The sequence below is a fragment of the Sphingobacterium nematocida genome, assembly GCF_900168125.1.
GTDB lineage: Bacteria > Bacteroidota > Bacteroidia > Sphingobacteriales > Sphingobacteriaceae > Sphingobacterium > Sphingobacterium nematocida.
The window spans coordinates 114135-171805 of the sequence record NZ_FUZF01000002.1; the positions used below are offsets into that span (position 1 = coordinate 114135).

Below are 57671 nucleotides of genomic sequence, written 5' to 3' on the forward strand. Positions count from 1 at the left end.
ATTGGGAGCAAGGTGCTCCAGAGGGATGGGTTTTTATGTTCTATCACGGCAAATCTATGGCCATAGGAAGACCAAAGCAGAAAGAAGATGGCGCTTATATCCTTTTGGATGCTAGCAAAGAAGGATAGAACCTGCCCGTTGTAGGTTGTATATAACAGTAATTTTCGTTAAGTTTGGTTAACGTCTAATTTTTAACTAATAAAACTAATCATGTCGGTAGTTAGAGAAAGTGATCTTATTGGCATTGGGAAAAAGTATCAGATTGAAACTGAAGCCGGTGATAATATGGTCGTAGTCATTCATGATGATGGTCGGCGAGAGCTATACCGTCATGATGAAGAAGATAATGATACACAATGTGTCATGACGCTCTCGGATGAGGAATCTAGGCAGGTGGCGGGTATTTTAGGAGGCTTATCGTATAAGCCTAAGGCCTTAGAAACAATTGAAGTAGCGTTGGATGATTTACGCATTGAATGGTACAAAGTGGAGGCCTCTAATGACGGCGTTGACAAGAGTATTGGTGAACTCGAGGTTCGACAAAAGACCGGAGCATCTATTATAGCTGCTATTCGTGATAATGAGACCGTTATAAATCCCGGACCTGAGTATATTATAGAACCTGGTGTAACTTTGGTTATTGCCGGTAAAGCAAAAAGCATTAAATTATTGAAAGAGATCCTGCTATAAGATTATATGTCGCATATTATAATATTGGAAATAGGAATTGCCGTTTTGTTGGTCGCATCAGTTGGCTTATTGGCCAATAGGTTGCGGTTTTCGGTTATACCGTTTTTTATTATTATAGGAATGCTGTTGGGAAATAAAGAATATCCCAGTTTTTTGTTGCAGTTTTTAGAGCAGGCAAATAACCCAACGCTGACCTCAGTCGTTGATAAAGTATGGAACTTTTTTACCTTTTCTGAAAGTAAGCCTTTTATCGAGTTTATGGGGCGATTGGGGGTGTTGTTTTTACTTTTTTATCTGGGGCTTGAGTTTTCTGTTGGGCGGTTGATCAAATCCGGCAAATCTATAGTAACTGGAGGCTCATTGTATGTATTGCTAAATTTTGTGTCGGGGCTGTTTATCGGCTGGTTAATGGATCTTCCCTTCAAAGAAGTGATGGTGTTAAGTGGTTTGATGACCAGTTCCTCTACCGCTATAGTAGCAAAAGTGCTGACGGATCTTAAACGTACTGCCAATCCCGAAACGGAGGTGATTATGGGGATGATTATGTTTGACGATTTATTTATCGCGATGCATATATCTTTCTTGTCTGGTCTTATTTTGACAGGAGGGACCTCAGTCCTTGCAGTATTAGGTACATCATTATTGGCATTGGGATTTATATTGACATTTCTCATCTTAGGACGAAAATTAATCCCTTTTATCGACCGATTACTTCAGGAAAAATCATCGGAGCTCTTTATCCTGATTATATTTAGTTTGTTATTTGTTATCGCGGGATTTTCTGAAACTATACACGTAGCCGAAGCTATCGGAGCATTAATGGCCGGGCTAGTATTTGCAGACTCGAAATATATTAAGAAAATTGAAGCGATGGTATTACCATACAAAGATTTCTTTGGGGCTATGTTTTTCTTTAGTTTCGGCCTGTCAATCGATATTTATACGTTAAGCGGCGCAATAGGTTGGGCTACACTTGCTGCGGTAATTACTGTCGTCTGTAATGTAGCTTCTGGTTATTTTGCTGCTCATTTTTCAAAAATGAAACCTCGCGCTTCTTTCGATATTGGACTTACGTTATCTGCAAGAGGAGAGTTCTCAATCATTATGGCCAATATAGGTAAAGCAGGGGGCTTGTTGCCTATACTGCAGTCATTCGTCGTGGTTTATGTTTTGATCCTCTCCATTGTATCCCCCTTATTGACGAAAGAATCTAGAAAGATCTGGAACGCTTTGTTTGGTAAAGAGGAGAAGGTTGCAAAGCCAAAGAAAACACTTGCAGCGTTGGAAGCAAGTGTCTCTTCAAAAAAAGATTAAAGAAATCCCAATTCTAGTTTTGCTTCTTCACTCATCATATCTCTATTCCAGGGAGGATCAAATGTAAGTTCAACCAGTGCTTCGTTGACGCCTTCAACAGCTGCGACTTTACGTTGTACCTCGTCCATGATTTCTCCAGCTACAGGACAACCTGGAGCAGTTAATGTCATAACTATTTTAGCTATTCCGCCTTCTTTGGTTATGATTTCGTAAACGAGGCCTAAATCTACAATATTGGCAGGTTTCAATTCTGGGTCATAAATTGACTCAAGCACCTCTTGAATTTTTGGAGCGATATTTAAGTGGTCTATGATGATAATACTCATTGTTTGTTAGCATTGTGATCGATTGCTGTTTTGTATATTTTCAACAATAGATCAATGTTTTTAGTTGCGGTGTATTTTTCTGTATAGATTGTGATACAGTTTTTACTCATGATTTCTTTTTCCTGACTGCTCAGATCTATCCATTGAGTCAGAGTCTCTTGGATACTGTTCGACGAATAAGGATCAAAATGTAATCCTGTATATAAAGGTACGACCATTTCCTGTAAAATACCAATATTGCTGCTTAGTACAGGGGTTCCTAGTCCATATGCTTCCAAGATGGTCATGGGCATTCCTTCATAACATACCGAAGGAACAACAAGCGCAGATGCTTTTTCCATATTTTGGCGAAGTATATCCGATGACTGAAAACCCAAAAATTCAATATTGGGGTGATCCTGTACGATTTGGACAACCTCTTTTTCTAAAGGTCCAGTGCCAAAGATCTTTAGAGGATAGCTTGTTTTTGTTACTGCCTCGAGCAGTTGTAGTATGCCTTTTTCAGGAGAAAGTCTTCCTATGTAAAGAAAAAAATTCTCAAATTTTTTTTCATTAAGTTGGTTTACTGTAGCAAAGTTCGGCTTTACAACGAAATAGTTTTCGGTTAAACCGAGTTTAGATTGGATAAATATATTTTTTGAAAATTCAGAAAGGACCAAAAATTGATCTATTTGTGACCATGTCCCTATTTTCTTATGCCACCAATATACGAAAGCTGTAACGAATGTTTTGATAAAGCTATTGTCCAGTACTTTGTCTTTTACGGCAGTCCAAGGGAAATCTTCATTAAGACTATTTGTAAAAAGCCGATCCTTTAAAAAAAGTGTTGCTGAGGGACAAATAAGCCGAAAGTTATGCAATGTCATAACAACGGGAATGCCTTTTTTCTTTAGCGTATGTATAATCCAAGGGCCTAAAGCATAATGCACATTGTGTATATGTACGATGTCAGGTTTGAATGCTAAGACATCCTTCATTATTTGTTTCGCTTTCCAAATGTTAAAGGGATAGAGCAGGAATTGGCATAAACCTTTTAGACCTGTGCTGTTTTTTGTTGTAATGGTCTTTATTAGGTTGCCTTTTGACAGTTGTTCGGCCTCTTGCTGGACGACAGTATCTTCTCCTCCTCGATGTTGGTAAAAGTTATGAATAAGAAGAATACGCATATCCAAAGTGTTATCGTCTGTAAATGTTGGTGCTCAAACCGTCCAAAATACTGAAGTAATCATGGTCTTTACCCAGGTTTTGATAAACGTTAAGAGTTTTTTTACAAACTTAGATAAAATGAATGTATTCACGTGTATTAAAAAGGTGAATTCATGTAGGGTAGTCGGGACACAACGGAATTTATTACTTATCTTCGTGGCAGCATTTTTTAGAAGATCGATATGTTTGGAAATCCAATTTTTGCGGAAAAGATTAGTACAGCCTTGACTCACGCTGATTTGCCCTCCTCTCCAGAAAACCTTTATCAGCCCATAAAATATATACTTTCTTTGGCAGGAAAGCGGATTCGACCTCAATTGGTGATATTGGGAGCAGACCTCTTTGGTTGTTTGGATATGGATGAGGTGGTGCCAGCATCTGTTGCTATCGAGTATTTTCATAATTTTACATTGATCCATGATGATATTATGGATAAAGCTCCATTACGACGCGGACAGGCTACTGTGCATCAAAAATGGAACGAAGATGTCGCGATACTATCTGGAGATGCTTTGTTGATTAAGGCTTACGAGCAGTTGGCCAAATGTCCTGCAGTGTTTGTCCCTATTTTATTAAAGGCCTTTAATAAGGTTGCCTTAGAGGTTTGTGAAGGGCAGCAGATGGATATGGACTTTGAGAGCAGAGAGGATGTTACGGAGGAAGAGTATGTAAATATGATTCGTTTAAAGACCTCCGTGTTATTAGGCGGTGCCTTAGAACTTGGAGCTATTATCTCAAACGCTTCGGATGAAGATCGATTTAAACTGTACAATTTTGGGGTAAACTTAGGTATTGCTTTTCAGCTACAGGATGATATTCTAGACGCTTTTGGTGACCCAGATACCTTTGGAAAGCAAGTGGGTGGAGATATCATCGTCAATAAGAAAACTATATTGCATATTTTACTAAAGCAGGGATTGGATAGAGAGGATCTGGAGTTGTTTGATGCTGTTTTAAGTCTACCATTATCCGAATCGAACTCAAAAGTAGAACAGATGAAAATGTTGTATGGTAAATACGATATTTTGCAGAAAGCGAATGCGTTAAAAGAATTATACACACAGCATGCCTATGCAAGCTTGGATGATATAAATGTAGAGGAATCTAGAAAAGAAGATCTTAGAAGTCTCGCTGATCGTCTAATGTACAGGGCTCGTTAATAATTAACTTAGGATTTTTAGAGTAATTTTACTAAATTGGTTGTTTAGTATAATATAATCGAGTTGTAAACATTCATGGAAACTATAAAGATCACCGTATTTCAGGCGTATTTGTTTTGGGAGAATGCAGAAAAGAACCTGCAAAATTTAGGATTACGCTTGTCTTCTTTAAAAGGTAAGACAGACCTGATAATACTTCCAGAGATGTTTAATACCGGCTTTACGATGAATGTCGAAAAATGCGCCGAACGAATGGATGGAATGACCATGCGCTGGATGTATAATACGGCTAAGTCCTTTGAATGTGTCGTCGCGGGTACACTTATTATTGAAGAGGAAGGGCGATACTATAATCGTTTTGTATGGATGTCGCCTGATGGGAGCTATGTCCATTATGATAAGCGCCATTTATTCGGAATGGCCAATGAAAATAGTGTTTTTACAGCTGGAGAGTCTAGGGTGATCGTTGAGCTTAAAGGTTGGAGAATCTGTCCAATGGTGTGTTACGATCTACGCTTTCCAGTATGGTCCAGAAATCAGGAGAACGGGTATGACTTGTTGGTGTATACTGCGAGTTGGCCGGACAAGCGTTCTGCCCATTGGAGAGCATTAATTCCTGCCCGTGCTATAGAAAATCAAGCTTTTGTCATCGGTGTTAATCGAGTAGGGCATGATGGTAATGAAGTTTATTATTCGGGAGGCTCGATGTGTATTTCTCCTCTAGGAGATGTGGTCTACTACAAGCCTGAGGACGAAGATCTCTATACTTTTACGCTAAATCCCAAAGACCTTGAAAGTGCCCGCGAACAATTCCCATTTTTACAAGACGCAGATAAGTTTTCGTTATTATAGATTAAGTACAATATTATTTATAAGGACGGTCTAAAATTGCAGACTGAATTACAGCTTGTCTCAAGTCAAATGAAATAGGCTGTCTCTCCAATTGGCCTTCGTTTTCTGGTCGATCTTGTCGTTCGATCGGTTTTGCTTTTCGATTTTGTTTTGCACGTTGTACTTCCTCAGGAATCTCTTGTATTATATTGCTCTTTGTTACAAATGGGTTTGCTGCTTGTTGTTGAACAATCTTTGGAATAGGAGGTGGAGTGGACTGCTGGCGATGTGCTGGCGACAGCGGTCGATTATCGGAGTTTTGCTGATGAGGTTGCCTTTGCGGGGTGCGTTTGGCCGATTTTGCCATTTCTTCCTTATAATTTGAATATATTTTGTATACGATTGACGCTACAAATACCAATACGATCAGCAAATTTTCCATACGAATAAATATAAGAAATTTTGATGTTAAAGTTAGAATGTTGAAATAAAATTTGGATATTGATTATGGATTTCCTTAATTGCATAAACAACCTATAATTATAACTAACTAATGAATGAATCAACATTAATTTCGGAGGAGTTTTTTTCCTTTTTGTCGGGGAAAGCGTCTACAGCTATTTCGAGAAGGCTACATCGTAACCTAAGAGAGTTTAAGGTAAACATAACTGCTGAGCAATGGAGTATCCTATACTATCTTTGGATGGAAGAGGGACTCACACAGCAAGAGCTTGCAAATTTGACGTTCAGAGACAAACCTAGTATTACAAGACTGATCAACAATCTCGAAAGGGATAGTTTAGTGATACGTGTGAATGATAAACAAGATAGACGTTCAAATCTGATTTACCTGACGAAGGAGGGGCGTAAATTGAGAGAAGTGGGAATGAGGCAGGCTTCTCAGACAATTCGTGAATCCGTTGAGGGGATTGATGAGGAACATTTGAAAATGGCACAACAAATACTTGAAAAGGTTTTCCAGAATTTGAAATGAACATATTCTGTCATAAATAAAAAGGCCTAATCTCTCCGATTAGGCCTTTTTATTTATATAATGTTATTGATCTAAGAATTCTTCCTTTGCAAAGGAATTTTCCTTTTTGTTTAGTCGTCCTGTTTCTTTAAAGTATATGTCTTGGAAACTAAGTGTGGTAATGTTGTCTGTCTTTCTGAAAAACTTATCCGCAGTTACATCATCTAACGTTTTAAAACCACATGCTTCCATGATTTCTACAGTAGCGCGAAGCGTGTTTCTGTGGAACTGAGCAACACGTACATATTTATCTTCCACATCAAGACCTTTGTATAGGTGAGGTCTTTGTGTTGCGACTCCTACAGGGCAGATATCTTCGTTACATTTTAATGCTTGGATACAGCCTAAAGCAAACATCATACCTCGTGCACTGTAACAAGCGTCTGCTCCCAAAGCGATAGCTTTTAAAAGGTCAAAACCGGTAACAACACGACTCGAAGCAATGATTTTAATGTGTTTCTTTAAGCCGAAGTTAATTAGTGTCTTTGTGACGAATGTCAATGCATCATACAAAGGCATACCCAAGTTGTCTGTGAATTCTAGGGGAGCAGCACCGGTTCCTCCTTCTGATCCATCAACGGATATAAAATCGGGGAATATCTGTGTTGTTTGCATAGCATGACAGATTTCGATAAATTCCTGTTTATCCCCGATACAAATCTTAAAACCTACTGGTTTACCGCCAGATAAATCTCTTAATCTTTGTATGAATGCCATCATTTCTAATGGGGTTGAAAATGCGCTGTGCGCAGGAGGGGACATAACATCCGTTCCGGGAACGACGTGACGGATAGCGGCAACCTCTGGAGTATTCTTTGCTGCCGGAAGTATACCTCCGTGACCTGGTTTCGCTCCCTGTGACATTTTTAACTCAATCATTTTGACATAAGGTCTACTCGCCTTTTCTGCAAAAAGATCGCCATCAAAATAGCCGTGTTCATTTCTACATCCAAAATAACCTGTACCGACTTGCCAAATAAGGTCACCACCGTTGATGTGGTAAGTACTGATACCTCCTTCTCCCGTATTGTGGGCAAAGTTTTGTAAAGCAGCTCCTTTATTTAAGGCTGTGATCGCTGTTTTACTAAGTGCACCATAACTCATAGCGGAAATATTATAAATACTTAGGCTATAAGGTTGTTTACACTGACTATTTCCAACCATCGTACGTAGGTCGTGATTCTCTATGTGCGTCGGAAAGATAGAATGTGCAATCCATTCGTTACCAATCGCCTGAGGATCCGTCTGCATACCAAAGGCTACCGTTTCCCGTTGATTTTTAGCTCTTTGGTAGACAATAGATCGCTGTCTTCTATTGAATGGACGACCGTCAGTATCCGATTCCCAAAAGTACTGTCTTAGCTCTGGACGGATAGATTCGAATATATATCTAAAATAACCTACTAAGGGGTAGTTACGGAGGATTGCGTGACTTGTTTGAACGCTATGGTAGATAGCAATGATCAATAATGGAATTGGAACGATTAAAAGCCAAAACCAACGTGGTGTAAAGATAATCCCAAAAGAAATGATGATTACATTTAACAGAATAATGGATACAAGAATTAGTTTTCTAACTGCCATGATATATATGAAGTTACTCTATAAACAAACGTTTGTTATTCGTGTTTGTTTTAATTTTCAGCAAAATTAGCAAGTAATTTGGGCTTTAGGATGTAGGTTTAAATTTTTATTTTTTTTGTAAACAATGTGCTATTTATGTCTGCTTTTTATAATGAAATCAGACAAATGTTGATAGATTTGAGTTAGCTCATTTGAATAACTTAGGAATTGCAAATGCCTGTTTATCGTGCTGAAGTCATTTCTTACGGCTGGTCCAGTCTGTACCTCTGTAGGGAGGTGATTTTGAACCTTATTTGCTGTTTCTAAAATGATTGGACGGAGGAGGTCAAAGTCCATATTTTCACGTTCTAGGATTTCTTGTGCCATACTAAATAACGCATTCGGGAAGTTGTTAACAAGCACGGCCGATACGTGTAACGCTAAGCGTTGCTTGGAGTTGCAGGAGAAGATACGTGTCGCTATTGGGGTCAATAGATTGAATAGTGATTCTGAAGTCTCGGACGAATTGGCTTCAATTCCGAATGGTATCCCTGTTATATCGATCTCGACTTGCCTGCTTATGCTTTGGGCGGGGTATAAGACTCCTGCCTTGTCGAAACGCTGCAAAATTTCGATTGGAGTGGCTCCAGAAGTATGTACCACGATCCCTTTTTTTATTTCGGGCATTTCAGAAATAACTTGGGCAATGGCCGTATCAGAAACCGCTATCAGATAGAGGTCGGCCTCTAGATCAAGGTCCGAAAGATTAGAAATAGATTCTGCTTTAACCGTATCAGCCAATGCTTTTGCATTGGCTGATTGTTTACTGAATACTTGTTTTATAGGATGACCATGTTTGCAAAAGGCTTTTGCAAGTTGTGTTGCAACATTTCCACTGCCTATTATAACAATTTCCATCGTTAGTTTTTTATCAGATTACTTTTGCCTTCTTTTATTCGTCTGTATATCGCCATACAGAAACCGATAGTCATTACAATCGTGCCTAACCAGAAGAAGTTGATGTAAGGAAATTTGATGGCTTTGAAAACAATCCATTTCTTTTCAGGGAGAGGTTTTTGGTAAACCATAATTTCCAACTTGTCTTTTTCGGGCAGGATATTCGTAAATCTGAATTTCAATCCTTGCTCACTTACATCTTTATTGAAATCATAGGCATTGCCATCTTTCAGTAAGAATGTCGGTTCTACGTCGTATGACTTTTGGTCTGAAGCAATGACTTTAATTTTTAGACCTACTATGACATCACTTGGCTTTAACGGAATGTTTTCCAGTTTAGCATTTTTATTGATGCCTTCTATTACAAAAACACCGTTTCTATAGCGCAATGTATCTCCGATATTTACCTGATAAGTGGCTGGTTCGTCGTAGTCTTCAAATCCGGTTTTCTCTTCTTCTTTGATCTTGCTCATAGGAGCTTGAGAATCGGCGGCAGCAGCCGTGATTAATGTGTAGACATCATGACTTAAATAATGTTTGGTCGCGGGTGTGCCTATCAGCCCGCCCATGTCCGGATTATTTTGAGCAAAAGGACTCAATACGAAATGTTCCTTTACTTTGCCACTCTCTTCGTCCAATCGCTCGTATTTGATGTGGTAGTATACATTGGGTGGAGCTACGCTATCTCCTACATAAGTGATTTTATAGTCTCCCATCTGAACAGGTTCGCCCTCTGTCAAGAATAGATTTTCTCCGGGATCAGTGAACTTGTCGCCCTCTTTTCCAAAGTTTTGAACACCGATATAACCACTGTCATTAACCGATATAACCTCATTTGTAGCTGCAGCAATTAAAGCTCCTAATACAAGCAGTCCAAACCCAATGTGAGACACTGCAGACCCTGTAAGTTTCCATTTCCCTTTGAACGCATCGCTGAGGATACGGATATTGGCAATGACACAGAATACAGCCGTAAATGTGATAAGCACATACATGACATTACTGTACACTTTTGTGAAATAGATTACGACCGCCGCTATTAAAATGGCGACGATCAGAGAAGCCAATATAGAAGCCCAGAATTTTTTGCTATCTGTGCGTTTATATTTCAGGAATTGAGCTATAGCTGTGAGTAATAAGATTACGACAGCAAATGCGCCTTGCCATTTGTTATAATGTGCGATAGGATCAATAGGAGGAGCTACTTTTGTGCCAAAAAGAGCATTAAATACAGGTATTGACGTTGTTGCAATCATCTGTACACAAGCTACCGTAAGGACCAAAGCACCTATAAATAACCAGAATTCCCGGGAATAGATATCTTCTTCTTTCTGAGAACTTGGGATCTCTTTTCGTCTCCACACCATTAGGCCAATCATAATGATGAAAAATGTCAGGTTAAACCAAATCAGCTGTCCCGACATACCTAAACTGGTAAAGGAGTGTACTGAGGTCTCGCCTAATATACCTGAGCGTGTTAGGTAAGAGGCATAAATTACAAGCACAAAACTAACAAGAGATAATAATGTAGCTGTGAAAAAACCATGACCCGAATGCTTGTACGCTAAGATTACGTGCACTGCAGCTATAAGGGTAAACCATGGGATAATGGATACGTTTTCTACCGGATCCCAAGCCCAGAATCCCCCAAAGTTTAATGCCTCATATGCCCAGAATGAACCCATTATGATCCCCGCACCCAATATCATTACCGCGAAAAGTGCCCATGGTAGACCAGGTGTCATCCATTCTTTATAGCGTTTTTGCCATAGTCCAGAAGCTGCATAAGCAAATGGAACGATCATGGACGCAAATCCTAAAAATAAGGTTGGCGGGTGGATGACCATCCAATAGTTCTGTAGTAAGGGGTTTAATCCATTCCCGTCTGCAATCATGGAAAGATAGTTCGGGTCTTTCAAGATTGGAATGTTGAGCGCGTCGCGAAGTAGTATAAATGGTGAGCTGCCGATACGATTTCCAAATATTTCTACGCCAATCAGCATACTGGCCAAAAAGGTCTGACACAGCATGACAAAGGTCATTACTGGAGTTTCCCAGCTCTTGGCTCTAAAGACAAGAACGGTACCTAATACAACCTGCCAAAACATCCAAAGCCAGAAACTGCCTTCTTGCCCTTCCCAAAAAGAGGATATTATATAGTGTGTAGGCAATGTTCTGTCAGAGTGGGCAAAAACATAATGATACTCAAAATAATGGTTGTATATCAAGTAAAATAGAATTGAACCGATGGTGACGATTGATACTGCATTTAGGAAAAAACCTATACGACCTAATTTTTTCCAATGTTGCTCTTCGGGATTCTTAGTTGCAAAGAAGTAACTGATAAGCGAAAGTAAAGACGCTCCAAAAGATAGAATAACAAAAAATTGACCTATCTTTCCTGGCAATAGGTGCTCGCCTACGTAATTAATATCCATTGTAATAAGTAAGAAATTAGAAGTATGAAGTTGGTGAAATTATAATGAAGCAGTAGTTGTCGCTTCGATTACTTCAACTTGATCCTTATTGTATTTTGATGGGCATTTCATTAGAATTTTGCTTGCATGAAATGTATTACCTTCCATTTTTCCCGTTAATACGATTTGCTCCGACCGTTCGATATCCTGTGGTTTTGAACCATTGAATACGATCTGGCATTCTGTACTATCCTTATCATACATATAAAACGAAAAATGATTTGCATCTTTTACCGGATCATAATGAAGATCCTTTTCTTTATTCAATACGCCGACCACATAAAGTTCTGTGTTCTTTTCTTTAGCCTCAGCAAAAGTAGAATACGTACTAGAATCTGTGTAAATAACCAAAATCATGGCAATTGCTATTGCTATGATTACAATTAAAATGATCGAACTTTTTTTCATCTGTTTAAATTATTTTATGATACGCCAGTTGGTGTATCGGTTTTTCTTTTAAAGGGCATTACCTTGTTCCGACTTGTCGGGATGAAGTATCCAAGATACTTCATGTTTGAACTCTTTATAACGAGCACGGATTCATTTGTATAAATGAGTTTGTTGTATCTCGTGTTGTTTTTCTACAAAAATACGAAATGAGAAATGAAAGGAGGAATTTAGCAAATGGATGATATTATTTAGAGATAATCTAAATAATTGCTCAATCTCGGTTAAGGCTTTGTTAATGAGCCGTTAGGTGGTGTTTTGTTTGTCGTTTTATCATATGATGATTTGGATACGCTATTGCATCATGAATATTACAAATCAGGACTACCTCTACGAATGCGTATTTTTAGATTTAGGCCTGATTATCTTTTCAATCTGATGAAAACTTTTCACCAGAGAAGCGGGTGACTAACATAGAGGCTACCGTATCGCCTGTTGCATTCAAAATCGTAGCCAAAGGATCGACCAAAGCTCCGATAATCATTATTGCCGGAATAGCTTCATTAGGTATGCTGTATACTGAAATCATTAACATTTCTCCAATAAAACCGCCGTTCGGAATGCCCCCTGCGACCATGCTGACTAAGAGCGTGATTCCTACAGCCATCAGTAGGGTTGATGGTTCGAAAAAATCCCAATCTAAAATAGCAAAGGCTACATAAATCTTTAAGATAGACGAAATTGCAGAACCGTTTTTATAGAGTGTGTTGCCTAGGGGTATGACGACATTAGCAACGCTATTGGGGATACCTATTCTCTTTGCAGCGAGGAGATTTGAAGGAAGTGTAGCCAGACTACTGCATGTACTCAAAGCGGTAAGAGAGGGAGTAATATTATTGTTCCAAAAAAGAGGGACTCCCTTTCTGCCTTTAGCAATAAAGGCATATAGTGAGAATAGAATAAAGAAAAATATAATTCCGAAAATGTAATAAAACGCCAATGGTTTTGCATAGAAGCCGAATAATTCGGGACCTAGATCATGTACCTGATGGGCAAAATAGGCTCCTAAGCCAATCGGGCCTAATTTCATGACTAAACCTAGCATATTTTTCATTACTTCATTTCCTGCTATCAAAAAACGAAGGAAAGGTTGGGCTATTTCGCCACTTTTGCGAACAGAGGTGCCTACAAGGAAAGAAAAAATAACGAAGGCGAGTATATTCTGTCGGGAAAGGAGATTAACGAATTCGGGGACTGTAACAAATCGGACGATTTTATTGCCCCAACTATCGTTTGGATCTGTTAGAATAGTCTCATCAAGACCTCGGCCATCGCTGATTGCGGTGACTGGGAAGGCCCAAAGTCCTAATATGGTAAGAACTGATGCGATGACTATAGTGATCACAAACACGAAAACCATTGTAGTAAGTATCCGTCCTAAACGATTATCTCCTTCGATATTTGCAACAGCAGATGATATAGCAAAAAATAGTAACGGTATGACGGCAACAAATAATAAATTTAAGAAAATATCACCCAACGGCTTGATGTAAGGAACAAAACCGGGTAAAAATACACCAATAAGACTCCCGATACTGATACCAATCAGAAGGAGAATTATGCTGCTATAGTTCTTAATAATGGATTGCATAAAGCTTAGTCTTAAGCTAAAATAGTTTTTTTTTGCGAATTCTGTTCTAATCATTTTTATTATTAGAATAAGCACCGTATTTCTAATTTTGAATTTAGTTGTTTATTCGCTGCAGTATAATCGTTACGAAGAAGTTAGCTAGTGTTTTTTTGTTAAAATAAACTTAGATTTGAGATTCATATTTCCTCTATGAAAGAATCTAAATGGATGAGGAGAGCTACAAATTCGCTTTTATATCACTAGGCAATGATATTGCTTGTAAAGGCGAATTTATGTAGGTTTGATTAAGTTATCCTTTAGAAAGTTATAACCTTTTTTAATATTAAAGATTACAAATGAGCGTGTGCGATCGGTTAATTCCTGTCTTTAGAAAGAAGTTGCTTCTTGCGATGGGACTTTGTTTTACTGGATTAACTGCGTTTGCCCAAGCAAACAGAAGTCATGCGATAAGCCTGCAAACGGACAATGATTCTTATCTCTTGCAAGGGCAGGATCAGTATTATACGAATGGGCTTGTACTTACTTACGATAAGCTAATGCAGTATTCTGCTACTCATATCGATGTATTATCGCTACAATTTGGACACCAACTTTTCAACGGTAAATATATAGGAGGGAGAAGCGATTTGAACTGGGATCGCCCATCTACAGGTCGTTTTTTCTTGAATGGGGGCTTTCAACGCACTTATACCAGCGATTGGTTATGGCGGGTAAAATTAGAAGTAGGCACGGTCGGAGAAGCTGGTAAGGGTAAGCAGATACAAAGGTTTATCCATAATGTTTTCAATATGTACGAGGTGGAAAGCTGGGAGTCCTCGCTGAACAGCGCTGTGGGATTGGATGTAGAAGCTTCGGTTTTGAAAAATATCTGGCGAAGTGAAACCGATCGTTTTGAGATTGCAGGAGAGGCCGGTGCAAGGGGGGGGATGAATTTTTCTAATGTTTCAGCTCAGTTCACTATTCGTACTGGGAAATTGGCTGCTTACCGTAATAGTCAGTTTGCTGGAAATGGTGGTTTTTTGTCGGATGATACGGAGTATTATTTCTTCTACTCACCCGGTTATATGTACCAGTTTTATAACGCTACTATTCAGGGGGCTTTGTTTACAAGTCAAAAGGAAGGACGTTATGCCATATCTAAACATTTATTGGGGCATAAATTGGGGGCTGTTTATTCTCGACGGGTATTTTCGATTGAAGCTGCAGTAGTTTTTAATACAAAAGAAGGAAGGGATATGTATCGTAACCATCAATTTGCACGCATCAAGGCTGGTTTCCGGTTGTAAGGATTTCGGTTTTTGCATCATGAGGGCAAAACCGCCAAATAAACAAAGGCTAGATTTTTGTCGTGCACCCAGGCTGATCCTTGCACCAAATTTGCGTAAGTTTGTGCAAAAAAATAGTTTATTATGGATTTTGTGGTTACAGCCGATGGCTCTAATACTTTATATCATGCCGAAGTTGGTGAACATTATCATTCGAAACATGGCGCACTACAGGAAAGCAAGCATGTGTTTGTTCAGTCCGGCTTAGCGTATTATCTTGAGAAGGAAAATACAGATAAAGCGGCTGTTTTGGAAATAGGATTTGGTACTGGGCTCAATTTTTTGCAATCCGCTGATTACGCTTTCAAAAATAAGCTCAAACTTCATTATTGTGGTATAGAGGCTTATCCTTTGTTGGAAGATGTTATATTCGCTACAGGGTACGATAATTATGTAATACCTGGCATCTGGGCGTCTTTTAGAGATAAGTATAATAACGCTTGGTCTCAATCTACCGATCTTACTCCTGATATAACTTGGAAATTAGTTCATCACAAAGTGCTTGAATTCAATAGTGATCAATTATTTGACGTAATTTATTTTGATGCTTTTGCGGCGATCCATCAACCAGAGATGTGGTCTGATGAGACTCTTGCTCATGTCTGTCAATATTTGCGGGAGGGGGGCGTATTCGTTACTTATGCTATTACCGGGAATCTGAAACGCTCGATGAAAGCTTTAGGCTTTAAGGTTGAAAAGGCACCAGGGGCGCCAGGGAAAAGAGAAATGCTACGTGCTGTAAAACAATAAAAAAGAGCTGTCTTTTTGAGACAGCTCTTTTTTATTGTTTTATCGATACTTTAGACTAGTGTCCTTCTGTACCGTCGATGCCATGTGAATGACCGTGAGAAAGCTCTTCTTCAGTCGCCGGGCGAACTGCTAATACTTCAATGTCAAAGTTTAATTTTTTACCAGCCATTGGGTGGTTTAAGTCTGCTACTACAACTTCAGGGCTCACTTCTACTACTACAGCACGGAATTGATTTCCTTGGTTGTCTTGTAATGGTAATACTTCACCTACTGGAGGCAGACCAGTTTCGTTAAACATATCAGCTGGTAGTTGTGCCATGGCTCTGTCATCTCTTTCTCCGTAAGCGTCTACTGCTTCAAGTTCAAAAGATGATTTGTCACCGATTTGAAGACCAGCAATGTTTTCTTCGAATTTTGGTAACATCATTCCCACACCATATAGAAATGTTAGCGGATTTTCAGTTGTTGTTTGCTCTACAAACGTTTTCTCTCCGTTTTCTTCAATTGTGTGAAGAATGTAATTCAACGTTACTACGTTGTTGTTTTCTATTGCCATTTTTTAATGTTTAAAGAGGTTTTAACCCTCATTACTATTTATTAATTCAATCAATTGTGTAATCGACGGTTGAGGAAGACTACAGGTTTTGCTTCGACAAAGGTAGGCTTTTGATTCCAATTCTTGTTTATTTACTAACAAAGGAAGTGTAGATTTTGTTCCTCCTAAGATTATTTTATTTGGAATATAGCACTTCTTATCCAATTCTTTGCGCCATTTTATGGCATTTTCTCCTGTTAACGCAATCTCATTGGTCCCGAAATGAAACTCAAGTAATTGTATTGCCCAATTAGAGTATGCAGATCCATAACTCGCGACATGTGGAAATACATTAGCGAAGACTTGATCCGCTATTGCCGAATAATTATCTTTATCAAAAAGTAGAGCCAATTTATAGAGTTGACGTACTATACTGGAGGATGAGCCAGGGATCACATTATCCATAATCTCGCTTTTACGTGCGATGAGTTCTTCGCCTTCACTGGAGGTATAGTAGAAAGTAGCCGTTTTGCTCTCATAGAATAGAGAAATCGCGCGATCCGCTAAATTTTTTGCTTTATGCAGCCAATCTTCTTCAAATGTAGCTTCATACAATGCAATATAAGCCTCTATTGTCAGTGCGTAATCATCGAGGAAGCCGGGGATTTGTCTGTTTTTATCTTGGGGTTGATGTAGTAAAGAACCTTCTATTGTGCATTCTTTGACGATAAAGTGGGCGATGCCCGTAGCTGTCGTTAGGTAAGATGGTGTAGCGAAAATCCTGTAAGCGTCTACTAGCCCCTTTAATAACAGCGCATTCCAGCTGGTAAGCTGTTTGTTGTCTAAGCCGGGGCGAACCCTTGTAGCTCTATAGGCTAGAAGTTTGGTTTTAATTTCGGCCAAATAGGCAGCCCATTCATCCGCTGAAAATCCTGCTTCACGAATGAGGTGTTCATTGTTGTTATCTACGTAAGGGATATTTGTCTGCTCCTCCCTCCAATTTCCTTCAGCTGTAATGTTAAAATAGTTACGTGCTAGATCAGCATCATCACCTAAAAGATCGAATTCTTGGGACTGGAATGTATAGAACTTACCTTCTACACCCTCACTGTCGGCATCTAATGCGCTGTAAAAGCCTCCATTTTCAGCCTTCATTTCGCGAATAGTCCAAGCGATGGTTTCTTCAACGACCGTTTTGTATAATAAGTTGGGGGACTGTTGATACGCTTCACTATAAAGTGAAATCAATTGACCATTGTCATATAGCATTTTCTCAAAATGCGGGACATGCCACCTTTCATCTACGGAATAACGTGAAAATCCTCCTCCAACGTGGTCGTATATACCACCATTAGCGATCTGTTTTAATGTGAAATGAACATGATCCAATAGATCCTGATCTTTTGTTAATACAGCATAACGCAATAGAAAGACCCAGTTATTGGGTAAAGGGAATTTTGGTGCCCTGCGATAGCCTCCAAATTTGAAATCAAATTGTTCTTTCCAAGGGAGTACTATTGTCTTTAGATCTTTCAAACTGTACTGTTCGGGTATCTCAGCTATAGGAAGCCGTTCGGCCTGCTGAATTCCAGCAGTTAGCTTTTCGGCATAATTAATCGCTGTTTGGGGCGACTCTTCCCACATTTGAGCAATCTGCAATAAGATGTTTTGCCAATCGTGAGGCTTGAAGTAGGTGCCGCCGTAGATGGGGCGCCCATCAGGAAGACAGATTGCATTAAGTGGCCACCCCCCCGATTTGGTCATCAGCTGTACCGCAATCATGTATATCTGGTCGATGTCGGGGCGTTCTTCACGATCTATTTTTATCGAAATATAAAACTTGTTCATCGTCTCTGCAATGGCTTCATTTTCGAAACTTTCACGTTCCATGACATGGCACCAATGGCATGCCGAGTATCCAATACTGATAATGATTAACTTATTTTCCTTTTTTGCCTTTGCTAACGCTTCTTCACCCCAAGGCATCCAGTGCACTGGGTTGTGCATGTGTTGCTTTAGGTAGGGAGAGCTCTCGTGTTGGAGTTTATTTGCCATATAGCGAAAATACACAAAAGTTTATGTAAGGGTAGGTTTGTGTTTTTATTGAAATATTATTTCGTGAAAGAGTGGGTGTTTTATTGTTCTTGAATGATTTGAAGTAGCGCTCCGGTACTTCCTGACAAGCTCGCAAAGTCAATACCTTCTTCTAGTTTTATTACAGCTACATGTGAAGTCTTTAGATCTATATAACTGTCACAAATGTAATTGGTTAAATTGGAGAGACCCGGATTGTGTCCGAATACAAATAGGGTATCAACGTGGTCAGCCGTTTGGTTTATCACACGAAGGATATCAAGATGCTGTGCTTCATAAATTTCTCGGGTCTGTTGTATATCTTCTATTGGGAAGCTTAATGTCTTACAGAAGATCTCTGCTGTTTGAATAGCGCGATTGGCAGAAGAAGAGTATACTGCCGTATTTTCATTGATTGAAAGGAGGGTTTTCAGGTGCGCGGCAATTTCTGTTGCGCGTTGGATACCTTTTGTTATAATGTTACGGTCAAAATCCCTTTTGTCCCAGGTTGGTGGTTCTGCTTTCGCATGGCGGATTATATAAAGTGTTTTAGCAGTCATTTTACTTTTGTTTTTTTAAATAAACCTACATAAATTCGCGTTTATACGCAATATAATTGCGTTGAAATATAAAAACGGATTTTGTAGCTTTCCTCATCCATTTAGATTTTTTTTAACGGGAGAAATATACATAATTTGTGCTATAAAGTATCGGCTTGCTCAGCGTTGTCTCTTGGCAATAGCATGGTAAGACGAATTCGATTAACCTAAGTAAGATGCGTTTAAGAAGATACCGTTGTTTTCTAGTGCTTTGTCTATTTTGGACGGCCTGTTCGAAAGAAGAAACAGAAGTAAAACCACCAGTGGTGGAAGAGAGTATGGGAGAGGGGCAAGAGATTGTTTCTTCTCATATCTTTAAGGATTTGGGAAGTATGGATATTGCTGTAGAGGCCAATGGTAATTATTGGGGAGGAAATGATTTCGGGCTTATTAAAGATATATCGGGCAAGAGGTATAGTTACTGTCATCCGGATGTCGAATACTTTGCAAATGGACTCTACGGTTATAAATATTGGATGGTCTTTACGCCCTACTTTGGGCAGGTCGGGAGTAGTGGCAATGCTATTTTGTATGAGAATCCGACAGTTGTAGTATCCAATGACGCGCTTCACTGGACTGTTCCTTTCGGTTTGATGAACCCTATACAGCGCCCTCCTATGAAAGAGGACGGTGAATTAGATGATTCTCAAAATCGGCGTCAAGGATATTGGTCTGATGTTGATTGGATATATCATAACGGGATCTTTGAGCTTTATTACCGCGGTAATGGTGTGTCTCAAAAGAGTCTTGAGCGGATTTGTAGTAACAGTTCTAATAATACGAGAAAACTGAGTGGAAAGAGTGCTGGGCGTAATATTATAAGGCAGACCTCCGTAGATGGGATAAAGTGGAGTCCTGTAGAGATTGCTTTTACAAGTAATTACCCAACGACGTTGTTTGACAATCATGTTTTGTCACCTTCTTTTGTACAGGTAGGAGACAATATAATTTCCTATGAAGTGGATTTTAATACCGGCAAGGAGGGGTATAAAGAAAATGATGGGTCTTTCGTGTTACAGCGGATTTCTAAAAATGGCCTTGACTTTACAGATTTTAAAGAGAGTAAGATCGTACATTTTGTGAATAAGCCTTGGACTTCTGGAGATAAGAACTATTCTCCATGGCATTTGCATGCTTGTTATAGAGATGGGTATTATTTTCTTACGTTGGCAGTAGGCGATGTGAAAAGATATACTTCAGAAGAGTTATATCTAGCTTTCTCTAAAGACGGGGTTAACTTTAACGTTTTTCCAAAAGCTATTGTAACATCGAACGTCTATCGATCAAGCATATTCCCAACCGGAGATAGTAATGAGAAAATGGATTTTGGCGCAGTAATCGGTTTGCGGACAGGTGAATTTAAATACCGAAAATTCTCTATTAAGAAGCAGTTGCTAAGAAAATTGGTGGGGTAAGTCCAGTCGGATTTTACTTGAGATAGCGGCTTTTTGTCTTAAATCGAATAAAGCCGTCTTTTAATCGATACGGAGTTTCGTTCTCATTGTATACGTTCAATTCAAAGCGAGCCTCGATACACAATACGTCATGTTGCAAAGTATCGATTTTTATAATATGAAAGTAGGAGTCGTCTTGTAGTTGATTTTTAAGCTTCGAACGTAGGAGTATGGAATACGCAGGTATAGATGTGGTCAATACTTTTCCTGTCTGTAGTGGGTATAGTTCGAGACTGACTCCCTCTGTTGTATTTTCAAGATTATTGTCCGTAGCAAATTGAGCGGGACCTACGAAAAAAGTCGAATCGTTGTTCTTTGGAGCTAGTAAAGCGGTTTTTTGAAGAAGGTTGTTCTTGTCGTACTTTTTGCTAAAGCCAAATGATATGTTAGAAAACTCGGGCGATTTGAATGAAAATGTTTGTTCGAATAATAAAGAGTCATTTTCTCCATACCACCAATATCCTCCCGTTGCATAGGCAGTCTCTCGATTCTTGATTGCAGAAGAGTGAGGTTTGATATTGATTTGTTTGTTCGAAAAACCAAAACCGTTCATTTCATTGGAGCTGTAGGTTCTGTTGTTTAACGTAAATGAAATACTGTCTCTATTTGCGGGGTCTGTATTCCAGGCTTGTTCGTCAATCGAGATTTCTTCCCCATCCTTTTGACAGGACACCAGCGATATCGCGAAAAATAATAGTATGGCTGGTAATGGAAATTTCATAGTTTAAAGCTATTCTACCAAATATAGTTATTATTCCCTATAAAACATTTTTTTTATAGATCTTTCTAACCTTTGAGGTTTTTTAGGCAAGGGAACTACCCAATTTCTCCCCATCAGAAAAGCTATGAAGGATATATAGCCTGTGTTGAGCCTTCCGATTTCCTATTAGGCATAAGGAAGATGATATTTGGTGCGTGGTAGGGAAGTTAAATAAGTTCTAAGTTATTTGTATTGCTTATCTTTACCTCCTTATTGAGTAGATCAGTCGTATAATTTCTTGGAATGAATATTTTGTTTGATTATCAGATTTTTGTAGCTCAAAAGTTTGATGGAATATCCCGGTATTTTGTGGACCTAATAACCGGAGTAGAGATGACTGCAGGTTTCTCTGCTAATTTGGAAGTTGTAGGTAATAAAAATCACTACCTGCCAAAGTCTTATCTGAAGGAGTTTTCGTTACTAGAGAAGTTGAAAAAATACCCCAGCAAAATGCACAAGGTATTAAGGAAAAATCAACGTATTACCTTCGACTTGCTCGAAAAAGCGGACATTGATGTCTTTCATCCGACCTATTATGATCCTTATTTTGTCGATCGGATCAAGAAACCCATGATTATTACTATTCATGACATGATCTACGAAAATTTTCCTCATTTATTTTCACCTGACGAGCCTATAGCATATTATAAGCGTCTACATATTGAAAGAGCAGATCACATCATTGCCGTTTCTCAGCGGACTAAAGAGGATATTTTGAAATATTATCCTTTAGATGATTCGAAAATAACGGTCGTGCATCATGGTATAGATCTGGAATCTTCGTTGTATTATCAAAATATAGCTGATCTCCCTCAAAACTATATCTTGTATGTCGGTGGTAGATACGGGTACAAAAACTTTGAACTGTTGGTTCAGGCTTTTTCTGTTATTTCGTCAAGGTATGATGATCTAAAGTTAGTCGTTACTGGAAGTCCGTTTGGTATGGCCGAACAAGAGCTTTTATTTAGGAATAATGTGCAGGATAAGATTTTAATACTTTCCGCTAATGATGATCAACTGAATACCTTGTATAAGAATGCGTTGTTTTTTATTTATCCCTCTTTGTATGAAGGTTTTGGTTTACCTATTTTGGAAGCATATAAGAATGAATGTCCGGTGTTGTTGAGCAAGGCAAGTTGTTTTCCAGAAGTCGCAGCTGAGGCTGCGGCCTATTTTGATCCCCTTTCTGTGGAGTCGTTGATGGAGCAGATGGAATTATTGTTGGGTAGCCAAGCGTTTAGGAATCAACTGGTAAAGGCCGGGAAGGCGATGCTGCAGAACTATTCGATGAAGTCTTGTGTTAATAAAACTTTAGACGTTTACAAGAGTTTACTTTAGAACCTACTTCAAGTCAGTTAAAAATATCGGAGTTTACTGAAATTTCTTTACACCTAGCTTTTTCAATAGACGGAATCCTTTTGAAGATTTAATCCTAGTAAGAGCTTGTTTGTTTGCTTTATGTGTCAAATGTTCTTCATAAAATAGGGGAAATTCATTACTCAAAAAATGAAATCTTTCATTTGTGATTTTGTTACTGTTGTTGGGGTCTGAACTCATTCCATTCGTGTCGAAAACAGATATAATTTGATCGATGTGCTTAGTTGTTGCACATTCTTTAAGTATACATCTGAGGAAGAAGACCCAATCTGATATTATTTTGTAGTTCGTGTCATAATTTCCAACTTGTTTAAAAAGATCACGCCGTATAAAAGTAGCTGGATGACCAAGCGAGGCTTCAAAAAGAAATTCGACAGTGAGTTTATCTGGGTAACGATATACATGAGGATGCTTTTGGTCATCGAATATTAAATCACCATATATTATATCCGTATTCAATAAATGGGGCACAATATTTTTCAACGTGTGTTCTGTGTTTAAAAAATCACCGCTGTTTAAAAATAAAAGATATTCTCCACTAGCCATATTTATACCCTTATTCATCGCATCATAAACACCCTTATCTTTTTCAGAAATCCAATTATTGATGCGCGAACACGATTCCAGTAGAGATAGGCTGCCATCGTTGGAAAGACCATCAACGACTATATACTCAAACTGTTGAAAAGTTTGATTTATAACAGAAGTTATTGTAGCATCTAGTCCTTTTTTATCGTTCAGATTAACTGTGATAATTGATAATTTCATTGACATAATTTGTCTCAAATTTACTGTTTATATTTTGTTTTTAAACATCATTATGAATAGTGAGGATCTTGTTTTCTTAGGTTTTTTGACAGGCAAATACTAGTTTTAGAATTTTAGTGTGATAAAAAAGAATAATTGTACCACAAACAGAAAGAAGAAGAGGTTCCTTTTGTTAGCGCCAAGCAGTTTTAACTTGTACAAGTTGATTGTGAAAAATCTTGAGCACATGGGGTTTGAAGTTGTCCATATCGAGGATAGTGGATATTCCTTTAAATATCAATCTTTCTTTGATCGGATTTCTAATGCGTTTCACAAGTTATTTTTAAAAGATAACTACAAAAAGAAATTGTATGATGACTATGTTATAAAGAGACAATTTGAAATATTAAATACATGTCAACACTTTGATAATGCCTTGGTGATACGTGCTGATTTTTTTTCAATGGATTTAATTGAAACAATACGTCCGAAAGTTAGCAATTTTTTTAGTTTTCATTTTGATGGCATTGATAGAGATAAGAGCATCCTAGAATATGCCAATTTATTTGATGATTTCTATGTATTTGATGAGGCTGATTTAAAAAAAGCATTTAGCAATAATTGGAAGTATTCGACTAATTTTTATATTGATTATCCAGGAGCTACTTTGAATAACAATTCCGTGGGTATATATTATGATGTTTATTACGTTAGTTTTTACCATGAAAGTAGAATAGAAGACGTCGTATTAATTCACAAAACGCTTAAGGGAATTTTTAAATCTATAAAATTTATTGTATTCTGTCGTTTGGAAGATTTAGAGAAGCTTCCGAGCTATGTTAAGGAAGAGATGGAAATTACGCAATCTACGATTTCTTACGATGAACAACTGACGATTGTCGCAAATTCTGCGGTCATAATAGACTTGGTGCTGTCTGAGCACAGCGGGTGGTCATTTAGATTAATGGAAAGTATTCAATTTGAGAAGAAGGTGATTACCACAAATGATGCAGTAATTAACGCGGATTTTTATAATCCCAATAATATATTTGTGCTTACGAAGGAGAATCATGGTGAAATCGCAGCGTTTTTGAAGATACCGTATCAAAAATTACCTGAAAGTATTGTGCGAAAGTATGGTTTTACCGAATGGCTAGAATCAAAAATAACTAATGGAGAAAATGAATAAATTGGTAAGTATCATTGTACCGGCATATAATGTTGAATCAACAATAATAGAGACGCTTAATTCTGTTGTTGAGCAAACTTATTCGACAGTTGAAGTTATCATTGTCAATGATGGATCTACTGATAGAACCGTAGATTTGGTAAAAGAATTTATTGTCAATAGAGCTAATTTCTCTCTTTACTCTAAAAACAATGGTGGATTACCTGCTACACGAAACTATGGGTTTGTTCGCAGTAAAGGGGAATATGTTGTTTTCTTAGACGCTGATGATTTGATTGATAAGACCTACGTTGAGTTCTGTGTTAAGGCCTTCTTACATAATGATGCGTTGTCTGTGGTTTATACACAAACCATGCTATTTGAACGAGTAAATGAATTATTCGATTTACCTTCTTTTTCTTATGAGCGTCTTTTAACTCAGAACTGTATTACCGCTACCGCTATGATTAAAAGTGTCTATTTCCGTGAAATAGGTATGTATGACGAAGGTTTAAATTTTTGTGAGGACTGGGACTTATGGATAAGACTGCTCGATAAATTTCCAAATGTTGAATATATTGAGCAGCCGTTATTTTTCTATCGTCGACGAAATACCGAAAACTCTATGACGGATCTAAACAAGAAAAAGAATATTTCTGAAAAAGCAATTCTTTACATCTATAATAAGAACTATGATATTTACGCTAAATATGGTTTAGGAATAGGGAAGTTGTTTTATGGACAGGAAGAAGTTCAAAAATATAAGTACAAATATTATAACGTCTGGTACCGTAAGTTGTTCTACCTATTGAAAAGAAGACGAAATAACTAGTACATGATGGTATAGGACGATAAATTAACCGAATTGTAAATTGTTGTTTAATCCGAGTGTTATTTTCTAATACGAGGGAGCCTGTTATCAGAAATAAAGTTTAATATTTTTTTTAACTCGATATCTGTTGGAGAATTGAAAAGAAGCTGAAATAAAGTATTGTGTTTTATTTTGCTTTTTTTGTTTTTTGCTAAGAACAAACGAATAGGAGTGAGTATCTTTAATCTTAATCTGTTTACTTTAGAGTAAGATACACTTCCAAAGATTTTAGCAGATTGGATATATTTGTCTATAATGTCAAACGATTCCTCAATTCTTTTGTTTAATTTAATATTGTAGTCTTCTGTTAGTCTATCATTAGGGACAAAATGTTGAAGAATTAAATCTTTATCATAGAAAAGATGATACCCTCTTAAAATTAAGCGTAAACAATACTCAGTATCTTCAGCAATAAAATGACTTTTGTTCTGAGTATCTTTAATAAATAAAGAAGGGTAGAGAGCGTAAAAATTCCTATACAAAGTCACATGAGATACCATGCCAGCTCCCCAAATAAACTTTCGATAGGTAATGTTTCCACTTTTTTCCCCTTGTACACCAAGAGCGTATCTCTCCTGATCCTTTGTGAGCCATAGCGGAATTTCGCTGTCTCTGTTTTCAAGTACCGCAATAGATCTCCCTCCTAACGCGCCGATACATGGGTTTTCTTCTAATGAACGATAAGCTCGTTCAATATAATCTTCTGAAAGCCAATTATCGTCATCACAGACAATAAAATAAGTGTATTTTGCTTCGTTTATACCTCTTGTAAGTGCATAATATTTTCCTGGAGTTGATTCGTTTAGCAACCTGATAGGAACTTTAGAATCTTGGTCTTTCCAATACTCTTCTACAACTTTCAAAGATCCATCGATCGAGTTATTATCTATGAAAATTACTTCCCAATTGATGTTATTATTAGTTCGTTGATTTATTAAGTGTTGAAGTGTAGTCGGTAACTTATCAGCGCCGTTGAATGAACAAATAATAACTGAAACGCCTTTTCGTAATTCCGTAATTTTCATTTAAAATCAGATACTATATACTTCAGATAATCCAGGAAAACGTTTAACAATTTTTTCTTTCAGGGATTCCCTATAAACTTTTTCATTTGTAGCAGAATTTCCCCTAGAATTTAGCGGGTGAAAGATATGAAATCCTATCGCTGACCATTTAACTCTTTTTTTTCTTATGCCACTGTTTATTAGACGTTGGGCTAATTCATAATCCTCCCAACCCCAGCCTTTGAAGTCATTGAAATAACCATTTATTTTTATAAAATCTACTTTCCAAAATGCCATATTGCAGCCTTTTACATTCCAAGAGCTTAAAGGATCGGCTTTAAAGAAGAAAGACAAATAAGGGAAGTGGATCGCATTAAATCTCGTTTCCAATCCTCCTGTAAAAAAGGAAAATTTGAATTGTCCATTTTTTAAAATTTGATTAGATTTTTTTTCGCTAATAGACGCGCGACTTCCAGCTATAAAAAATCCTTTTCTTCTTTGTTTGAAATGATCTTTTATAAAGTGTTTGTGTAGAACTATATCTCCGTCAATTTGTATGATATATTCACCAGAACTTTGCTGAATAGCTTTGTTTAGAATGAGACTTTTCCTAAAACCCAGATCTTCGTGCCAAACATGTTTTAAGGGGATTCCAAACATCGGTTTATAATGGTCGATCAATCGTTTTGTTTCATCGGAGGAACCATCATCTGCAATAATAACTTCTTGAGGCATCATGCTCTGAACAAGTATACTCTTTAAAATAAGTTCAAGTGCATGCGGCCAATTATAGGTAGAGATAAGTAATGTTATATCCGATTGTTTAATCATATTTGAATAAAATTGTCCTTGGAGCTTTTAACGTAATTACACAGTAAAATGTTACACTTGTTCAAAATTATTTATTGAAGATGTTACAGTTTGAGAGATTATTCCATTTATTGCCCATTTTTTTTTATTGCTTATAGTATCTTTTAATACTTGCTGATTTTGCTGTAGGAGAGATTTGTCGTTTTCGGAATGGAATAAATGATATGCAATACCTGAGAATTTAATAAAGCGTTTCTTAACTCCGGAATTTATTAATCTCATCGCCAACTCTGCATCTTCACTTCCCCATCCTTGAATATCTTGGTCATAACCATTTACTGAAATCAAATCTGATTTCCAAAAGGCCATATTACAGCCTCTTAGGGCTATAGGTTTATTTTTTTTGTACCTATCTGCAAGGATCTGTGATAAAAGTTTTATACGGATACTATTTAATATAGTCTTCAATGGAAATTTAATGTAATCGAATCGCGGTATTGAATCAGATTGTAAGATTTCCAAACTTTGCTCTTGGGATAACCACACTCTACTTCCACATACGAAAGCATTTGGTTGTGCTAAGCGTATGTGATCTTCAAGAAAATGCTTTTCTATTATTATATCTCCGTCTATTTGAACGATATAATCATATAAGGCTTTAGAAATAGCTTTATTCCTAATCGTCGCTAATTGGAATCCTTGATCCGGGTGCCAAACGTGGACTATTGGAATAGTAGTTGTTTTTTTTAATTTGTTTATTAGATCTAAAGTTTCTGGTTTTGATCCATCGTCTGCGATAATAATCTCGTCTGGTAACCTGGTTTGAAGAAGTGCACTCATTAAGCATTTTTCCAAAGCACTAGGCCAGTTGTAGGTAGAGATTAATAGACTTACTTTAAACAGTTCACAATTTTTCATTACACTAATCTAGATGTTGATCTAACCCGACTTTTGTCCAAGTTGTTTTGGAAAGCAAAGTTTGTTCCAAAATCAATTTGTTTTTTGATTCAATTTCTAAGGATTTCCTTTCGGGGTGATATATATGGTAAGCTATCGCTGCAAACTTAATGACCGATTTTTTGATTCCATTATTCATTAATCTTAGCGTTAAGTCACTGTCCTCATGTCCCCATCCTTCGAACATCTCGTCATACCCATTCACTGCTAATAAGTCCTTTTTCCAGAAAGACATATTAGCACCTCGTGCAAAATAGACAGGATATCTGTTTCGGTATTTATTAATTAAATATTTCGCTATAGGTAGTAGACGAAAACCATTTTCTCTTCGCTTTATATCTAGATTATATATATTGATTTTTACTGAAGAATTACTTAATAGTCTTTGTGAGTAAGTCTGACCTAGCATTACTCGAGATCCTTGAAGTAGATAGCCTGTTCTAGCAAATAATAAATGGTCCTTCACAAAATCTCTATGTAAAATAATATCTCCATCTATTTGAATAATATAATCTCCTGTTGTGCGGGCAAAGCTTTTATTTCTTATACTAGCTAACCTGAAGCCACGATCTTCATGCCATATATGTTGAATTGGTATACTGCTTCTAGATATAAAATAGTTTATTAAATCTCGAGTTTCTGGTTTTGAACCATCGTCTGCAATAATGATTTCATCAGGTAATACTGTTTGTTCTAGGACGCTTTGTAGACAAAGGTTCAAGGCCTCTGGCCAATTATAAGTAGAAATTATCAATGAACACTTTTTACTCATTAGGTTATTTTTTTGTAATATTATTGCAGATGATCCGTCTACTTGGAGAGCTTTTACTGCATAAGAATTCTTGGAAGATTTAAACTATCTTTTGTTTATTATCGATTTTTTTAAGGATTCCAAGAACAAATAACCGTTGGTCATGTCAGGTTCTAAAATATTCCCTTCGGCCCATTCATTCCATGATTTTATGAATAAGAAATTTTCTGGTAGAGTTTGAGAACTTATAAAATCCAACGACTTTTTGATTTGTTTCTCAAAGTTTTCGGCAGTAGAATTTATAATGATGGATCCCCTTTTTCCACTTCGAGGGGTGTTATCCCAGTTTGGTAATATTTGAGGATATGTATGTACATCCGTGGGCTCAAAACACATGGAGTCAACAATTTCATTGCTATCTTGTATACGTAGAATATGATGTTCTTTTTTTGTGATATACTTGCGGTATTTTTTGATTTGGCGATTTAAAAAAGTGTGATTTACATTTTTTGAATTATACCATGCTTTATGAAAAGCATAAGAAATCTTTCCATCATAACCTAGTTTGCTAAACTTAGTGGCATCTTCTTTATTTAGGTGACTTGAAATTAAATACAACCCTTTAAATCCAGCTTGTATAGCTAGTTCTTGGAGATTGTGCAAATATCCATCGCTATTCTCGTGTAGATGGGTAGAGTTGTAAATTATAAAAACAGGTTTGTTGTCGACTTTGATATATCGTTCATCTTTGAAAAATGGAAGCAAGTAATCAAAGTGTTGTTGTATGTCTTTAGTTCCTGGATAAGTTTGTTCGACAAGAATGCGATTGTTCAATCCATGCCAAATGCCCGACCAAGTTTCATTGGCCCAGCAAAAACAAAATGGAAAATCAGGCTCTTGTGAGCTTAACACTTCTGCTGCAACGCGTTCTAATACTTGCTTTCCATTTCCGAACCAGTAATGATAGTACACAAAACCATGAACACCATATTCCTTAGCCATCTGCGCTTGTTGCCTTCTTACCTCTGGTACTCGTAAATCATAATAACCTAAATCTTTAGGAAGCAAGGGTTGATTATGCCCTTTGAAAAGAGGTTTTGCTTTACCTACGTTAGTCCATTCCGTAAAACCTTTTTGCCACCATTGATCGTTTTCAGGAATGGGGTGAAATTGGGGTAAATAAAATGCTAATGGCTTAATTGTATTCATTGTTTTAGTTTTAATTTAAGCCGAAATGCAAGAAGGTTTTATTTCGCTCACCATAAGTTTCTGTTTTTATTTTAGCAAAGGTACGCTTTTTCGGTACTCCTAGCAATTTTTCAAGCTTATTAGATGTTACATTAGTTTGTTTAATTGTTGATTTTCAAAATGTATTAATTTTAGATTATAGCCGTATATTTGATGATTATTTAAATTGAATCTCCTTAGTTAGGTTGTTAATTTTATGGAAAAATGTGCTTTACTGATTTCTACCTATAATTGGCCCGAGGCATTAGAGCTCTGTCTTAAGAGCGTTATACAGCAAACCATTTTGCCTGACGAGGTCTTGATTGCTGATGACGGATCTACGGATAGTACGAAAGATGTGATTGAATCTTTTGTTAACTTGGGAATAGTGAATGTTAAGCATGTTTGGCATGAAGACGTAGGATTTAGGAAGACGATCATTTTGAATAAAGCAATTTCAATGATCGAATCTGACTATATCATTCAGATAGATGGGGATATTATTTTAGATAGAAATTTTATAAAGGACCATCTTTTTGTTCGAGAAAAAGGTTGTTTCATCAGAGGAACAAGGGCACATATACACAAAGATTCGTTAGAACGTTTATTTAAAAATAAGGAGATTTCTCTCAAGTTCTATTCGAGAGGTATACAAAATAGATTTAATGCCTTACGAGTTTCTTTCTTAGCATTTCTTATGATACGCAAAAAAATGTCAGGGAAAAATGTTAGAGGATGTAATCTTGCCTATTGGAAACATGATGTTTTGGCCATCAATGGGTATAACAATGCCTTAACTGGTTGGGGACATGAGGACGAAGAATTAGCGCTTAGATTTGTCAACTTCGGATTGTTAAAAAAGAGTGTTAAATTACGATGTGTTCAATATCATATATATCACCCGTTGTCTTCTCGAGTAAATGAACATGAGCATGATCAGGAGTTAGTGCGTGTGCGAAAAGATAAGTTGGTGTGTTGTGAGTCTGGTATTAGAGAGCTTTCTAGCAACTAGTTTTCATAATAGAATTTAATTTATCTACAATCATATCTGCCGTTATGAGGTCTATTGCTTCCGTACCGTCACAATCACAGGGTTTATTGCCGTATACCGAACTGGGGCGATTCGGATGTTCTACCTGTATAATATCCGAGTAACTTTGACCATAGCCTAGAAATCCAGCAAATGGATGTGTGGAACCCCAAAGAGAGAGGCATCTGGTGCCCACTAAAGATGCCATGTGCATTCCGGAACTATCCATACTTATCATGATGTCGAGATGTGATATGATATCCAACTCTTGAGTTACGCTGAATTGTCCAATAGTGCTTCTTACATTCGTATACTTTTTTGCCCAAGATTCAGCGATTCCCTGTTCTTGTCTCCCCCCACCAAAAATATAGATGCTGTAATCATTTTCAGATAGATACTTGATGAGTGATTCCATTTTCGGTAAAGGAAATACTTTGTAGCTATGTTGCGCAAAAGGAGCAATGCCGATTTTTTTTGTCGGTATTGAAAAGTTGTCTAAGAGAGACGCTGGAAGAGGACGATCCATCTTCTGCATTTGATGACTTAAGGTGAGATCAAACCCGAGATTTCTAAAAACATCCGCATAGCGCTCCGTGGTGAGTCTCAACTGCCGCTTTATTTTATTGTGTTGCCGTGTTAAGGCTTTCTTTTCAGAGCGTCCTTTATCCAAGGTTCCGAGCTCATAACCTGTAAAACTGAATAGCAGCGCTAAGATTCGGGACCGGATATTGTTATGCAAGTCAGCGACAAAGTCAGGCTTATATTCTTTTAGTTCTTTATATAGTCGAAACAATCCAGCTAGCCCTTTGTGCTGAGTTTTAGGATCAATAGGATGGAAGATTAATCTAGGAATACGCTCGAAAAAGGCGCTGAATAATTTTCGTGATACCAGGATGATTTCGGTGTCCGTATGCTGCGCCTGAAATTCAGCGATAACTGAAGCGACCATAGCCACATCACCCATTGCTGAAAAACGAGTAACTATAATACGCTTCATGTTAAGTTTTATTTTTGACTGCCGTATAGAACAGGATTTAACGAAGGATCGTTGTACATCTTCATTTGTTTATAAGCTTTCATATATTTCTGTCCAGCCTCAATATCCTCCAATAATTCATCTATACTTTTTGATAAGTCGGTGCGTTGCTCCAAAAGTACATCGAGCTTTTGTTGGCAGGCATCGATATGATCTTGCTCCACGTCAGTACGTAATGTCTCCTGTTGCATGTGAAAGATTTTTAACGCCAAGATAGAAAGCCGATCAATCGCCCAAGCCGGACTTTCGGTATTGATACGAGCATTGGTGGCGGGTTTTGTATCCGCATATTTTGTTAAGTAGTAGCTATCAATATACTCTACGGTATCAGTACGTACTTGATTTTGTTTGTCAATTCGTCTTTTCCAATATAATCCTTCTTTTGGATCGATCTCTGGATTTCTTACCACGTCTTCCATATGCCATTGCGCTGTATCTATCCAACATTTCAAATACAGAAGGTGTTCCAAAGAGCTCGACTCGTAAGGATTCTCAATAGGATGGTCAATCTCATCATAAACGTGATAATCATTGATTACACGTTGAAAAATAGCATTTGCAATTGCAGTGATCATACTGCAAACTTAGATAAAATGCTTTGTATTCGCCAATGCCTAATAGAAAATTCTTATTCTATATCTTTTTACCGCTAACTAAGTTGAAGAGGAATATAAGATCTTCGTTTAGTCAAATAAGTCGGATAGCAAATTAGGAAATATCCCTAACAACAAGGTAGCAATACCTAATACAATAGTTATCCCGTACACAAGCGCTGATCCCGATAGCGTGGTCTGAGTTTCCGTCTCTTCTTTACGAAGGAATGCATACAGTGGTACTTTGAAATAGTAAAATAAGGAAATTACCGAGGTGAGTGCCCCTGTTATTAGAAGTAGAAGAATCGGAATATCTTTTGTACTTTGGTACAGATCAAAAGTAGATGTAAATACCAAAAGTTTACCAATAAAACCCGCTGTAGGTGGTAGACCTACGAGAGAAATGCCTAGAATAGTAAAGAATGTAAACAACAGAGGTGCCTTTTTTCCGAGGCCGCTGTATGCGGCGAGTTCGGTAGAACCAATAGACTGTTCCAGTAATTGTATAATTGCAAATACCCCTATATTCGTAATTGTATACACCGTCAGGTAGAATAACAATACGTGATGATCTGAAGTAGGAGCGGTGATGATAGCCATGAGTAGAAAACCGGTGTGACCTATCGATGAGTAAGCCATCATTCGTTTTACATTAGATTGACGGAGAGCGATTAAATTACCAATCAACATCGTGACGATGGCCACTACAACAACGAAGAGCAGGGTAAGTTCGCTAAAGTAAAATAGCGTAGATGCCCACGCCTGAAACAGCCGTTCAAATAAAATCAATGCGCCGATTTTGGGGATTGTTGAAAGAAAAGCTGTAATTGGAGTCGGTGCGCCTTCATAGACATCGGGTGTCCATAAGTGGAAAGGCACGAAACCTAATTTAAAGCCTATACCTACAAAAACAAAAAGTAAAGCGATACTACACATTACCTGTGGTGCCGAGATTAATCCTTGAATGTGTGCAGGACTGGTAAAATCTAGATTCCCCGTGAAACCGTAAATCAAGGAAAGTCCATATAGCATCACTGCAGCAGATACTGATCCGAACAAGACATATTTCATTGTGGCTTCCGATTGCTTCCTGTTTTCAAATAGATAACCTACCAAAATGTATGAGCTAATGGAGACGGTCTCGATAGCAATAAATGCCATCAGCCAATTCGTACTAATCGTTAGTAAGTTTATGCCTACAGTCGCTGCAAGCAAGATAGAATACATATCGCCTAGATTTTTTAGCCCCTTATGTCCAGCATATTGTTGAAGCAGGATTAAGATCGGCAACAAGGCCAGTAGTATAATCAATCTAGAATAGACTGCGAAGGAGTCTATAAGTAGCATGCCAAAGAATCCAGTATGGAGCTGGCCTAGTTGCAGAAAAACGAAGTAAGCAGAAAGTAATATCCCCAGCACAGTGATAGTAAAGGAGCCGTATTTCCAACGTTGGTCGAAAAATAGACTGGATAGAATACTTCCGAGGAAAGCAAAGATTAGTACGAGTTCCGGTTTGAACACCGGAATAGATATCATAATCTGATCTAGAAGAGAAGTAAGCTGCGTGGTAGATCCTTCCATAGTTACTACAAATAAGTCGATAATAACGAGATGAGGTTGAGTGCACTGCTGTTAACGGTGTCAAATATTATAGCCGGCATTATCCCCAATGCAAGCGCTAGTGCTAAAGCTGGGAATAGGACGATCCGCTCTCTCCAGGAAACATCTGTTAGTGAGGTCGCCCATGCTTCTCCACCTTTTAGTCTTGTCTGCCCAAAGAACATCCGTTGCAATGTCCATAAGAAGTATACGGCACTGAGGAGTATTCCTACAGAACCTGCAATGGCCATCCATCTGGGAATACCAGTTCCTACACTTTCGGCATTGAAGGTGCCAATTATCACAAAAGCTTCCCCAATAAAGGCTGAAAATCCCGGTAATCCCAGTGAGGCGAAGAAAGCAACAGCTACAAATCCAGTATAAGTAGGCATGAGCCCCGCCAAACCTCTAAAGCTATATATATTGCGATCATGTACACGGTCGTAGATAACACCGACTAAGAAGAATAGGGCTGCCGAAAGGAAACCATGACTGATCATCTGGAACATTGCTCCGGACACTCCTTCGGCCGTCATCGAGGCCAACCCGAGTAGCACAAATCCCATGTGAGAGACCGAAGAATAGGCTATTAGACGTTTTAAGTCGGTTTGCGCCAAAGCATTCAATGCTCCATATAATATCGATACAACACCGATAAGCCCGAGCCACCAGTTTGCATCAACCGCAGCGTCTGGAAATATACTAAAGCAGACACGGATGATTCCATATCCTCCAATTTTGAGTAAGATACCCGCTAAAATGATGGATACAGGTGTAGGAGCTTCAACGTGGGCATCGGGTAGCCAGGTATGCAAGGGTACGATAGGTACTTTGATTGCAAAAGCAATAAACAGCACAATAAATCCAAGCATACGCGCAGGAATACCTAATACTTCGTTGTAATTATTAAGGTATGCAAAGAAAGATCCGTCAACGTAGTTGTCTGGATTCATCATATACAACATATTGAAGGTGTGTGCCCCTGTCTCCGGATTGATTACGGAAAAGTAGAGTCCTACAATGATGAGCAGCATAAATACCGACCCAAACAGCGTGTATATAAAGAACTTCATCGCTGCGTATTCCCGATTAGCCCCACCCCATATTCCGATCAAGAAATAGAGTGGTAGCAGCATAACTTCATAGAAAATATAAAATAAAAAGAAGTCTAAAGCGGTGAAAATTCCGATGACAGCCATATTGAGCAACATCAATAATGCAAAGTACCCCTTGGGGCTTTTGCTCGTATTCCAAGATGCGCCGATGGCCATTAACATAACAAAAGCACTTAAGACGATAAGGGGTAGGGATATTCCATCTACGCCGAGGAAGTAGTCGATTTCTAACCGACCGAGCTCACCTAGAGCGAGACGTATCCAAGGTACTTGTTCGACAAATTGATAGCCCTCTACAATATTTATTCCAGACGCTGATTGGTCAAACTGTAGATAAAGAGCTCCTGCCAAGACAAATTGTGCAAAAGTGATGCATAATGCAATGTACTTGTAAGTTTGTCGCAGGTTGGATGGTAGCAACAAAATTAATAATGTTGCTGCCAACGGTAAAAATAGGAGTAATGATAGTAATCCCATGCTATCGTAGTATCAAATAAAGTATTCCAATTAAAACAACGGTAAAAGCAAAACCTAAATAGTTTTGTAAACGCCCGTTTTGTACCCATCTTAATAAATGGCCGATATAGTAAGCAGTGCCTGCGATAGCATTTACCAGCCCGTCGACGATGTATTTATCCCACCAGGAGGCTACTTTCGATAGGGCCAAAGTACATTGTCGTACGAATACCACTGCTCCGTCTACTATATTTCTGTCAACCCAAAAACTTATCTGACTAAGTTTTAATGTAGGTTGAATTACGTTCTTTTCTATAATTTCATTGATATTTCCCTGTTCTGTCGCAGCGGTAATCCATTTGCTTTTTGCATTTAACGGATACTTGTTTTGGGCATACCATCTATAACCCAACCACCAGCTCAAAAGTGCCGATATGGTAAGTAGTATAGGTATAGCGATATGTAGGCTATGTATTTCTCCGAAAGCATAATCTACAGAGAATCCCTGTAGTATACCCGATTGATGGTAGGAAATAGGATTTAGAGAAAAAACGAAGAATAAAGAACAAATAGCTAAGAAGTACATCGGGTAGCGCATCGTTTTGGGCGCCTCATGGATTTGCTTCACAGTCTGCTTTGGTAGTTGTGGTGTGCCGAAAAACGTTTTGAAAATCAAACGGCCTATATAGAACGCGGTGAGTATACTCACCAATATTAGTGTAATCGGAATCAAAATATACGCGCTGCCGAGATGGATAGCCCACTCAAAGCTTGCGATGACAATAGCATCTTTGGATAGAAAACCCGAAGTAAGCGGAAATCCTGCCAGTGCCAGTGAGGCTATAGTCATCAGAATAAATGTTTTTGGCATTTGTTTGCGGAGCCCCCCCATATTGCGTAAATCCTGTGGGTCGAAATCATCCCCAGATTCTATCTTAGCATGCGCAAGTTCGTGGATGACTGCTCCTGCACATAAGAAAAGAAGGCATTTAAAAAAGGCATGTGTAGCCAAGTGGAACAAGGCCGCGTCCCAGGCGCTAATACCGACAGCGACCATCATATACCCCAGCTGTGATATGGTGGAGAAGGCCAAAACTCTTTTGATGTCATACTGGGCGCACGCGAAATAGGCAGCTAACGCAGCTGTAACAGTGCCGATGATCGTAATGATCAACAAGACGGTGTCGTTGAATAAGGGAAATGTCGTACATAGTAAGAATACCCCAGCTGCAACCATAGTTGCTGCATGTATCAGTGAGGATACAGAGGTTGGTCCCTCCATGGCATCAGGAAGCCATATGTGTAATGGGAATTGCGCAGACTTGGCCATGGCTCCAAGAAAGAAGCCTAAGCCCGCTAGTGTCATCAATCCAGCCTCTTTGTCAAATCCAGAATAGACTAGACCTTCCTTACCGAATAATTCAACGAGGTCGAGCGTACCGAATGACGTAAATACAGCAGCTATACCAATCAAGAAGCCTAAGTCTCCAATACGATTGATGAGAAACGCCTTTTTGTTGGCCGCTACGGCAGCCTCTTTTGTAAACCAAAAACCGATTAGCAGATAAGAAGCAAAGCCGACCAGCTCCCAGAAAATATAGGATACCAATAGATTTCTGGAGATACATAGTCCCAACATCGCAAAACAGAAAAGACTAAGGTACATCCAATAACGGTGTATACCTGGATCTCCCTTCATATAAGCTTTAGAGTAGATATGGACAGGGAGGGCCACGATACAGACGATAAATAGCATTAATACCGTGAGGTTGTTGAGCAGAATTCCGATCGTAAATGTTTTATTGCCTATACGAAACCAGTCGTAGCTAACATGCTGTGGTATGTTGTTCCAGATTTCAGCAAATACAAACCCTCCTGATAATAGCGTGCTTAATATAATGGCGATGATTGACAGTAATCCAGAACTTGATTTCTTTCCTTGTATTGCTTGAATAACGAAGGCAATAAAGGGGAATAGCACAACAAGTATACTGGCATTAATTGGCGATATGTTTAACAGCTCCTTCATCAGTCACGCAGATCAGTAATATGGTCTGGATTAATAGTTTTATAATATCGGTATACGTTGAGAATAATAGCTAATGCAACAGCTACCGAAGCGGCGGCCAATACAATTGCAAATAAGGCAAATACCTGGCCTGAGTAGTTGATCTTGTCATAACGGCCGAATGCTACCAAATTGAGTATGGCTGCGTTAATCATCAACTCGATGCCGACTAATATCATTATAGCGTTCCGTTTGGCTAACACGGTATACAGGCCTATGCAAAAAATGCAGGCACTGACAACCAAAAAATGGGTTAACGTGATCATTTTTGCTCCTCCTTCCTAGATAGATGGGCGGCACCTATTAGTGCCATCAGAAGAAATACCGAAATCACCTCAAAAGGTAATACATATTGCGTCATGAATTTTAAGCCTAATTGCTGAATATTATTGTCTTTCGGCTGTATGATATCTCCATGTCTTATATTTTGGATAATCCAATCTGGAGTCTGTTGCTGCCATTCCATGATACCCCATAGCATAACCGCGAGAAAACCTAGTGAAAGGAGCAGTGATTGCCAGCTGGGGAGGGATAGAAATCTGCCCGACATGTTTTGTAGATCATTTAACAATTCCTTGTTAGATAGCATAAAAGCGAATATCATTAGGATTAAGACACCGCCTACGTAAACCATAACCTGTGTTATCGCGACAAAATCTGCTAAAGCGAAAATAAATAGTCCCGCCATAGCAAATAGCGTAACGAAAAATAGAAACAAAGCACGTGCTGTATTTCTTAAGTTGACTACCAGAAGTGCTGAGCCTATGGCTAAGGTTGCAAAAGCATAAAATACAAGTTCCTCCATATTCTTTACTTTTTCTTTGCTGCCTCCTTTTCAGCTTGAAATCTAGTCCATTCCGCTTTACGTTGTGCCACCTCCTCGTCAGACATTTCTCCAAACCCGTAAATTAGATCCGTAAGTTGTGTCGTGCTGCGGTCGTATTGGTTGGTCATGGTGATACATTCGGTCGGGCATACTACGGTGCATAGTCCACAGTACATGCACTTGGCCATATCTATGTCAAACTGTGCTGCGTACAGTCTTTTTACCGACCCATCGGATGTCTTGCCAATAGCTTCCGGCGATTTGATCGATTCAATAGTGATACAATCTACAGGGCAAGCCTTTGCGCATAGGTCGCACACAATACAGTCATCAATGTCGACCTCCAATTGATAACGCGCTACCTCGGGGATGGGCATTTTTTCTTTTGGAAATTGTACTGTGGTAACCCCTTGTTGCTTTTCAAAGTAGTCCTCCTGTCGGATATCTAAGGATTGCCGTGTCTTCCGTGCGCCAAAAAGATGCCGGATCGTCAAAAGTAACCCTTTAACAGCCGTAGTAAATCCTTGTATCGTTGTTTTTAAAATCAAATTGTTTTTATTAGTGATCGAGGAGATGAATGTTATGAAGGTGATGTTTTCCTTCTTGTTTTCAAGCTCACATCTAACTATTATTTATTACTTTCCTAAATCATCACTTCCTTCACCCTTGTCACCTTGTTCACCTCCTTACACCATCACCAAAATGCGCCACAATCCCGATATGGCCATGCATACAAATGCAAGTGGAATCATTACTTTCCAACATAGATTCATCAGTTGGTCAGCCCTAAAACGGGGCAATGTCCATCGTATCCATATCTGTATACCGACAATAGTCAGCGATTTAATCAATGTCCAAAAGATACCCCATCCCAGTCCTGTTGTCCAGTCTGCGAGTCTAGCTATCCCGATATTAGGGAGAGGTGTGTTCCATCCACCTAAAAAGATAACAACCCCTAACATCGCTACCAAAAACATCATGGCATACTCTGCCAGGAAGATGAATGCAAAGCGTATTCCTCCGTATTCTGTATGAAATCCGCCGATTAATTCGGATTCTGCCTCAGGAATATCAAATGGTGCACGGTTACATTCTGCTAATGATGCTATAAAGAAAATGAGGTATACTAAGATAAGATGTGGGGCCTGAAATATATGCCAAGCCAGAATGCCGCCAATATCTTTGACATTCCAAATACCCAAAAAGAAAATATCCTGATTAGCCATTACACCTTGTTGCATCGCAATTTCATTAAGGTTTAGGGTCTGGGTAATCATGACTGCGGCGATCAAAGATAATCCAACAGGAATTTCATAAGATACCATCTGAGCTATAGCTCGTATCGATCCCAGTATAGCGTATTTATTGTTCGAACCCCATCCAGCCATCAAGATTCCTATGGCATCAATGGAGACTACTGCCATAATAAAGAATAGTCCAGTATGTGTATCCGCCGGCAAAAAGTCGGGTGCCCAAGGGATGACTGCATATCCCACATATACAGCGCCAAATATGACGATAGGTGCTACAGCAAATAATAATCGATCTGCGGCCTTCGGTGTAATGAATTCTTTCTGTAAAAGTTTGAGTATATCGGCAATTGTCTGAAGAAGACCATATTTTCCGGTCTCCATCGGTCCCAAACGATCCTGTACAAAACCAGCAATCTTGCGTTCTGCATAAACCGCGAATAGGGTGAATAACGCAATAAAGCCAAAGATGACGACAGGTACAATGATATGGATTAAAAGTTGGGTCACTAATCTCTTTAGAATAATTCTTAATTAGGTGCAAACATACATAAAACGTAGCAAAAGAACCATAGGGAAACTATCATGAAGATGTCATACGTATCAAATCTATACCGACAATCTACCACTCGTCTACACCCGTGTCAAAAATAAGCTATTTCTTTGAAAGCATTATTGGGTGCGCGGCAAAAATCCAATTTTGTTTACTAATCGTTTCGCCGTCATGTCGACCGTAGTGGAGACATCTAACGATGTAGTTACCGCTAAATAGTCCATAGACCTCTCCACAAGGTCGAGGTGACGTAGCGTGTAAAAATGGAAATCTGTCGTATATCCCGAACAATGGTCTCCCGATATTCGCATCAAGATGTAAAAGTATATTATTTTTCTGAAAAAATATACTAAACTAGTAGAGTATTGTGCTTTAACTTACAGTTGTTGATGGTTTATGCGCTTTATGCGTAAGTTTTTCGGATTGGCCCAGTATGTTTAGGTCATGGATTAGTATTTCGATATTGTCGAGACGTTTTAAGAGGGCCGTATCATTTTCGTATGCTATCGATTTTGTGATACTGACTGATATACCTACTAACAATGCGTTGATACGATAAGCTAGGGTCTGGAAAGAAGCGATATCACTCCAGTCTTGTTTTTTATAACGTGGCTCTTTTTGGAATTGATCAAGGTTATCATAAAGTAGAGCCAATGATGTCTGAGCATGTTTTCGGGCAAGTCTCAGTTCTTGATGGTCTATGTTATTTTCGCAAAGTCGAGTGCGAAGCTTGTTGTAATAGTTTTGATAATTATCAATGAGCGTATCGGAGAGTGTCTTCATCGTGCTACGATGGTTGACTGGGAGAGCAAGGCATCCTATGAGTGCGAAAAGCGATCCCAATAGGGTGAAGGCTAAACGACTACTAAGCAAGTCCCATATATCACCCTCGTATAGGTGTAGTGACAAGATGGCTGCAACGGTGATGAATATAACGCAAATCAAGTAGTTTGGTTTGTTGAACAGGAAAAAACCATAAAGTGTTACTGCAGCAATTGACAGCAATGATAGCGAACCATCTATGAAGAGCGTGATAAGTAGACTGACTGCAATACCTATTACTGAACCGACAATGCGCTGGTAGTTTCTTTTTTGCGTATTAGCATAGCTAGGCCGTGCAACAAGAATGACCGTGAGTATGATCCACGAGGCATAACGGTATTCAGGTAGGGTATAGCCGACCAGACCCGAAAGAATCAGCAATGTCGCCATGCGTACCGAATAAATAAATATAGGGGATTTAGTCTTGATATGTTTTGCGATTACCTGTCGTTTATTAGTCGAAGGGACAAAATTTTTATAGGCGGCAGTGTTTACCCAAGTCGAATCCTGTACAATAGTCGTTTTTTGAGTTTGTTGAATTATCGCGTTGATATGTTTGATATGTATTACTATCGGATTGATTAACGCCTTGTTTCCGTTGTCTGATCTGCTCAGTATCTGTTCTAGTATTTGTATGTTTGTGCTGATCTGCTGCTTGGTTGAGTATGAGGGGCTAAAATTTTCCAGATCCTTGATTTCGTCAGAGAGTAACAAAAGGATACGCCTGATTATGGGAAGTCCTTCCGAATGTTTGAGTTTTTCGCGGATTGTTTCATAGTCGGTATCAATCCCCATTAGTAGTTCATAAAGGTCAATTAAGCGATAGATTTTATTTAACCAGACCAGTTCCGAATTTTCACAGGAGGAGATTAGCGCCTTTTCGCGAAGCAACAGCGAACGTATACTTTCCAGCTGTTCAGAGATTTTAATGTGTAATATACTTAATTCTCTATACACCTGTTCAAGAGGTATGTTTTCGTCGTAACACTTTATTTTTACCTGCAGGAGGATGGCCATCTGTTCAAAACCTTCTTTCATTGCGTATTTCAAAGAACGATAAGGTGATAAATAGACTTGTATAAGACTAACGGTAAAGAAACCTAGTGTTCCAAGAGTGAAGTATAGTGTAAAACTTAGTGGATCTTGCGGTTTAAGCCCGATAGTAAAACTGATAACAATCAGCGTCAGATTTCCGATAACAGCCCATCTTTGACCTAAGACTATTAACATCGTGCAGCTGAACCCCCAAATAGCTAAAATTGGTAATATGCCCCAAGATAGATAATGAAGTGCCATGGATGTGGAAAAGGCAGTAAGCGCAAATAGAGCGGTACACCATATTGCTGTCATTGTTTTGTCCTGACGATTTCCGGGAAGATCAGTCAACGAGGATAATGTTACACCAACGGCAAAAGCTATAGCAGGATTTAGACCTATAGTGTAGAAAAGCAGTATAGAGGGGAGTAAGATCACAAGGATGTTTCTTAATGCATCCTTGGCAAACTCCTTACCGAAAAAATGATTGATGGTACGAATCATGAAGTCTATTTACAATTGATCTTTTAAATCGACTGCAAAAATATGAAAAATTCAATTGTATGAAATATATTTTTACGTTTTGTTTTTTGTTCGAAATATTATTTTGTGTTTTAGGTTTGTTATGGAATATATGTTATAATTAAAAAAGACCTTTCCGATTGCTCGGAGAGGTCTGATAGAAAAAATATAGATTGATGATTAGATTTACTAGTTAAGCGTATTGGTATACGGCTTCTTTGCTTTCCAGTTCGGTGCTACCCATTAAATATTCATCCACCTTACGAGCACATTCCCGTCCTTCGGATATGGCCCATACCACTAGAGACTGACCACGGCGCATATCGCCTGCCGCAAAATACCTGTCTGCATTGGTTTGATAGATGCCTTCCGCCGCTTTTACATTGCCTCGTTCGTCTAGCGCTATGCCCAACTGCTGTAATAATCCTTCTTTTTGTGGGTGCAGGAACCCCATTGCGAGGGTAACCAGTTCACAAGGAATCTCTTTTTCAGAGCCTTCAATTTCCTTAAATTTTGTGGGTCTTCCTAGCGCATCTGTTTCCCATTCCAGGTCTACAACAAGAGCTGCACGTAATTGCCCGCTTTCATCACCCAAAAATGCTTTGGTGCTAATGCTCCAGTGGCGCTGACAGCCTTCTTCGTGGGAGGTTGTAGTCTTTAACAGCATAGGGTAGCTGGGCCAAGGCATCGCTTCGGTACGACTTTGGGGTGGCTGGGGCATCAGTTCAAATTGCGTCACCGATTTGGCGCCATGGCGGTTGGATGTGCCTACACAGTCTGATCCGGTATCTCCTCCTCCGATTACCAGGACATTTTTACCTTGGGCGTGGATCTCTGGAACGTCTATTGTTGAGCTGCCGACACGCTTATTCTGTTGTTTTAAGAACTCCATCGCGTAGTGAACACCTTTCAGTTCCCGACCAGGAATGTTTAGGTCACGTGGAATTGTCGATCCTCCAGATAAAACCACAGCATCATATTGATCTAATTCTGTTGTTGGAATATTACCGCCTACTTCGGCATTGGTACGGAATACTATGCCAGATTCTTTCATGATATCGACTCGACGATCGATGATCGATTTATCTAATTTGAAATCGGGGATACCATAGCGAAGTAAACCACCGACCTTATCGTCTCGTTCGTACACGACGACATCGTGACCTGCTTTATTTAATTGGGCCGCAGCAGCAAGTCCTGCAGGACCCGAGCCGATTACAGCGACAGTCTTGCCTGTTCTTATATAGGACTTATTGGGTTTTACATATCCCTTTTTATAGGCTATTTCAATAATATGTTTCTCTATTTCCTCGATAGCTACCGGGTTTTTGTTTATGCCCAATACACATGCCGATTCACATGGAGCAGGACATATACGACCTGTAAACTCAGGAAAATTATTTGTAGACGCTAAAATGTTGTAAGCATCTTCCCATTTTCCGTCATATACAGCGTCGTTAAATTCGGGGATTACATTTCCTAGAGGGCAGCCTGAATGGCAGAAAGGGATTCCGCAATTCATACAGCGTGCTGCCTGCCCATTAAGTTGTTCTTCCGAATAAGGATGTACAAACTCCTGATAATTTTGTTTTCTGTTTTCTATAGACTCTTTCTGAGGAGCCAATCTATCAAATTCTAAAAATCCTGTTGCTTTTCCCATGATATAATTCCTCTTTAATTAAGCCACTACTAGTTTTTTAAGCATTACATTTTTGTATTCACGCGGAAATACTTTGATGAACCGACTCTTTTCTGTTGTCCAGTTGTTAAGAATGTAGGTAGCTCTATCGCTATTCGTCAAGTGTATATGTCGTTTTAGTAATGCAATGATTGCAGATTCATCTTCGGTCTCCAAAGGATCCAAGTCGACCATCTCTTGGTTACAGTTGATGCGGAATGTACCTTGGATATCGTATACCCAAGCGATACCACCGCTCATACCTGCCGCAAAATTACGACCTGTTTCGCCTAAAATTAGCGCACGGCCCCCTGTCATGTATTCGCAACCATGGTCGCCAATACCTTCTACTACGGCAGTTGCGCCAGAGTTGCGGACGGCAAATCGCTCTCCGGCCATCCCATTGATGAATAAGTGGCCAGAGGTAGCACCATACAATGCGACATTGCCGATGATTATATTTTCGTGTGGCGTTAAGCTACTTTCTTTAGCGGGATAAATAGCTAACTGCGCTCCGGATAGGCCTTTGCCAACATAGTCATTGGCTTCACCTTCCAGTTCAAATGATATCCCTTTGGTGTTGAATGCTCCAAAGGATTGTCCCGCAGATCCTTCGAATTTGAAATTGATGGTATTATCTGGTAACCCTTCTGAGCCGTATACCTTTGAGATCTCGTTTGAAAGCATTGTCCCTATAGTGCGATCCGTATTCTTGACGCGGAAAGTTCCGAAAACAGGTGTTTTGCCCTCTAGCGCTGGTTTAGCTTGCTTCAATAGACCCCAATCCAAGATCATCGCGATGCCGTGATCTTGCTCTTCGGTATTGTACAACGGGGTGCCTGCTTCATTGCGTGCGACATATAATAGGTCACTGAAGTCCACTTTGCTGGCTTTCCAGTGTGCAACACGCTCTCTCTTTTTCAGGAACTGTGCTCGTCCTACCATTTCGTTGATGGTACGGAAACCTAGTTGTGCCATTATTTCGCGCATTTCTTCTGCTAAAAATTGGAACAAATGAACGATGTCTTCGGGCTTTCCAGAGAATAGCTTGCGTAGTTCTGGATCTTGAGTTGCTACACCAACTGGACAGGTATTGAGGTGGCATTTGCGCATCATAATACAGCCTCCTGCTACAAGAGCAGCAGTAGCGACTCCCCATTCTTCTGCTCCTAGTAGGGTTGCAATGACAAGATCACGTCCAGTTTTCATCTGTCCGTCTGCTTGTAGCACGACACGGCTTCTTAATTTGTTTTGTACCAGCGTCTGATGTGCTTCGGCTAACCCTAATTCCCAAGGTAGTCCTGCATGTTTGATCGAGCTAATAGGTGACGCTCCCGTACCGCCATCGTATCCAGCGATTAGGATGACATCGGAATGCGCTTTTGCAACACCTGCCGCTATCGTACCTACACCAGCTTTTGATACTAGCTTTACATTGATCCGCGCTTTACGGTTTGCATTTTTAAGGTCGAAGATAAGCTGTGCCAGATCTTCGATCGAATAGATATCATGGTGTGGAGGTGGGGATATAAGCCCTACACCCGGTGTGGCATGTCGTACTTTTGCGATCCATTCGTCAACTTTATCTCCTGGTAATTGGCCTCCTTCGCCAGGTTTGGCTCCTTGTGCCATCTTAATCTGTATTTCATCTGCTTGCGTGAGGTAGTTGGATGTCACCCCAAAGCGGGCGGATGCCACTTGTTTGATGGCTGAGCGCATAGAATCCCCATTGGGCAATTTTTCATAGCGCATTTCGTCTTCTCCACCCTCACCTGTATTGGATTTTCCGCCGATACGGTTCATGGCAATAGCGAGGGTGCTATGTGCCTCGTGTGATATGGAGCCAAAAGACATAGCTCCGGTAGCAAAGCGCTTCATAATTTCGCTTGCTGACTCCACCTCGTCGACAGCTATTGGTGTGCGGTGTTTGGCAAAATCAAGCAATCCTCTCAGCGTAAACATATGTTCCTGTTGATTATTGATCAGTGCCGAATATTTTTTATAGGTGTCAAAGTCGCCTGTGCGGCAAGCTTGTTGTAATAAGTGAACGGTCTGTGGGTTCCAAAGGTGTCCTTCTCCACGTCTCTTCCATTGGTAGATACCACCTTCAGGTAGGAGGTTCTTTGGAGTGCGTGAGCTTTCGAAACTACGCCAATGTTTGGCCAAAGCCTCTTTAGCGATATCGTCTAGGTTGAGGCCACCTATTCGGGATACTGCACCACAAAAATAGGCGTCTACAACAGATTTGTCAATACCGAGCACTTCGAAGATTTGAGCTCCGTGATAAGATTGTAGTGTAGAGATCCCCATTTTGGAGAATATTTTTAACAAGCCATTGCAGACCGCTTTCACATAGTTTTTTCGTAATTCTTCCCAAGTGAGGTCGGTATCAAGAAGGTTTTCCGCTTTTAGTGTACGTATACTTGCTAGAGCTAGGTATGGATTGATAGCCGTTGCTCCAAAGGCAAGCAGACAGGCGAAGTGATGGACTTCTACTGCATCTCCGGCTTCAACAACAAGGCCTACCGCACCTCGGTTCCCTGTTTTTATCAGGTGGTGATGCACTGCCGATACCGCAAGGATAGATGGTATAGCTGCATGTTGAGAGTCTATCGCTCGATCCGATAAGATGATGACCTCAAAACCGTCTCTTACGGCATCGTCAGCGTAGCGGCAGAGACGTTCTATGCCAGCTTCCAGTGATCCAGGTTTGCCATCAGCCCTGAAGTAGCATTGTAATGTTTTTGCTTGAAATACTCCAGTGTCGATAGAGCGCAGTTTTTCCAATTCGCTGGATGTTAAGATAGGGTGCTCTAGCGTGACACAGTGACAGAATTTTTTGTCCTCAATCAATATATTGCCGGCATTGCCGATAAAGGTAGCTAAGCTCATCACCAGACGTTCGCGTATAGGATCGATAGGTGGGTTTGTCACTTGAGCAAAGAATTGTTTGAAATAAGAGGCTAAGTGTTGGGGTTGATCCGATAATACTGCTAAAGGCACGTCGGTTCCCATGGATCCTATGGGCTCATAACCTGTCAAGGCCATAGGTGTTAAAATAGTTTCGAGGTCTTCTCTCGAATAGCCAAATGCTTGTTGGTATTTAAAGACCGATTCTTTAGAAAGGTAGGTAAACGTAACGCGTGGTTCAGCCAGCTCTTCCAGTTTGATTTTATATTGGTTGATCCAGTCGCCATAAGGCTGCTGACGGATTAACTCCCCCTTTACTTCCTCATCCGAACGGATCAGGCCTTGTTCCATATCGACAACGAATATTTTGCCCGGTTGTTGACGGCCTTTTTTGATAATTGTAGATTCATCGAGGGGTAAAGCTCCGGCTTCGGAAGCTACAATAACACGGTCGTCGGAGGTGACGGCGTAGCGCAAAGGACGTAGACCATTGCGGTCTAATGTCGCGCCAATGATCTTACCATCTGTAAAGCAGAGGGCAGCAGGACCATCCCAAGGTTCCATTAACGTAGCGTGATATTCGTAGAATGCTTTTTTTAGCGGATCCATTTGTGTGTTACCATCCCAGGCTTCAGGAACCAGCATCAACATCACATGCGGTAGACTACGGCCCGAATGCAATAGCAGCTCGACGACATTGTCTAAGCAAGCCGAATCGGACTGTCCTTTGTCTACTACAGGCAGTAAGATATCCATCTCTTCTTTCGTGAAATAAGGTGATGATAGCGCCCGTACACCAGCGTAAAACCAATTAAGGTTGCCCGTTAACGTGTTGATCTCACCGTTGTGTGCAATCATCCGGAATGGCTGCGCTAATGACCATGAAGGGAAAGTATTCGTTGAGAAACGGGAGTGCACTAAGCCAAAGGCTGACACTACTTTGTCATCTTTTAGATCTTTAAAGTAAGAGGCTACCTGGTACGTAGTTAGTTGTCCTTTATAAATTATGGTCTTGCAAGAAAGTGATGCGATGTAAAGCGGTAAGGGGTAGGTTTGGTGTTTTTTTATTTTTTGAATGATGAGTCTCCGAAGTATGTATAATTTGCGTTCGAAATCTTCGGTATCTATTACCTCATTTGGTCTTGACACGAAGAACTGTACAATTTCAGGTTCTGCACTCAAAGCGGTAGGACCTATTCCTTCACGATTTACAGGCACAGTTCGAAAACCGAGAAACTCCATATTGCGGTCTATGGTAGCTTCTTGTATCACTGTGCGGCAAAGCTGGTTTAAGCCTTCCTCTTTTGGTAAAAATACCATGCCAACACCATAATAGCCTGGTTCTTGCAACTGAATGCCCAGCTGTATACACTCCTCCCACAAAAATTCATGCGGTAGTTGGATCATGATACCTGCACCGTCACCACTTTCAGGATCGCAACCACAGGCGCCACGGTGTTCCATGTTTTCTAGCATGGTCAACGCATCTTTGACCTGTGCATGTGATTTTTGTCCCTTAATGTGAGCTACAAATCCGACGCCACAGGCATCGTGTTCAAATTCGGGGTTGTAGAGTCCTTCTTGCTGCATTGTTTGTTGGTATTTGGATTGAATGTATTTTACTTCAATAGTTGGAGAGAAACCTGTTGAACTACTTCGTTGCGGTCGATGTTTGCAAGGTTTTGAAGTATCAACTATTGAGTTTGCTAATATAGAAACAAAAATATATAAAATTTACAAATAATGAAATTAAAATTTAGTTTTATTGTGTTTTCGTTAATTGTTTCGTGGTTTTGTGAGTAGTTTTGTGTTATTTTTGGTTTTTATTGCCGATTTGAAAATTTCATTCTGAATAGTGGTACGATTAAAGAATTTGCATTATATCGTTTGAAAAAAACTAATGTAACATGTGTTAAACGTATTTTATCTAGGTCATAGCGGTGAAAAAGGGTATCTTCGGGGGATTTGACATGAAATAAGAAATGAATTAATCTACTATATGGCTGATAAAGGTTGGGATTTTTGGTTTGATCATGGGCAGCTTTTCTCGGAAAGACCTGTTGTGAAGCCTGAGGTGGTTGGCCTAAAGCGCTATTATTTCATCATGAATGCCTTTAGCAATGAAATCGAATTTGTTAGTGAATCGATAGTCAACATTTTAGGATATGACCCAAGGATATTTACGACAGAATTTTTGATGTCGGTTATACACCCGGATGATGTTCCCTATTGTATGGAGTCCGAACGCAAAGTGATTGAGTTTATGGATAAGTTACATTTTGAAGATCACTATCGTTTTTATTCAAAATACTCGTATAGGGTGCGTAAATTGAATGGAGACTATGTCTTTATTAATCAGTCTTATCAAGCTATAGAGATTAATGAAAAGGGACATATGAACCGCTCTTTGGTATTTCATGATCTCGCAGAGGAAGGTTTTACTAGAGAAGAGAACGATCTCAAAATCATTGATCGTATGAAAAACCGACCGGTACATATTGAAAATCATTATGATCTTTCTAAACGTGAGATTGAGATTTTGGATTTAATCCTTCAAGGAAAAAGCAGTAAAGATATTGCTGCATTGATTTTTATTAGTGAACATACAGTGAATACCCATAGGAGGAAAATATTAGCCAAGACCAACGCTGAGAACTTTTTGGAGTTAAGGCAACGGTTGAATATGATTTAAATTAAATCCCCTCTGCAAATATAGAAGAGGGGATCTAATAGAATGACTAACTTTAAAATCGATAACCGATGGATAGTCCTGTGCGTATTCCAGCCCATGGGCTCCGTTTAATATGGATGTCAGCGCCATCATCTCGAACATCATATTCCATTTTGATACCACCTAAAGGTAAGTCGCGCATGTCTACTTTCAAGTCTTCCATACTTTCTCGTAGCGCCTGTTGTTCATCGGGATTTAGTGCCATGGTTCCAGAGACCTTACCTTTACCACTACCATAGCCAGGACCTATTAAACGCCAGTCTAAATGGAATTGACGGGACAATTTAAAATTGAATCCCATAGAAAACCCTCCTGTGAATGACTTGATAGTACCTTCCAAGGGAATAGTTTCCGTACGGCTGTAAATTTCAGTTGCCGACTCTTCAACGGTAACGTCAAAATCAAAAGGAACGGAAGCTTTATAATTTGCGTATTTTAAGTAGGGCGCCATGTAAAATCCTTTGAATAGCCCGCGCTTGGAAAGATAAAATCTTACTTCAGGTGTAATCGAGAAGTTGGAGCTTTTGAACTCATTAATCAGCTTGTTCAAATCTTCATCATCAACCAAGTTCTGTACCGTGGATTGAAAAGGAAGTTTTTTCTCCGGGCGAAAACTTATGGCGGCTCCAGCACTAATACGGTCTGTTATGGAACGTTCGTATTCGAAGGAGAACTTTCCACCCAATAAAGGAAGCGTGTTAAATTTAACCATGTTTTTGCCAGTTGATTCGGCCGATGGTTCAGTTTGAGATCTGCTCGTAAATGGCATCATTGTCAACACAAGCAATACGAGGGTAAGTAACTTGTTATTCATTTAAAATAGTTAATAATCTTGTAGCGACGAAAGTAAGGTATATCGTGTCTATTTTATATACCTAAAAATGGGTATTTTACGGAATGCGCTTTGTCATTAACAATTTTGTTATTCAGCGAAAACCCTCATTATACCGATATAGACGGATAATGAGGGTTTAAGTAGCTCGTGTTACAAGCTGTTTTTAGTTACTCTTCACCAATTCGACACGTCTGTTTTTAGCTTTGTTGCTTTCGCTATCGTTGGCTACAAGTGGACGTTCGGCTCCGAATCCTTGCGCTTTGAGCCTAGATTTGTCAATTCCATCAGTTGTCAATGCATTCAATACCGCATTGGCACGTTCGGAAGATAGTTTTTTATTATGTGCAGCATCACCGGTATTATCAGTATGCCCCTCGATATTGATAGTCAGTCTACTTTCTTTTTTCAATGCGGTAGCGATCTGTTGTACGACCTCTTTCCCATCTGTCGTTAGATTGGATTTGTCGGTGTCAAAATTGATATACAAAATAGATTTTCCTTTTTCGTTGAGATCCTTCGCAATCTCGTCGGCCGTGATCTTCGTGATAGTCTGCGTCATCGTAGCTTCTTGGAGTATATTTAATTTACCACCGACATTATTTGCACTAAATTGTATGTAGATATTTCCTTGGTCTTTTGTACGGATGATATAAAACTTGATGTTCTCATCGGCATAGCCCATGTCTCCCTCATCGCCTTTGTTCGGATCTTGCTTATTATAGCGTTCGTACTCTTCACGGCCTATCGTTCCATCAAATACCTTGACCGCGCCTGCAGACAGCAAATAGTCTTCCACACTTTTTTCATAGTAGCGTTTTGAGAACTCTTCACCTCGTTCCGCTTCGACGTTGATCTTGTAGAGTTTTCCTTCAAAAGGGGTCATCACACCGTTTAGAGGGAAAAAGCATACGTCAAATTCTTTCTGAAAAGGTTTGTTCATCGATTTCAGACCTTTCGGCAAAGTGAAATAAGGGAACGTTCCGATATCTGTTGTCGTTACCGGGATGCTCTCGATATCAAATTTAGCGTTACTATTCGTAGAAGTGTTTTCGCTTTCAGTACTTTGTGTAGATGATACGCTGTCTTGCGTATTGTTTTGTTCTCGCTTGGGGCTATTGTTACAAGCGATAAACATTGCCGCGGAAGCGAACAGTAATGTAGTCTTTTTCATGGAGTTCAACATAAATTGATTTCTAATTTCTGTAAAATCACTGGACAAACCAAGTTAAATTAATATAAACGATTATTGCTAGCGCAAAAAGAGTTCCATAATCATGTCTAAGAGATAGTAAAGAGTAGTATCTTAATTTTGTTTATGTCCTGGTGCAGAGGCGTATGCTTTTACATTGCTTTTGTTTTGTTCTAAATAACTTGTATATTAGGAGGATAACCATTTTTTTTGCCTAAGTTATATCGATATGAGAAGAAGAAACTTTTTATTTTTTTTGGTACTGATTAGTACGTCGATTTCGCTCTCCGCCTGTAAATATGGCCGTTTTGTATGGCATAATTTTGCAGATCTAAACGACTATAAAATTTTTCCGAATCGGGAATTGAAAGCCTCATCGACCCCATTTGTATTCCATCGTGCCACTATGGAGCAGCAACCTTCAAAGACTAAATATCAGGACAAAGAAATGCCTTTTGATGATTTTTTAAAAGAGACCAAATCCGTAGCTTTTCTGGTTATCCGTAATGATAGCATTTTGTACGAGCGGTATTTAGACAAATACGAAGAAACTTCGATTGTGCCCTCATTTTCTATGGCCAAATCAGTTACCTCTATGCTCATCGGCTGTGCTATCCATGACGGTCTGATAGGCTCAGTACAGGATCCTGTCAGTAAGTATGTGCCAGAGATGGCTAAGAATGGGTTTGATAAGGTGACGATCGCGCATGTATTACAGATGACCTCGGGTATCAAATTTAACGAGGGGTATTATAATCCGTTTGGTGAGGTAGCTTCATTCTATTACGGGACCAATTTGCGTAAAGATACCGAAAAGTTGAAGTTGGAAACTGAGCCCGGAACACAGTTTGCCTATGCAAGTGGTAATACGCAGATCTTGGGATTGGTGTTAGAACGGGTACTAAATGGTAAGACGATTACGGAGTATTTGGACGAGAAGATCTGGAAACCTATTGGGATGGAATATGATGCTTCGTGGAGTATTGACAGAAAGAAAGATGGTATAGAGAAGACCTTTTGCTGTCTGAATGCTCGTGCACGAGATTTTGCGAAGCTAGGACGTCTGTATCTTCATAAAGGAAATTGGGAAGGCCAACAGTTGGTGCCTGAGAGCTGGGTCAAAGAATCGACGAAAGTGGATAGCACGGAAGGAAGCTACAAACGCTACCAATACCAGTGGTGGCTGCCTACGGAAGATGGTGATTTTGCAGCACAAGGTATCTTAGGACAGTATATCTACGTCAATCCAGAAAAAAATCTTGTTATAGTCCGTCTGGGGCACAAAGTAAGCACGAATTGGCTTAGAGAGTTTGTGCGATTGGCGAAAGAATATTAAAATCTTGGGGCTGCCTCCTATGCTTGATACAAGCATAGGAGGCAGCCCCAAGATGTGGTTATTTATCCGTATAAAACAGAATCATCTCTTCTATAGCACGGCTACATACTGGGCAAAAATCCTTTGGTTTGTTGGCCTTCATCCTACAATCGTGCGATGGAATGTATAGCCCATTTCCTTTTAAACCTTCGAATGCCCCAATTCTAACAGTTCCTAACATACTGTCGGAGGTAGGGATTGGAGTGTTTTTAGACACCATATCAGCCCATTTGCTTTTGAAGTCAACTAATGAAGTGTTGTTCTTTTCCCAAGGTTCTATCTTTTCAACAGCTTTGTTTTCAAAAACATCTACTGCATAGAAGTATTCATCAGCTAGTCCGGCGAAACTGTGACCAAACTCATGGACAACAACTGGAGCGAATTGTTGATTCTTAGTCGTGGTAAGAGCGTAGGAATTCAATATTCCACCACCGCCATATACATCCGTATTTGCCAGAATGATAATGTGCTGGTACGGAATATTTTCTAACAAGCTATGTAATAGCTTGGTGTGTGAGGTCGTTAGATACCGCTCGGCGTAAAATGTGTCGAAATTGGACTGAACAGCAGTTGATCGCCATAGGTTTTTGGATGGTACGCTGATATTGGAATCTTTGGAGGGCGATTTTACGGCAACAATCTCGAATGCATTTTCGTATTTCTTAAAGATATTATGTTGAAATAAGCTCTGAACAGTTTTGTGGGCATAATCCATAAAATCGTTCATTTCTGTATCCTTATACCCTTCGGCTACTATGGCAATCTTTATGGGGGTAGCAATTGTAGCTTTATGGATCACTTCGTAAGGAGTTTCGTTTTTTTGTGCTTTACGGATTAAGATGTCTAGAGGATCTATCTGATGTGTTAATAATACCGTCTCTTTGCGCTGTGCATTAAAGAACGAAACTTGAACTCGGACTTTTGCTTTTGGGAAAGGAACTAGATAGGTGTTTTCAAAACTCTTGGTGGTTTGTTTAGCTTCGTCTTGGGTCAGCCACTCTTGAAACAGGCTGCTGAAAGGTAAGACGTAGATTAGTTTTTCTGTAGCTAAATCGTAGACTTTAATCTGACCATTGCCCTGAATAGGTGTTCTGTTCAGGTTGCCTTTTCTTCCGTTCCATTGATCTAACTGCACCAAATCCGATAGGTAGGCATATTGTTGGGCTCTGTTTCCTGCAAAGATGTAATCTAATCGCAATGTTTGTTCGGTGAAATAATCGTTAAACTGTTGGGCATTGACCGATATAAAGGACAGGATAATAGTAAGTGAAAATATGATCTTAAGCGCCGTTTTATGCAGAGTCATTTTTTTAATATTTAGGATTGTTATTTCTTTTTTTGCCAAAAATAAGGCTTTGCTTTTGTTTCTTGCTTATTGTTTCAAAAGTCTTTAACTTTCGTCATTAAAATAAACACAACATTTAGTAACCTAAAAAAGGATATCAATGACCATTACGCATATTGAAATATACCGCCTGAGTATTCCTATGGAGCCTTTTGTCATTGCGACAGGGACCATGGACTATGCACAAAATACCTTTGTACGTGTATACACCGATGTGGGAATCTATGGTGTGGGAGAGTGTTCTGCTTTCCCCATGATTGTTGGAGAGACGCAGAATACCTGTATTAGCATAGCGCAGGATTTTGCAAGGATATGGAAAGGGAAAGATGCTTTGGCTCTTGAAGACCGCCTCGCGGAGCTACATCTGTATATAGCTGGCAATGCGACCATAAAATCAGCTTTTGATATGGCGTTGTATGATATCGCGGCCAAACATGCCGGGCAGCCACTATATCGTTTTTTGGGAGGGGAGAAGAGAGAGATTACTACCGATATTACCTTGGGTATTGCTGCGGCGGAGGAGATGGCCGAGAAAGCGCTAAAACTGAAAGAAGGTGGAGCATTTGCTCTAAAGGTCAAATTGGGTAAAAATCCCGCTGATGATATCGCAAGAATTAAGGCCATTCGTAAGGCTGTGGGTTTTGATCTGCCCATCCGTATCGATGCCAATCAAGGTTGGTCTTACGAAGGGGCTGTAGAGGCATTGCAAGGATTGGAAGCCTATAAGATCCAGTTTTGTGAACAGCCAATGCGTACTTACAATGATCATCTATTGCCCGAGTTACGTACGCAAACTATTGTGCCTATTATGGCGGATGAATCCGTATATACGCATCGCGATGCGGGACGCCTGTGTAAAGCGGATGCCTGTGATTATATCAATATTAAATTTTCGAAATCATCGGGAATATACGAAGCATTGAAAATACAATCGGTCGCCGCTGAATACGGTGTAGCTTGTATGATAGGCGGAATGTTAGAATCTAGATTGGCACTGGCTGCCAAAGTTCATTTTGCCTATGCTGCACCCAATGTTAAGTTTTATGACTTGGATACCTGTATGGTCGGGCATCTGGAAGATCCTGTAGAAGGTGGTATACAATATAATGGTTATCATATATCCATTTCTGACGAGGCGGGTATTGGAGCTGATATTAAACAGGAGTTTTTGGATAGATGCGAAATGTGGATTATCTAGAGTTATAGTAGTTAAGGCGGTTATGGGAGTTATTAAGGAGACGGTATAACTTTGTAACCTCATAACTTGATCAAGTATGAACAACACAACGTGGAGTATAGGGATGTCGGAGATTATAATTCTCCTGATTATGACGCTTATCTTGGTAGGGGCATTTTTATTTGTAATAAAACTTATCCGAAGGAAATAAGCATTTTTTATCATTTGTTAAAAAATGCTTTGGTCTCACGGCTTTACTCGTGCTGTAGGGACTAAAATAAATTATATTCAGTACCTTTGCTGGACTTGTTAAAACATTAAAAAAGATGAGTACACAAAAAGGGCCTATCAGCCAATTTATTGAACACAATTACCGTCATTTCAATGCAGCTGCTTTGGTGGATGCTGCTAAAGGTTATGAAACACACCTACTAGAAGGAGGAAAGATGTTGGTCTCCTTGGGAGGTGCAATGTCAACTGCAGAGTTAGGCGTATCCCTAGCTGAGATGATCCGTCAAGATAAAGTACATATTATCTCTTGTACAGGTGCAAACTTGGAAGAGGATGTGATGAACTTGGTAGCACACTCGCACTACAAGCGTATCCCTAACTGGAGAGATCTTACTCCAGAGCAAGAACGCGAATTATTGGATACTCACTTCAACCGTGTTACGGATACTTGTATCCCTGAGGAAGAGGCTTTCCGTCGTCTTCAAAAGCACTTAGAAGATGTATGGCATGCTGCTGAAGCTAAGGGTGAGCGTTACTTGCCGCACGAATTTTTGTACCAAGTGGTGAATTCGGGCGTATTGGAGCAATATTACGAAATTGATCCTAAGGATTCTTGGATTGTTGCAGCTGCTGAAAAGAATTTGCCAATCGTATGTCCAGGATGGGAAGACTCGACTACAGGTAATATTTTTGCTTCTAATGTGATCAAAGGTAACTTAAAAGCTTCTACCGTGAAATCGGGTATCGAGTATATGATTTACTTGACAGAATGGTACCGTGAAAACTCAGATGGTAAAGGTGTAGGTTTCTTCCAGATTGCTGGTGGTATCTCTGGTGATTTTCCAATCTGCGTAGTACCGATGATGTATCAGGATTTAGAATGGACTGATGTTCCTTTCTGGTCGTACTTCTGTCAGATTTCAGATTCTACTACGTCTTACGGTTCGTATTCAGGTGCTGTTCCAAACGAGAAAATCACTTGGGGTAAGCTTGATGTCGATACACCTAAGTATATGATTGAGTCAGATGCGACTATCGTTGCTCCATTGATTTTTGCTTATATTTTAGGACAATAGTATTGAGGGGCTAGCGCCGTCATTCCGACCGGAGTGGAGGAATCTATGGACTTGATGTATAGCTGTTAAGTTTATAGATTTCTCCATTTCGCTTTGCTACAGTCGAAATGACGTGTTCGATAGGATAACTTTATAGTGTTGAACCTTATAACCTATATAACTCGCATCACATAAAACTATGAACAACCTCCTTACAGATAATTCGGTAGCGCTACA

Annotated in this window: 51 protein-coding genes (2 of these 51 cut by a window edge); 18 read left to right on the forward strand and 33 right to left on the reverse strand. The window is 39.3% G+C overall.

The features are described from left to right. The 3 genes from B5X76_RS02700 to B5X76_RS02710 all read left to right on the forward strand — a co-directional run. On the forward strand, nucleotides 1-128 hold the final stretch of the coding sequence (locus tag B5X76_RS02700) for an MBL fold metallo-hydrolase (RefSeq protein WP_079640981.1). It extends 661 nt beyond the left edge of the window; the window shows 128 of its 789 coding nt (coding positions 662-789); its start codon lies beyond the left edge, outside the window; its stop codon occupies nucleotides 126-128. 82 nt (nucleotides 129-210) lie between these two features. Continuing rightward, entirely contained in the window at nucleotides 211-690 is a 480-nt protein-coding gene (locus B5X76_RS02705) for a cation:proton antiporter regulatory subunit (RefSeq protein ID WP_079640983.1), read from the forward strand. 6 nt (nucleotides 691-696) lie between these two features. Continuing rightward, a complete protein-coding gene (locus B5X76_RS02710) occupies nucleotides 697-2004 on the forward strand; it encodes a cation:proton antiporter (RefSeq protein ID WP_079640985.1) in 1308 nt (435 codons plus the stop codon). Here the strand turns inward: B5X76_RS02710 and B5X76_RS02715 are convergent. After that, a complete protein-coding gene (locus B5X76_RS02715) occupies nucleotides 2001-2279 on the reverse strand; it encodes a metal-sulfur cluster assembly factor (RefSeq protein ID WP_317042849.1) in 279 nt (92 codons plus the stop codon). The genes B5X76_RS02710 and B5X76_RS02715 overlap by 4 nt on opposite strands. A gap of 47 nt (nucleotides 2280-2326) precedes the next feature. Beyond that, nucleotides 2327-3496: a glycosyltransferase family 4 protein gene (locus tag B5X76_RS02720; RefSeq protein ID WP_079640989.1), complete on the reverse strand. Its 1170-nt coding sequence runs from the start codon at nucleotides 3494-3496 to the stop codon at nucleotides 2327-2329. A 222-nt stretch (nucleotides 3497-3718) separates the two neighbouring features. On the opposite strand from B5X76_RS02720, the gene B5X76_RS02725 reads away from it, so the two are divergent. Both B5X76_RS02725 and B5X76_RS02730 read left to right on the forward strand, forming a co-directional pair. Further along, complete coding sequence (locus tag B5X76_RS02725; RefSeq protein ID WP_079640991.1) at nucleotides 3719-4696, forward strand: polyprenyl synthetase family protein; 978 nt, start codon at nucleotides 3719-3721, stop codon at nucleotides 4694-4696. 75 nt (nucleotides 4697-4771) lie between these two features. Then, entirely contained in the window at nucleotides 4772-5548 is a 777-nt protein-coding gene (locus B5X76_RS02730) for an amidohydrolase (protein ID WP_079640993.1), read from the forward strand. 13 nt (nucleotides 5549-5561) lie between these two features. On the opposite strand, the gene B5X76_RS02735 is transcribed toward B5X76_RS02730, so the two are convergent. Further along, a complete protein-coding gene (locus B5X76_RS02735; RefSeq protein ID WP_079640995.1) occupies nucleotides 5562-5969 on the reverse strand; it encodes a hypothetical protein in 408 nt (135 codons plus the stop codon). A 111-nt stretch (nucleotides 5970-6080) separates the two neighbouring features. On the opposite strand from B5X76_RS02735, the gene B5X76_RS02740 reads away from it, so the two are divergent. Next, nucleotides 6081-6521: a MarR family winged helix-turn-helix transcriptional regulator gene (locus B5X76_RS02740; protein WP_079640997.1), complete on the forward strand. Its 441-nt coding sequence runs from the start codon at nucleotides 6081-6083 to the stop codon at nucleotides 6519-6521. A 63-nt stretch (nucleotides 6522-6584) separates the two neighbouring features. On the opposite strand, the gene B5X76_RS02745 is transcribed toward B5X76_RS02740, so the two are convergent. The 5 genes from B5X76_RS02745 to B5X76_RS02765 form a co-directional block, all read right to left on the reverse strand. Continuing rightward, nucleotides 6585-8144, reverse strand: coding sequence for an FMN-binding glutamate synthase family protein (locus B5X76_RS02745; RefSeq protein ID WP_079640999.1), 1560 nt, complete (start codon nucleotides 8142-8144; stop codon nucleotides 6585-6587). Between the two features lie 129 nt (nucleotides 8145-8273). Then, nucleotides 8274-9041, reverse strand: coding sequence for a Rossmann-like and DUF2520 domain-containing protein (locus B5X76_RS02750; RefSeq protein ID WP_079641000.1), 768 nt, complete (start codon nucleotides 9039-9041; stop codon nucleotides 8274-8276). A gap of 2 nt (nucleotides 9042-9043) precedes the next feature. Continuing rightward, nucleotides 9044-11518 (reverse strand): heme lyase CcmF/NrfE family subunit, encoded by a 2475-nt coding sequence (locus B5X76_RS02755; protein ID WP_079641002.1) that lies wholly within the window; start codon nucleotides 11516-11518, stop codon nucleotides 9044-9046. A 39-nt stretch (nucleotides 11519-11557) separates the two neighbouring features. Beyond that, nucleotides 11558-11965: a cytochrome c maturation protein CcmE domain-containing protein gene (locus B5X76_RS02760; protein WP_079641004.1), complete on the reverse strand. Its 408-nt coding sequence runs from the start codon at nucleotides 11963-11965 to the stop codon at nucleotides 11558-11560. A 409-nt stretch (nucleotides 11966-12374) separates the two neighbouring features. Further along, a complete protein-coding gene (locus B5X76_RS02765) occupies nucleotides 12375-13649 on the reverse strand; it encodes a dicarboxylate/amino acid:cation symporter (protein ID WP_245800921.1) in 1275 nt (424 codons plus the stop codon). Nucleotides 13650-13930: 281 nt separating this feature from the next. Between B5X76_RS02765 and B5X76_RS02770 the strand changes: the two genes are divergently transcribed. Beyond that, nucleotides 13931-14881 carry a lipid A-modifier LpxR family protein gene (locus B5X76_RS02770; protein ID WP_079641006.1) on the forward strand — a complete coding sequence of 317 codons (951 nt, stop codon included), beginning with the start codon at nucleotides 13931-13933 and terminating at the stop codon, nucleotides 14879-14881. Between the two features lie 123 nt (nucleotides 14882-15004). Further along, complete coding sequence (mnmD, locus tag B5X76_RS02775; RefSeq protein WP_079641008.1) at nucleotides 15005-15670, forward strand: tRNA (5-methylaminomethyl-2-thiouridine)(34)-methyltransferase MnmC2; 666 nt, start codon at nucleotides 15005-15007, stop codon at nucleotides 15668-15670. Nucleotides 15671-15725: 55 nt separating this feature from the next. On the opposite strand, the gene B5X76_RS02780 is transcribed toward mnmD, so the two are convergent. From B5X76_RS02780 to B5X76_RS02790, 3 genes are all read right to left on the reverse strand, one after another. Further along, nucleotides 15726-16226 (reverse strand): FKBP-type peptidyl-prolyl cis-trans isomerase, encoded by a 501-nt coding sequence (locus B5X76_RS02780; RefSeq protein ID WP_079641010.1) that lies wholly within the window; start codon nucleotides 16224-16226, stop codon nucleotides 15726-15728. 21 nt (nucleotides 16227-16247) lie between these two features. Further along, on the reverse strand, nucleotides 16248-18260 hold the full coding sequence (locus B5X76_RS02785) for a thioredoxin domain-containing protein (protein WP_079641012.1): 2013 nt from the start codon (nucleotides 18258-18260) through the stop codon (nucleotides 16248-16250). Nucleotides 18261-18340: 80 nt separating this feature from the next. Continuing rightward, nucleotides 18341-18838 (reverse strand): SixA phosphatase family protein, encoded by a 498-nt coding sequence (locus tag B5X76_RS02790; protein WP_079641014.1) that lies wholly within the window; start codon nucleotides 18836-18838, stop codon nucleotides 18341-18343. Between the two features lie 215 nt (nucleotides 18839-19053). On the opposite strand from B5X76_RS02790, the gene B5X76_RS02795 reads away from it, so the two are divergent. Further along, nucleotides 19054-20292 carry a hypothetical protein gene (locus tag B5X76_RS02795; protein WP_139375185.1) on the forward strand — a complete coding sequence of 413 codons (1239 nt, stop codon included), beginning with the start codon at nucleotides 19054-19056 and terminating at the stop codon, nucleotides 20290-20292. Between the two features lie 13 nt (nucleotides 20293-20305). Here the strand turns inward: B5X76_RS02795 and B5X76_RS02800 are convergent, their stop codons facing one another. Further along, nucleotides 20306-21052, reverse strand: coding sequence for a hypothetical protein (locus B5X76_RS02800; RefSeq protein WP_079641018.1), 747 nt, complete (start codon nucleotides 21050-21052; stop codon nucleotides 20306-20308). Between the two features lie 282 nt (nucleotides 21053-21334). On the opposite strand from B5X76_RS02800, the gene B5X76_RS02805 reads away from it, so the two are divergent. Next, a complete protein-coding gene (locus B5X76_RS02805) occupies nucleotides 21335-22429 on the forward strand; it encodes a glycosyltransferase family 4 protein (protein ID WP_079641020.1) in 1095 nt (364 codons plus the stop codon). A 33-nt stretch (nucleotides 22430-22462) separates the two neighbouring features. Here B5X76_RS02805 and B5X76_RS02810 read toward each other — a convergent pair whose 3' ends face one another. Beyond that, entirely contained in the window at nucleotides 22463-23236 is a 774-nt protein-coding gene (locus tag B5X76_RS02810) for a glycosyltransferase family 2 protein (RefSeq protein WP_176140972.1), read from the reverse strand. A gap of 226 nt (nucleotides 23237-23462) precedes the next feature. Here B5X76_RS02810 and B5X76_RS02815 point away from each other — a divergent pair, with 226 nt between their 5' ends. Continuing rightward, complete coding sequence (locus tag B5X76_RS02815; RefSeq protein WP_079641024.1) at nucleotides 23463-24404, forward strand: WaaS/CpsH family glycosyltransferase; 942 nt, start codon at nucleotides 23463-23465, stop codon at nucleotides 24402-24404. Beyond that, nucleotides 24397-25215: a glycosyltransferase family 2 protein gene (locus B5X76_RS02820; RefSeq protein ID WP_176140973.1), complete on the forward strand. Its 819-nt coding sequence runs from the start codon at nucleotides 24397-24399 to the stop codon at nucleotides 25213-25215. The genes B5X76_RS02815 and B5X76_RS02820 overlap by 8 nt, the downstream gene beginning before the upstream one ends. A gap of 59 nt (nucleotides 25216-25274) precedes the next feature. On the opposite strand, the gene B5X76_RS02825 is transcribed toward B5X76_RS02820, so the two are convergent. From B5X76_RS02825 to B5X76_RS02845, 5 genes are all read right to left on the reverse strand, one after another. Continuing rightward, nucleotides 25275-26279 (reverse strand): glycosyltransferase, encoded by a 1005-nt coding sequence (locus tag B5X76_RS02825; RefSeq protein WP_079641028.1) that lies wholly within the window; start codon nucleotides 26277-26279, stop codon nucleotides 25275-25277. Nucleotides 26280-26285: 6 nt separating this feature from the next. Then, on the reverse strand, nucleotides 26286-27089 hold the full coding sequence (locus B5X76_RS02830; protein WP_079641030.1) for a glycosyltransferase family 2 protein: 804 nt from the start codon (nucleotides 27087-27089) through the stop codon (nucleotides 26286-26288). Nucleotides 27090-27140: 51 nt separating this feature from the next. Then, a complete protein-coding gene (locus tag B5X76_RS02835) occupies nucleotides 27141-27986 on the reverse strand; it encodes a glycosyltransferase family 2 protein (RefSeq protein ID WP_079641032.1) in 846 nt (281 codons plus the stop codon). A gap of 4 nt (nucleotides 27987-27990) precedes the next feature. Further along, complete coding sequence (locus B5X76_RS02840; RefSeq protein ID WP_079641034.1) at nucleotides 27991-28797, reverse strand: glycosyltransferase family 2 protein; 807 nt, start codon at nucleotides 28795-28797, stop codon at nucleotides 27991-27993. An 84-nt stretch (nucleotides 28798-28881) separates the two neighbouring features. Next, nucleotides 28882-29985, reverse strand: a complete 1104-nt coding sequence (locus B5X76_RS02845; protein WP_079641036.1) for a glycosyltransferase WbsX family protein — start codon at nucleotides 29983-29985, stop codon at nucleotides 28882-28884. 235 nt (nucleotides 29986-30220) lie between these two features. Here B5X76_RS02845 and B5X76_RS02850 point away from each other — a divergent pair, with 235 nt between their 5' ends. After that, a complete protein-coding gene (locus B5X76_RS02850) occupies nucleotides 30221-31015 on the forward strand; it encodes a glycosyltransferase family 2 protein (protein ID WP_079641038.1) in 795 nt (264 codons plus the stop codon). Here B5X76_RS02850 and B5X76_RS02855 read toward each other — a convergent pair. The 12 genes from B5X76_RS02855 to gltB form a co-directional block, all read right to left on the reverse strand. Next, the gene (locus B5X76_RS02855) at nucleotides 31005-32030 is read right to left on the reverse strand and encodes a glycosyltransferase family 9 protein (RefSeq protein ID WP_079641040.1); all 1026 of its coding nucleotides are present in this window, start codon (nucleotides 32028-32030) and stop codon (nucleotides 31005-31007) included. The two genes, B5X76_RS02850 and B5X76_RS02855, sit on opposite strands and share 11 nt — an antisense overlap. An 8-nt stretch (nucleotides 32031-32038) precedes the next feature. After that, nucleotides 32039-32644: a DUF4254 domain-containing protein gene (locus B5X76_RS02860; RefSeq protein WP_079641042.1), complete on the reverse strand. Its 606-nt coding sequence runs from the start codon at nucleotides 32642-32644 to the stop codon at nucleotides 32039-32041. Between the two features lie 108 nt (nucleotides 32645-32752). Then, nucleotides 32753-34243 (reverse strand): NADH-quinone oxidoreductase subunit N, encoded by a 1491-nt coding sequence (locus B5X76_RS02865; protein ID WP_079641044.1) that lies wholly within the window; start codon nucleotides 34241-34243, stop codon nucleotides 32753-32755. Between the two features lie 5 nt (nucleotides 34244-34248). After that, on the reverse strand, nucleotides 34249-35853 hold the full coding sequence (locus B5X76_RS02870; protein WP_079641046.1) for a complex I subunit 4 family protein: 1605 nt from the start codon (nucleotides 35851-35853) through the stop codon (nucleotides 34249-34251). A gap of 1 nt (nucleotide 35854) precedes the next feature. Then, on the reverse strand, nucleotides 35855-37861 hold the full coding sequence (gene nuoL / locus B5X76_RS02875) for an NADH-quinone oxidoreductase subunit L (protein WP_079641048.1): 2007 nt from the start codon (nucleotides 37859-37861) through the stop codon (nucleotides 35855-35857). Next, nucleotides 37861-38166 (reverse strand): NADH-quinone oxidoreductase subunit NuoK, encoded by a 306-nt coding sequence (gene nuoK / locus B5X76_RS02880; protein ID WP_079641050.1) that lies wholly within the window; start codon nucleotides 38164-38166, stop codon nucleotides 37861-37863. Before nuoK ends, nuoL begins: the two co-directional genes overlap by 1 nt. Continuing rightward, nucleotides 38163-38705 carry an NADH-quinone oxidoreductase subunit J family protein gene (locus B5X76_RS02885; protein ID WP_079641052.1) on the reverse strand — a complete coding sequence of 181 codons (543 nt, stop codon included), beginning with the start codon at nucleotides 38703-38705 and terminating at the stop codon, nucleotides 38163-38165. The genes nuoK and B5X76_RS02885 overlap by 4 nt, the downstream gene beginning before the upstream one ends. Before the next feature lie 5 nt (nucleotides 38706-38710). Beyond that, entirely contained in the window at nucleotides 38711-39271 is a 561-nt protein-coding gene (locus B5X76_RS02890) for a 4Fe-4S binding protein (protein ID WP_176140990.1), read from the reverse strand. A 141-nt stretch (nucleotides 39272-39412) separates the two neighbouring features. Further along, nucleotides 39413-40486 carry an NADH-quinone oxidoreductase subunit NuoH gene (nuoH, locus tag B5X76_RS02895; RefSeq protein WP_079641057.1) on the reverse strand — a complete coding sequence of 358 codons (1074 nt, stop codon included), beginning with the start codon at nucleotides 40484-40486 and terminating at the stop codon, nucleotides 39413-39415. A 415-nt stretch (nucleotides 40487-40901) separates the two neighbouring features. Then, nucleotides 40902-42890, reverse strand: a complete 1989-nt coding sequence (locus tag B5X76_RS02900; protein ID WP_079641059.1) for an FUSC family protein — start codon at nucleotides 42888-42890, stop codon at nucleotides 40902-40904. A 211-nt stretch (nucleotides 42891-43101) separates the two neighbouring features. Beyond that, nucleotides 43102-44568, reverse strand: a complete 1467-nt coding sequence (locus B5X76_RS02905) for a glutamate synthase subunit beta (RefSeq protein ID WP_079641062.1) — start codon at nucleotides 44566-44568, stop codon at nucleotides 43102-43104. Between the two features lie 18 nt (nucleotides 44569-44586). Beyond that, nucleotides 44587-49086 (reverse strand): glutamate synthase large subunit, encoded by a 4500-nt coding sequence (gene gltB / locus B5X76_RS02910; RefSeq protein ID WP_079641064.1) that lies wholly within the window; start codon nucleotides 49084-49086, stop codon nucleotides 44587-44589. 409 nt (nucleotides 49087-49495) lie between these two features. Between gltB and B5X76_RS02915 the strand changes: the two genes are divergently transcribed. Then, nucleotides 49496-50188: a LuxR C-terminal-related transcriptional regulator gene (locus B5X76_RS02915; RefSeq protein ID WP_079641066.1), complete on the forward strand. Its 693-nt coding sequence runs from the start codon at nucleotides 49496-49498 to the stop codon at nucleotides 50186-50188. A gap of 52 nt (nucleotides 50189-50240) precedes the next feature. On the opposite strand, the gene B5X76_RS02920 is transcribed toward B5X76_RS02915, so the two are convergent. Both B5X76_RS02920 and B5X76_RS02925 read right to left on the reverse strand, forming a co-directional pair. Further along, nucleotides 50241-51041: a DUF3575 domain-containing protein gene (locus B5X76_RS02920; protein WP_079641069.1), complete on the reverse strand. Its 801-nt coding sequence runs from the start codon at nucleotides 51039-51041 to the stop codon at nucleotides 50241-50243. 184 nt (nucleotides 51042-51225) lie between these two features. Further along, the gene (locus B5X76_RS02925; protein WP_079641071.1) at nucleotides 51226-52233 is read right to left on the reverse strand and encodes an OmpA family protein; all 1008 of its coding nucleotides are present in this window, start codon (nucleotides 52231-52233) and stop codon (nucleotides 51226-51228) included. 247 nt (nucleotides 52234-52480) lie between these two features. On the opposite strand from B5X76_RS02925, the gene B5X76_RS02930 reads away from it, so the two are divergent. Beyond that, a complete protein-coding gene (locus tag B5X76_RS02930) occupies nucleotides 52481-53587 on the forward strand; it encodes a serine hydrolase domain-containing protein (RefSeq protein WP_079641074.1) in 1107 nt (368 codons plus the stop codon). Nucleotides 53588-53645: 58 nt separating this feature from the next. Here the strand turns inward: B5X76_RS02930 and B5X76_RS02935 are convergent, their stop codons facing one another. Beyond that, complete coding sequence (locus B5X76_RS02935; protein WP_079641591.1) at nucleotides 53646-54932, reverse strand: M64 family metallopeptidase; 1287 nt, start codon at nucleotides 54930-54932, stop codon at nucleotides 53646-53648. 139 nt (nucleotides 54933-55071) lie between these two features. On the opposite strand from B5X76_RS02935, the gene B5X76_RS02940 reads away from it, so the two are divergent. The 3 genes from B5X76_RS02940 to B5X76_RS02950 all read left to right on the forward strand — a co-directional run. After that, nucleotides 55072-56169 carry a mandelate racemase/muconate lactonizing enzyme family protein gene (locus B5X76_RS02940; protein ID WP_079641077.1) on the forward strand — a complete coding sequence of 366 codons (1098 nt, stop codon included), beginning with the start codon at nucleotides 55072-55074 and terminating at the stop codon, nucleotides 56167-56169. Nucleotides 56170-56474: 305 nt separating this feature from the next. Then, nucleotides 56475-57455: a deoxyhypusine synthase family protein gene (locus B5X76_RS02945; RefSeq protein ID WP_079641080.1), complete on the forward strand. Its 981-nt coding sequence runs from the start codon at nucleotides 56475-56477 to the stop codon at nucleotides 57453-57455. Nucleotides 57456-57633: 178 nt separating this feature from the next. Further along, nucleotides 57634-57671: the 5' portion of a hypothetical protein gene (locus tag B5X76_RS02950; protein WP_079641082.1), read on the forward strand. It continues 493 nt past the right edge of the window; only the first 38 of its 531 coding nucleotides appear in the window; the start codon lies at nucleotides 57634-57636; the stop codon falls past the right edge of the window.

Excerpts from the sequence above, each read along its gene's own strand:
- B5X76_RS02755 (WP_079641002.1), bottom strand. The coding sequence starts at position 11,518 with ATGGATATTAATTACGTAGGCGAGCACCTATTGCCAGGAAAGATAGGT.
- B5X76_RS02760 (WP_079641004.1), bottom strand. The coding sequence starts at position 11,965 with ATGAAAAAAAGTTCGATCATTTTAATTGTAATCATAGCAATAGCAATT.
- B5X76_RS02745 (WP_079640999.1), bottom strand. The coding sequence starts at position 8,144 with ATGGCAGTTAGAAAACTAATTCTTGTATCCATTATTCTGTTAAATGTA.
- B5X76_RS02905 (WP_079641062.1), bottom strand. The coding sequence starts at position 44,568 with ATGGGAAAAGCAACAGGATTTTTAGAATTTGATAGATTGGCTCCTCAG.
- B5X76_RS02845 (WP_079641036.1), bottom strand. The coding sequence starts at position 29,985 with ATGAATACAATTAAGCCATTAGCATTTTATTTACCCCAATTTCACCCC.
- B5X76_RS02805 (WP_079641020.1), top strand. The coding sequence starts at position 21,335 with ATGAATATTTTGTTTGATTATCAGATTTTTGTAGCTCAAAAGTTTGAT.
- B5X76_RS02710 (WP_079640985.1), top strand. The coding sequence starts at position 697 with ATGTCGCATATTATAATATTGGAAATAGGAATTGCCGTTTTGTTGGTC.
- B5X76_RS02730 (WP_079640993.1), top strand. The coding sequence starts at position 4,772 with ATGGAAACTATAAAGATCACCGTATTTCAGGCGTATTTGTTTTGGGAG.
- B5X76_RS02840 (WP_079641034.1), bottom strand. The coding sequence starts at position 28,797 with ATGAGTAAAAAGTGTTCATTGATAATTTCTACTTATAATTGGCCAGAG.
- nuoK (WP_079641050.1), bottom strand. The coding sequence starts at position 38,166 with ATGATCACGTTAACCCATTTTTTGGTTGTCAGTGCCTGCATTTTTTGC.
- B5X76_RS02800 (WP_079641018.1), bottom strand. The coding sequence starts at position 21,052 with ATGAAATTTCCATTACCAGCCATACTATTATTTTTCGCGATATCGCTG.
- B5X76_RS02810 (WP_176140972.1), bottom strand. The coding sequence starts at position 23,236 with ATGAAATTATCAATTATCACAGTTAATCTGAACGATAAAAAAGGACTA.
- B5X76_RS02900 (WP_079641059.1), bottom strand. The coding sequence starts at position 42,890 with ATGATTCGTACCATCAATCATTTTTTCGGTAAGGAGTTTGCCAAGGAT.
- B5X76_RS02870 (WP_079641046.1), bottom strand. The coding sequence starts at position 35,853 with ATGGGATTACTATCATTACTCCTATTTTTACCGTTGGCAGCAACATTA.
- B5X76_RS02790 (WP_079641014.1), bottom strand. The coding sequence starts at position 18,838 with ATGACTGCTAAAACACTTTATATAATCCGCCATGCGAAAGCAGAACCA.
- B5X76_RS02785 (WP_079641012.1), bottom strand. The coding sequence starts at position 18,260 with ATGGCAAATAAACTCCAACACGAGAGCTCTCCCTACCTAAAGCAACAC.
- B5X76_RS02780 (WP_079641010.1), bottom strand. The coding sequence starts at position 16,226 with ATGGCAATAGAAAACAACAACGTAGTAACGTTGAATTACATTCTTCAC.
- B5X76_RS02915 (WP_079641066.1), top strand. The coding sequence starts at position 49,496 with ATGGCTGATAAAGGTTGGGATTTTTGGTTTGATCATGGGCAGCTTTTC.
- B5X76_RS02935 (WP_079641591.1), bottom strand. The coding sequence starts at position 54,932 with ATGACTCTGCATAAAACGGCGCTTAAGATCATATTTTCACTTACTATT.
- B5X76_RS02795 (WP_139375185.1), top strand. The coding sequence starts at position 19,054 with ATGCGTTTAAGAAGATACCGTTGTTTTCTAGTGCTTTGTCTATTTTGG.
- B5X76_RS02930 (WP_079641074.1), top strand. The coding sequence starts at position 52,481 with ATGAGAAGAAGAAACTTTTTATTTTTTTTGGTACTGATTAGTACGTCG.
- mnmD (WP_079641008.1), top strand. The coding sequence starts at position 15,005 with ATGGATTTTGTGGTTACAGCCGATGGCTCTAATACTTTATATCATGCC.
- B5X76_RS02735 (WP_079640995.1), bottom strand. The coding sequence starts at position 5,969 with ATGGAAAATTTGCTGATCGTATTGGTATTTGTAGCGTCAATCGTATAC.
- B5X76_RS02830 (WP_079641030.1), bottom strand. The coding sequence starts at position 27,089 with ATGATTAAACAATCGGATATAACATTACTTATCTCTACCTATAATTGG.
- B5X76_RS02770 (WP_079641006.1), top strand. The coding sequence starts at position 13,931 with ATGAGCGTGTGCGATCGGTTAATTCCTGTCTTTAGAAAGAAGTTGCTT.
- B5X76_RS02740 (WP_079640997.1), top strand. The coding sequence starts at position 6,081 with ATGAATGAATCAACATTAATTTCGGAGGAGTTTTTTTCCTTTTTGTCG.
- B5X76_RS02865 (WP_079641044.1), bottom strand. The coding sequence starts at position 34,243 with ATGGAAGGATCTACCACGCAGCTTACTTCTCTTCTAGATCAGATTATG.
- B5X76_RS02705 (WP_079640983.1), top strand. The coding sequence starts at position 211 with ATGTCGGTAGTTAGAGAAAGTGATCTTATTGGCATTGGGAAAAAGTAT.
- B5X76_RS02720 (WP_079640989.1), bottom strand. The coding sequence starts at position 3,496 with ATGCGTATTCTTCTTATTCATAACTTTTACCAACATCGAGGAGGAGAA.
- B5X76_RS02825 (WP_079641028.1), bottom strand. The coding sequence starts at position 26,279 with ATGAAAATTACGGAATTACGAAAAGGCGTTTCAGTTATTATTTGTTCA.
- B5X76_RS02820 (WP_176140973.1), top strand. The coding sequence starts at position 24,397 with ATGAATAAATTGGTAAGTATCATTGTACCGGCATATAATGTTGAATCA.
- B5X76_RS02835 (WP_079641032.1), bottom strand. The coding sequence starts at position 27,986 with ATGAAAAATTGTGAACTGTTTAAAGTAAGTCTATTAATCTCTACCTAC.
- B5X76_RS02945 (WP_079641080.1), top strand. The coding sequence starts at position 56,475 with ATGAGTACACAAAAAGGGCCTATCAGCCAATTTATTGAACACAATTAC.
- B5X76_RS02920 (WP_079641069.1), bottom strand. The coding sequence starts at position 51,041 with ATGAATAACAAGTTACTTACCCTCGTATTGCTTGTGTTGACAATGATG.
- B5X76_RS02815 (WP_079641024.1), top strand. The coding sequence starts at position 23,463 with ATGGGGTTTGAAGTTGTCCATATCGAGGATAGTGGATATTCCTTTAAA.
- B5X76_RS02750 (WP_079641000.1), bottom strand. The coding sequence starts at position 9,041 with ATGGAAATTGTTATAATAGGCAGTGGAAATGTTGCAACACAACTTGCA.
- B5X76_RS02885 (WP_079641052.1), bottom strand. The coding sequence starts at position 38,705 with ATGGAGGAACTTGTATTTTATGCTTTTGCAACCTTAGCCATAGGCTCA.
- B5X76_RS02850 (WP_079641038.1), top strand. The coding sequence starts at position 30,221 with ATGGAAAAATGTGCTTTACTGATTTCTACCTATAATTGGCCCGAGGCA.
- B5X76_RS02765 (WP_245800921.1), bottom strand. The coding sequence starts at position 13,649 with ATGATTAGAACAGAATTCGCAAAAAAAAACTATTTTAGCTTAAGACTA.
- B5X76_RS02725 (WP_079640991.1), top strand. The coding sequence starts at position 3,719 with ATGTTTGGAAATCCAATTTTTGCGGAAAAGATTAGTACAGCCTTGACT.
- B5X76_RS02855 (WP_079641040.1), bottom strand. The coding sequence starts at position 32,030 with ATGAAGCGTATTATAGTTACTCGTTTTTCAGCAATGGGTGATGTGGCT.
- gltB (WP_079641064.1), bottom strand. The coding sequence starts at position 49,086 with ATGCAGCAAGAAGGACTCTACAACCCCGAATTTGAACACGATGCCTGT.
- B5X76_RS02925 (WP_079641071.1), bottom strand. The coding sequence starts at position 52,233 with ATGAAAAAGACTACATTACTGTTCGCTTCCGCGGCAATGTTTATCGCT.
- B5X76_RS02860 (WP_079641042.1), bottom strand. The coding sequence starts at position 32,644 with ATGATCACTGCAATTGCAAATGCTATTTTTCAACGTGTAATCAATGAT.
- nuoL (WP_079641048.1), bottom strand. The coding sequence starts at position 37,861 with ATGAAGGAGCTGTTAAACATATCGCCAATTAATGCCAGTATACTTGTT.
- B5X76_RS02940 (WP_079641077.1), top strand. The coding sequence starts at position 55,072 with ATGACCATTACGCATATTGAAATATACCGCCTGAGTATTCCTATGGAG.